This is a genomic window from Dictyobacter arantiisoli, assembly GCF_008326305.1.
GTDB classification, from domain to species: Bacteria; Chloroflexota; Ktedonobacteria; order Ktedonobacterales; family Ktedonobacteraceae; genus Dictyobacter; species Dictyobacter arantiisoli.
Genome location: NZ_BIXY01000038.1, coordinates 1 through 57,671, shown reverse-complemented (window position 1 = coordinate 57,671; position 57,671 = coordinate 1). Strand labels below are relative to the sequence as shown.

45 protein-coding genes are annotated in these 57,671 nt (G+C 48.8%); 26 read left to right on the top strand and 19 right to left on the bottom strand.

Translation table 11 applies throughout. The features are described from left to right. Positions 1 to 94 precede the first annotated feature (94 nt). The 8 genes from F1593_RS13865 (at position 95) to F1593_RS13830 (ending at position 11,879) form a co-directional block, all read left to right on the top strand. On the top strand, positions 95 to 820 hold the full coding sequence (locus tag F1593_RS13865) for a response regulator transcription factor (RefSeq protein ID WP_149402169.1): 726 nt from the start codon (positions 95 to 97) through the stop codon (positions 818 to 820). A 796-nt stretch (positions 821 to 1,616) separates the two neighbouring features. Beyond that, positions 1,617 to 3,020, top strand: coding sequence for a DUF4388 domain-containing protein (locus F1593_RS13860; RefSeq protein ID WP_149402168.1), 1,404 nt, complete (start codon positions 1,617 to 1,619; stop codon positions 3,018 to 3,020). Continuing rightward, entirely contained in the window at positions 3,020 to 3,451 is a 432-nt protein-coding gene (locus tag F1593_RS13855; protein WP_149402167.1) for a response regulator, read from the top strand. The genes F1593_RS13860 and F1593_RS13855 overlap by 1 nt, the downstream gene beginning before the upstream one ends. A gap of 107 nt (positions 3,452 to 3,558) precedes the next feature. Beyond that, positions 3,559 to 3,924: a response regulator transcription factor gene (locus tag F1593_RS13850; protein ID WP_149402166.1), complete on the top strand. Its 366-nt coding sequence runs from the start codon at positions 3,559 to 3,561 to the stop codon at positions 3,922 to 3,924. 112 nt (positions 3,925 to 4,036) lie between these two features. Continuing rightward, the gene (locus F1593_RS13845; protein WP_172632110.1) at positions 4,037 to 4,630 is read left to right on the top strand and encodes a chemotaxis protein CheW; all 594 of its coding nucleotides are present in this window, start codon (positions 4,037 to 4,039) and stop codon (positions 4,628 to 4,630) included. Positions 4,631 to 4,706: 76 nt separating this feature from the next. Further along, entirely contained in the window at positions 4,707 to 6,764 is a 2,058-nt protein-coding gene (locus tag F1593_RS13840) for a methyl-accepting chemotaxis protein (RefSeq protein WP_172632109.1), read from the top strand. Positions 6,765 to 6,924: 160 nt separating this feature from the next. Beyond that, entirely contained in the window at positions 6,925 to 11,430 is a 4,506-nt protein-coding gene (locus F1593_RS13835; protein ID WP_149402163.1) for a hybrid sensor histidine kinase/response regulator, read from the top strand. Between the two features lie 209 nt (positions 11,431 to 11,639). Continuing rightward, positions 11,640 to 11,879 (top strand): hypothetical protein, encoded by a 240-nt coding sequence (locus tag F1593_RS13830; protein WP_149402162.1) that lies wholly within the window; start codon positions 11,640 to 11,642, stop codon positions 11,877 to 11,879. 26 nt (positions 11,880 to 11,905) lie between these two features. Here F1593_RS13830 and leuB read toward each other — a convergent pair whose 3' ends face one another. After that, positions 11,906 to 13,030, bottom strand: coding sequence for a 3-isopropylmalate dehydrogenase (gene leuB, locus F1593_RS13825; RefSeq protein ID WP_149402161.1), 1,125 nt, complete (start codon positions 13,028 to 13,030; stop codon positions 11,906 to 11,908). A gap of 516 nt (positions 13,031 to 13,546) precedes the next feature. On the opposite strand from leuB, the gene F1593_RS13820 reads away from it, so the two are divergent. The 8 genes from F1593_RS13820 (at position 13,547) to F1593_RS13785 (ending at position 24,771) form a co-directional block, all read left to right on the top strand. Further along, positions 13,547 to 14,077 carry an NADH-quinone oxidoreductase subunit B gene (locus F1593_RS13820; RefSeq protein ID WP_172632111.1) on the top strand — a complete coding sequence of 177 codons (531 nt, stop codon included), beginning with the start codon at positions 13,547 to 13,549 and terminating at the stop codon, positions 14,075 to 14,077. Between the two features lie 3 nt (positions 14,078 to 14,080). After that, entirely contained in the window at positions 14,081 to 14,821 is a 741-nt protein-coding gene (locus tag F1593_RS13815) for a hypothetical protein (RefSeq protein ID WP_149402159.1), read from the top strand. Continuing rightward, complete coding sequence (locus F1593_RS13810) at positions 14,814 to 16,142, top strand: NADH-ubiquinone oxidoreductase-F iron-sulfur binding region domain-containing protein (protein WP_149402158.1); 1,329 nt, start codon at positions 14,814 to 14,816, stop codon at positions 16,140 to 16,142. The genes F1593_RS13815 and F1593_RS13810 overlap by 8 nt, the downstream gene beginning before the upstream one ends. A gap of 60 nt (positions 16,143 to 16,202) precedes the next feature. Next, complete coding sequence (locus tag F1593_RS13805) at positions 16,203 to 18,611, top strand: FAD-dependent oxidoreductase (RefSeq protein ID WP_149402157.1); 2,409 nt, start codon at positions 16,203 to 16,205, stop codon at positions 18,609 to 18,611. A 234-nt stretch (positions 18,612 to 18,845) separates the two neighbouring features. After that, positions 18,846 to 21,254, top strand: coding sequence for an FAD-dependent oxidoreductase (locus F1593_RS13800; RefSeq protein WP_149402156.1), 2,409 nt, complete (start codon positions 18,846 to 18,848; stop codon positions 21,252 to 21,254). A 167-nt stretch (positions 21,255 to 21,421) separates the two neighbouring features. Further along, positions 21,422 to 22,801: a glycoside hydrolase family 1 protein gene (locus F1593_RS13795; RefSeq protein WP_172632108.1), complete on the top strand. Its 1,380-nt coding sequence runs from the start codon at positions 21,422 to 21,424 to the stop codon at positions 22,799 to 22,801. Between the two features lie 123 nt (positions 22,802 to 22,924). Beyond that, positions 22,925 to 23,551: a DUF4126 domain-containing protein gene (locus tag F1593_RS13790; protein WP_149402154.1), complete on the top strand. Its 627-nt coding sequence runs from the start codon at positions 22,925 to 22,927 to the stop codon at positions 23,549 to 23,551. A 224-nt stretch (positions 23,552 to 23,775) separates the two neighbouring features. Continuing rightward, positions 23,776 to 24,771: a BON domain-containing protein gene (locus F1593_RS13785; RefSeq protein ID WP_149402153.1), complete on the top strand. Its 996-nt coding sequence runs from the start codon at positions 23,776 to 23,778 to the stop codon at positions 24,769 to 24,771. A gap of 210 nt (positions 24,772 to 24,981) precedes the next feature. On the opposite strand, the gene F1593_RS13780 is transcribed toward F1593_RS13785, so the two are convergent. Both F1593_RS13780 and F1593_RS13775 read right to left on the bottom strand, forming a co-directional pair. Continuing rightward, a complete protein-coding gene (locus F1593_RS13780) occupies positions 24,982 to 26,217 on the bottom strand; it encodes a trans-sulfuration enzyme family protein (protein WP_149402152.1) in 1,236 nt (411 codons plus the stop codon). Between the two features lie 113 nt (positions 26,218 to 26,330). After that, positions 26,331 to 26,831 carry a redoxin domain-containing protein gene (locus tag F1593_RS13775; protein ID WP_149402151.1) on the bottom strand — a complete coding sequence of 167 codons (501 nt, stop codon included), beginning with the start codon at positions 26,829 to 26,831 and terminating at the stop codon, positions 26,331 to 26,333. Positions 26,832 to 27,462: 631 nt separating this feature from the next. Here F1593_RS13775 and F1593_RS13770 point away from each other — a divergent pair. Together F1593_RS13770 and F1593_RS13765 are read left to right on the top strand one after the other, a co-directional pair. Then, positions 27,463 to 27,927, top strand: coding sequence for an NUDIX domain-containing protein (locus F1593_RS13770; protein ID WP_172632107.1), 465 nt, complete (start codon positions 27,463 to 27,465; stop codon positions 27,925 to 27,927). A 62-nt stretch (positions 27,928 to 27,989) separates the two neighbouring features. Then, a complete protein-coding gene (locus F1593_RS13765; protein WP_149402149.1) occupies positions 27,990 to 28,391 on the top strand; it encodes a hypothetical protein in 402 nt (133 codons plus the stop codon). 144 nt (positions 28,392 to 28,535) lie between these two features. On the opposite strand, the gene F1593_RS13760 is transcribed toward F1593_RS13765, so the two are convergent. The 8 genes from F1593_RS13760 to uvrB all read right to left on the bottom strand — a co-directional run bounded on the left by F1593_RS13760 (position 28,536) and on the right by uvrB (position 39,075). After that, on the bottom strand, positions 28,536 to 29,282 hold the full coding sequence (locus tag F1593_RS13760) for a ubiquinone/menaquinone biosynthesis methyltransferase (protein WP_149402148.1): 747 nt from the start codon (positions 29,280 to 29,282) through the stop codon (positions 28,536 to 28,538). A 13-nt stretch (positions 29,283 to 29,295) separates the two neighbouring features. Continuing rightward, positions 29,296 to 30,288, bottom strand: coding sequence for a polyprenyl synthetase family protein (locus F1593_RS13755; protein ID WP_149402147.1), 993 nt, complete (start codon positions 30,286 to 30,288; stop codon positions 29,296 to 29,298). 225 nt (positions 30,289 to 30,513) lie between these two features. Further along, a complete protein-coding gene (locus tag F1593_RS13750) occupies positions 30,514 to 31,458 on the bottom strand; it encodes a radical SAM protein (RefSeq protein ID WP_149402146.1) in 945 nt (314 codons plus the stop codon). Positions 31,459 to 31,588: 130 nt separating this feature from the next. Further along, positions 31,589 to 32,905 carry a hypothetical protein gene (locus F1593_RS13745; RefSeq protein ID WP_149402145.1) on the bottom strand — a complete coding sequence of 439 codons (1,317 nt, stop codon included), beginning with the start codon at positions 32,903 to 32,905 and terminating at the stop codon, positions 31,589 to 31,591. Positions 32,906 to 33,778: 873 nt separating this feature from the next. Next, positions 33,779 to 34,651 (bottom strand): agmatinase, encoded by an 873-nt coding sequence (gene speB, locus F1593_RS13740; RefSeq protein WP_149402144.1) that lies wholly within the window; start codon positions 34,649 to 34,651, stop codon positions 33,779 to 33,781. Positions 34,652 to 34,825: 174 nt separating this feature from the next. After that, on the bottom strand, positions 34,826 to 35,260 hold the full coding sequence (locus tag F1593_RS13735; RefSeq protein WP_149402143.1) for an S-adenosylmethionine decarboxylase family protein: 435 nt from the start codon (positions 35,258 to 35,260) through the stop codon (positions 34,826 to 34,828). A gap of 286 nt (positions 35,261 to 35,546) precedes the next feature. Then, positions 35,547 to 36,668, bottom strand: a complete 1,122-nt coding sequence (locus F1593_RS13730) for a homospermidine biosynthesis protein (protein ID WP_149402142.1) — start codon at positions 36,666 to 36,668, stop codon at positions 35,547 to 35,549. Positions 36,669 to 37,083: 415 nt separating this feature from the next. Next, positions 37,084 to 39,075 carry an excinuclease ABC subunit UvrB gene (gene uvrB / locus F1593_RS13725; protein WP_149402141.1) on the bottom strand — a complete coding sequence of 664 codons (1,992 nt, stop codon included), beginning with the start codon at positions 39,073 to 39,075 and terminating at the stop codon, positions 37,084 to 37,086. A 328-nt stretch (positions 39,076 to 39,403) separates the two neighbouring features. Here uvrB and F1593_RS13720 point away from each other — a divergent pair, with 328 nt between their 5' ends. Beyond that, positions 39,404 to 41,158, top strand: a complete 1,755-nt coding sequence (locus tag F1593_RS13720) for a S53 family peptidase (protein WP_149402140.1) — start codon at positions 39,404 to 39,406, stop codon at positions 41,156 to 41,158. 134 nt (positions 41,159 to 41,292) lie between these two features. Further along, positions 41,293 to 42,450 (top strand): zinc ribbon domain-containing protein, encoded by a 1,158-nt coding sequence (locus F1593_RS13715; RefSeq protein WP_149402139.1) that lies wholly within the window; start codon positions 41,293 to 41,295, stop codon positions 42,448 to 42,450. A gap of 5 nt (positions 42,451 to 42,455) precedes the next feature. Here the strand turns inward: F1593_RS13715 and F1593_RS13710 are convergent, their stop codons facing one another. Beyond that, positions 42,456 to 43,718, bottom strand: coding sequence for a TolB-like translocation protein (locus F1593_RS13710; protein ID WP_149402138.1), 1,263 nt, complete (start codon positions 43,716 to 43,718; stop codon positions 42,456 to 42,458). Positions 43,719 to 44,204: 486 nt separating this feature from the next. On the opposite strand from F1593_RS13710, the gene F1593_RS13705 reads away from it, so the two are divergent. Next, complete coding sequence (locus F1593_RS13705) at positions 44,205 to 44,900, top strand: DUF4397 domain-containing protein (RefSeq protein ID WP_149402137.1); 696 nt, start codon at positions 44,205 to 44,207, stop codon at positions 44,898 to 44,900. A 146-nt stretch (positions 44,901 to 45,046) separates the two neighbouring features. Here the strand turns inward: F1593_RS13705 and F1593_RS13700 are convergent, their stop codons facing one another. Next, entirely contained in the window at positions 45,047 to 45,616 is a 570-nt protein-coding gene (locus F1593_RS13700; RefSeq protein ID WP_149402136.1) for a hypothetical protein, read from the bottom strand. A 426-nt stretch (positions 45,617 to 46,042) separates the two neighbouring features. On the opposite strand from F1593_RS13700, the gene F1593_RS13695 reads away from it, so the two are divergent. Next, positions 46,043 to 46,966, top strand: a complete 924-nt coding sequence (locus F1593_RS13695; RefSeq protein WP_149402135.1) for a class I fructose-bisphosphate aldolase — start codon at positions 46,043 to 46,045, stop codon at positions 46,964 to 46,966. A 133-nt stretch (positions 46,967 to 47,099) separates the two neighbouring features. Here the strand turns inward: F1593_RS13695 and trxB are convergent, their stop codons facing one another. Both trxB and F1593_RS13685 read right to left on the bottom strand, forming a co-directional pair. Next, complete coding sequence (gene trxB, locus F1593_RS13690; RefSeq protein WP_149402134.1) at positions 47,100 to 48,050, bottom strand: thioredoxin-disulfide reductase; 951 nt, start codon at positions 48,048 to 48,050, stop codon at positions 47,100 to 47,102. Positions 48,051 to 48,269: 219 nt separating this feature from the next. Next, positions 48,270 to 48,767, bottom strand: coding sequence for a MarR family winged helix-turn-helix transcriptional regulator (locus F1593_RS13685; protein ID WP_172632106.1), 498 nt, complete (start codon positions 48,765 to 48,767; stop codon positions 48,270 to 48,272). 221 nt (positions 48,768 to 48,988) lie between these two features. Between F1593_RS13685 and F1593_RS13680 the strand changes: the two genes are divergently transcribed. Continuing rightward, entirely contained in the window at positions 48,989 to 49,420 is a 432-nt protein-coding gene (locus tag F1593_RS13680; protein WP_149402132.1) for a hypothetical protein, read from the top strand. Between the two features lie 147 nt (positions 49,421 to 49,567). Here F1593_RS13680 and F1593_RS13675 read toward each other — a convergent pair whose 3' ends face one another. Further along, entirely contained in the window at positions 49,568 to 50,671 is a 1,104-nt protein-coding gene (locus tag F1593_RS13675) for a M20/M25/M40 family metallo-hydrolase (protein ID WP_149402131.1), read from the bottom strand. A 239-nt stretch (positions 50,672 to 50,910) separates the two neighbouring features. Between F1593_RS13675 and F1593_RS13670 the strand changes: the two genes are divergently transcribed. Both F1593_RS13670 and erpA read left to right on the top strand, forming a co-directional pair. After that, positions 50,911 to 52,551: a S8/S53 family peptidase gene (locus tag F1593_RS13670; protein WP_149402130.1), complete on the top strand. Its 1,641-nt coding sequence runs from the start codon at positions 50,911 to 50,913 to the stop codon at positions 52,549 to 52,551. 246 nt (positions 52,552 to 52,797) lie between these two features. Then, a complete protein-coding gene (gene erpA, locus F1593_RS13665) occupies positions 52,798 to 53,199 on the top strand; it encodes an iron-sulfur cluster insertion protein ErpA (RefSeq protein WP_149402129.1) in 402 nt (133 codons plus the stop codon). Positions 53,200 to 53,320: 121 nt separating this feature from the next. Here erpA and F1593_RS13660 read toward each other — a convergent pair whose 3' ends face one another. Beyond that, the gene (locus F1593_RS13660) at positions 53,321 to 53,740 is read right to left on the bottom strand and encodes a PleD family two-component system response regulator (RefSeq protein ID WP_149402128.1); all 420 of its coding nucleotides are present in this window, start codon (positions 53,738 to 53,740) and stop codon (positions 53,321 to 53,323) included. 27 nt (positions 53,741 to 53,767) lie between these two features. After that, the gene (locus F1593_RS13655) at positions 53,768 to 54,289 is read right to left on the bottom strand and encodes a hypothetical protein (protein WP_149402127.1); all 522 of its coding nucleotides are present in this window, start codon (positions 54,287 to 54,289) and stop codon (positions 53,768 to 53,770) included. Between the two features lie 336 nt (positions 54,290 to 54,625). On the opposite strand from F1593_RS13655, the gene F1593_RS13650 reads away from it, so the two are divergent. Beyond that, the gene (locus tag F1593_RS13650; RefSeq protein ID WP_149402126.1) at positions 54,626 to 55,402 is read left to right on the top strand and encodes a transcriptional regulator; all 777 of its coding nucleotides are present in this window, start codon (positions 54,626 to 54,628) and stop codon (positions 55,400 to 55,402) included. Positions 55,403 to 55,406: 4 nt separating this feature from the next. Here the strand turns inward: F1593_RS13650 and F1593_RS13645 are convergent, their stop codons facing one another. Then, a complete protein-coding gene (locus F1593_RS13645) occupies positions 55,407 to 57,410 on the bottom strand; it encodes a sensor histidine kinase (RefSeq protein ID WP_149402125.1) in 2,004 nt (667 codons plus the stop codon). Positions 57,411 to 57,671: the final 261 nt, after the last annotated feature.

Sequence of the window (57,671 nt, the reverse complement as noted above, 5' to 3'; positions counted from 1 at the left end):
GCATCACCCACACGGAGCTAGCTGAAGGGTGGGGATTGTGGTGAGGGTTCATGACAGCAGGTCAGAATACCTGCGGAGGAGGACCACTTTGAGAGTGAAAGGGAAACGCATTCTGGTTGTTGATGATGAACCGCCTATTCAACGTATTTTGAAGCGTAATCTGACCTTTGGTGGCTATGAGGTGCTTGTCGCTGAAAATGGCTTGCAGGCAGTTGAGATGGTCAAGCTGCATCAACCAGACCTGGTGTTGCTGGATATTTGTTTACCAGGAGATATGGATGGTGTAGATGTGTGTGTACACGTGCGCGAATTTACACAGACTCCAATTATTGTCCTTTCAGCTGTCTCTGAAGAGAAGCAGAAAATTAAGGCGCTTGACTGTGGTGCAGATGATTATCTGACAAAACCATTTAGCAATGATGAGTTGCAAGCACGGGTACGGGCCTGCTTACGTCGATCAAGTGCGACGGAGATGTCTAACGAACGCGATCCAGAGGTCTTGACGAGTGATGATGGCTATCTGCATATGGATGTCGTACGGCGGCAGGTACGTGCTGGATCGCAAGAGGTGCGTCTGACCCCTACTGAGTTCGAATTGTTGCGCCAGCTGATGCTTTACGCTGGTAAAGTAATGACACATCGCTCGTTGTTGCGCGCTGTCTGGGGACCAGAATATGGCGAAGAGGCTGATTATTTACGTGTGTATGTGCGGCAATTACGCCTCAAAGTAGAGGTCGAACCTTCACGTCCCCAGTATATCGTCACCGAACCCGGAATTGGCTATGTTTTTCGCTCTCAAGGAGAAGCGCAAAATTCTTAATAGAATTTTAATGCCTGGACGTGATTTTTTATAGCGGCCTAACTCATTTCGGCGTACACTCTATGAAAGAGTATTTTTCAAATTTTTTGCCAACTCGTCTATGCCAGTTAAATAGGATGTGTGGATAAGTAGCAGAATAATGCAGGGCTGAGATAGTACCAGATAGCGATAGACGTGCTTTTTTATGTTATAGTATGTCATTGTACCTTCTGGTATTACAAGACGATTCGATGTATGATGTGGATGTGACTTTGTGGGGGATGGAGAACATGACAATTCCGCGCCTTTTTGCATTTCTCGCTGGTGGCGCGTTGTTATATCTATAGGCCAGAAAGCATGTGCTTCATGGCACAGTAGCAGAATATGCTTGACGTTCCATGCACAGATGGTAGGGGGGTGGTTGTTTGGTTGGTTGTTATAGGGGAGACCTTTTACCTATGATGCTAAAAGGTGAACATTTTTTTGAGATAATAATAGATATGTGTATGTGGTAAATGAACGGGTCTTTGTATTGTGGATGAATGGTATCGTGTGATGCGCTCTCCGTTTGTTGCGCTCACTCTTTGCTTATCTTGAAATGAGCGTGTGGACGTGCCGGGGTGCCCTCTAAGCCACTCATATGTCATTCTAAGCAAAAAAAGCTGTTCTATACATTGATTGTTGAACAGGCGTTTTTTGCTAGCATGTAGGCAAGCGATTTCAAGGATGAAAGATCGCCCATGCCTGCGACAAGACCGCTTGCCATGCATAGAACAAAACAAGCGCAAGCTAGTCTGGTAAAGGAACTGGAAGAAGAATGGAGCAGCAAGACCGCATCATGGATGGAGATCTACAGACGCTAGGTCTCCAATCTATTCTAAAAATGCTTGCCCTGAGTGGAAAAACTGGAAAGTTATTTGTAACATCAGGACCAGAAACGCTTTCTATTAGCCTGCGCAAAGGGCAAATTGTAGGATTACATGAGGATGGTGTATCCCAACCTGATATTCTGGGGATGCTCTGCCTGTTAAATAGATTAGATCCTTCGCGCGCACAGCATATTCACGATCTGGCGCGTGGTGACTTTCAGATGTCTCTCGCCCTGCTCGTTGAGCGTGGTATGATGAATCCGAATGAGATGCAACGTCGCCTTGAATTTCAGGTTACACAGGCGATCAGCCATGCCCTACGCTGGGTAAATGGGCGTTTTGCATTTCATCGACAGGTTATACCCCTGGAAAGCAAGATGCAGCCATTGGATGTTGATTCAGTGCTACTGGAGGCTTTGCGGCAGGCGGACGAATGGGAAGAAATCATGGGCGAGGGAGTAACGCATCTAACACGGACCACAGTGGCGCGTTGGCAGCCAGAGGTCAGTAATGATGTGCGCAACCTGGGCCTTAATCAAGAAGGTATCGAAGTACTCTGTCTTGCCAATGGGGAATTGACCATGCAGGCAGTTGCCCTGGCTTTAATGTCTCCTGAGGCGCGTATCGCACGCGTGATGGCACGTTTATTGGAGCTGAACTTAATCGAGGTTGTTGATACAACGCTTGAAACGGAACTTCAGGGCAATCTCTCTAATATTATTATCAAGAGTCAGTATTTGTTGGCGCAGCAACATCAGAACTCAAATCCAGAACAACATTTGTTAGGTTTAATCAACACACTATCGGCCTGTATCAACGATCTTCTGGCTCATCATGGCTCCTATGCGCGGAGTTTGCGTGGTCGTGGGAAGATTCCTTCTATGGAAATTGCCCGTTATCTTGAGCGCCGTTTTGTGCCGCAACTACAAGCCCTGGCTCAGCATCAATTTCCTATTTTAGAGACCACCTCATTCCACTATGGGCAACTCGATTGTAATGATATACTCACGTTAAATAAAGTTGTCAAAGGTGAGCAACTCGAAGAATTCTATTGGGATGCCGTTAAGGGATTAGTTGCCTTTATGCGCATGGTTTTTACAGAACTGCTGCGCGATGAGGTGGGCAATTCTCATGTCGGTCGGCAACTCAATGTTGCCTGGCGTATATTTCTCTCCGAAATCGATCATGAAATCCAACAATATCAAATTTATCGGGCGCATCGGAACACGCAGACATCTCGAGGACGTGAAAACATTCAACCCTCATCACTTGGCATAGTACAAAACTGGCAAAATCCCGCTGGTGCTACCGGGGATATGTGGTCGCCAGATACACGAAGGAGGTCAATCTAATGGCAGAACCCATTGTGCTGGTCGTGGATGATAGCCCGACAGTCCGGAAAATCGTCCAAATGACATTACAAAGAGAGCATATTAAAGTGGTTACCGTTGGAGATGGCCTGAGTGCATTGACCTCTGTCGCCGATGAAATGCCTGCTTTAATCCTGTTAGATATCCAACTTCCCAGGATGGATGGGTACCAAATTTGCCAGATAATACGCAAACACTTGCAGTTTCGGCAAATTCCCATTATTATGCTGAGTGGGAAGGATGGCTTGTTTGACAAGATGCGAGGCCGCTTAGCGGGATCTACAGAGTATCTTACCAAACCGTTTGACTCGGCTGAACTCGTGCAAACAGTCAAGAAACATCTTGCAAATTGGCAAGAACGTGCCCCATCACAGCAAGAAGGGGCTCGCCCGCGCTTACGCTATCGTGGCTAATCCCCAGTAACAGTACCTGTGATGCCTGGCATCCTGGGTAGGGTGGATTGAAGGGTCGGCCAAAGCTTCCCGCCATCGGTTAGCTTGTTAGGAAAGGTTATAATTGGATGCCTGGGCAGAAAATTTTGGTTGTGGATGATAGCTGGACGGAACTAACGATGATCGTTGCTCCATTACGCAATAGCGGCTTTGATGTTGTTACAGCCGTTGATGGTGATGAAGCTGTCGAAAAAGTATTTAAAGAGCGTCCACAATGCATCGTCCTGGATGTTGTGTTGCCAAAGCAAAATGGTTTTCAGGTGTGCCGCAAATTAAAAAATTCGGAACTGAGCCGGCATATTCCAATCATCTTGCTCACGTCGAAAAACACCCCACTAGATAAATCCTGGGGAATGCGACAAGGGGCTGATCTCTATATTACCAAGCCCTTTAATAGTGATGAGTTAGTAGCCAGTGTGCGGAGTCTCATTTGAGATATTGCACCAGCAGGATGGATGGGGGGATGGTTCTCCCCTTCCTTTCTTGCCTATGAATGTCGCATAGGATGCCTCTCGCCTCTTGTGCCTGAGATGGAGTAATTTTTTTGTGTCCAGTGAAGATCAAAAAAAGCGTGATGCTTTTGCAGCAATTCAACAATTAATTTCTCAGTCGCCATCTGTGGCAGCGTTACAGTTGCAGTTGGCACAGGGGCAATTTGGGGTTGGCGCTCCTAATGGGGAGATACCTCCTATTGGAGAACAATATCTGGTGTTCGCTTTAGCTGATCGTGAGTTCGCGATAAAGGCTGAGCTGGTACAAGGTGTTGAACGGCTTGTAGAGTTAACGCCCGTGCCCAATGTCATGTCCTGGGTCAAAGGAGTCATGAATTTACGTGGCTCTATTGTCTCGGTGGTCGACTCACGTATGTTTTTAGATCTGGAACAGGTGCCATATACTCCACGTACCCGGTTGTTATCATTACAAAGTAATGATATGGTTATCTGTCTGGTTGTGGATGCAGTAAGTGAAATGTTGCCAATTTCGGCGACGGCAATCAATGGAAATGTGCGTCAAGCATCGATTCCATCCTGGATTGTGCCTTACTCAAGTGGAAGTGCGTCATTGAATAATCGTACGATTGTAATTTTGGATGTGGCCCGTCTTCTCTTCTCCGAAAAAATGCAGCGCTATAAGGCCTAATGATAATAGTGCGGCGACCTGTAGTATGGTCACGTAAATTGAGATAGATATATTTTTATCAATGGAGGTCTGGCGGATGAATCCTGATCAAAATAAGAGCGGCTCAGCGCTAAGTGGCCCATATCTTTTGGGGCTGATAGGCTCGGTCGTGGTACCTTTAGTTCTTTTTGTCATACTTGCCTTTTTAATTTTAATCAGCAATCTGTCTAACTCGAATCTCGCCATTATTGCTTTTGTAATGGCACTGATTGTGGTTGTTATTGCGGCACTTGCCAACTTGAATGTCCAACGAAATGTGAAAAATCGTTTAGTTTCCTTGACCGAGGTGTGTCGCGATTTTGTCAATGGTGATCGCTCGGTACGTGCGGCGGTCTCTGGCGATGGAGAACTCTCCCAGCTTGCGAGCTCATTAAATTCTATTCTTGATAATCAGAGTTCTACACCAAATGTTGCGATGGGCGGGGTGGGAAATGATGCCGCAGCCCTGCAGGCACAGATTGAGAAACTGCTGCAAGAGGTAAGCGCGGTCGGTGATGGTGACTTGCGCGTGCAGGCAGAGGTAACGCCTGACACCCTGGGTGTACTGGCTGACTCGTTCAACTACATGATTGAAGAGTTGGCGAAGGTCGTGGGTCGTGTACAATCTACAGCTGTACAGGTGACGAATGCCACCCGTCGTATTCTGGATCGCTCGGCTGAATTGGCTCAGGCGACAGAGACACAGGTGAAACAGATTGCACAGACCACCGAGGCTGTTGAAGCCCTGGCTATCTTTATTCAAAATGTGGCTCGTAATGCTCAGTTAAGTGTGGATGTAGCGCAAGAAGCGTTGCAGAGTGCGACTAATGGTCAGCAAGCTGTACGCCAATCGATTGAGGGTATGATGCTCATTCGTGAGAATGTGCAGGAGACCTCGAAGAAAATCAAACGCCTGGGCGAGCGTTCCAATGAAATTGGTGAAATCGTTCGTATCATTGAAGATATCGCTGATCAAACGAACTTGCTGGCGCTAAACGCCGCTATTCAGTCTGCGATGGCTGGTGAACATGGACGTGGTTTCGCAGTGGTTGCCGACGAAATCCGCCTGCTGGCTGAGCGCTCAACAGAATCGACGAAGCGAATTGCAACCCTTGTGAAGAGTATTCAGGGTGATACGTATGAAGCCGTTGTGGCTATGGAAGATAGCACACAAGAAGTGGTGAAGGGATCACAACTGGCTGATGATGCTGGCCGTTCACTGAACTCTATCTATAGCGCAGTAGAACGACAGGCTCAAATGATTGAAAGTATTGCCCGTGCTGCTAATGAACAAACACCTGTATCTGAAGCTGTAGCGGTAGCAATGGGCCGTATTTCTGAGATTACCCGTCAGACAGACGCCGGTACCCAGGAAGCGGCTGTTAGTGTAAGTTATCTGGCTGAACTTTCTGAGCAATTGCGTGCATCGGTATCCACATTCCGTTTGCCGGATCGTACAAATGACATGCTTAGCTCGTTCTCTAATATAGCATCCTTTGGGGATGGTATGCATCAGGGAGAGCAATCGTTTAATAGTGGTGCACTGGATAATAATGCAGAGAGCGGCTGGAACCAGAGTTTTTCTGGCAATTTTCCACCCTTGCCTGAGCCAGGAAATACTGGTTCGTTAGTTTCATTGGGTTCACGTTCAGGACAATTCTCGCTTGGCAATCAGCAGGATTTTGGTAATCTGACTCAGATGTCACCGGGTGGTATGCAGCCACAAATTCCAGCACCAGCAGGTTTCGGTGGTAATGGAAACAATCAGGCATTCTTTGGAAATCAATTAGATTTCAATGACCTGGGCGATTTTGATAATCAGGGGCAGGGGATGAATGCTGGATTTGGCGCACCACAGTTTAATGCTGGAGCCAATTTTGGGAATCCTGCTCAGCCATATTTCCAGCCTTCAAATCCTGGATTGGGTCAGCCACCGGTACAGAACAACGCGGGTCTGCTCCCGACACCGTACCAACAGCAGCCCTATCAGCAGCAGCCCTATCAGCAGCAGCCATACCAGCAGCAGCAGCAGCAACAGCAACAGCAGCAGCAACCGGGCCAGGCTCAGAATCCACGCCCACGCTGGCAAAGCGGGATTCACGAACAGAATCAATAATTGTTCTTATAAACGAGATACGGCAGTGAGACTATAGGTGGATCTGTCGTATCTTGTCTATAGAAGTATGATGTTATTATTTTCTGGATACAATGCAATTTTGTTGAACTGAAAAGTAGAAGAGAAGTAACATCAGAATAGTTAAGTGAGTACGCGCAACATGTCGAACACATTTGATAAACTATCCGTCCTCGACTCGTTTATCGAAGAGGTGAATAGCTATTTGCCGGAAATCGAGACGAACCTCGAGCGATTGGCTCAGTCACCTGGCGACATGGATGCCCTCGAAGAAACTTACCGCCGCACTCACACCATTGGCGGTTCCGCTTCCATGATGGACTTCCAGGGCCTGGCCCATGTGGCACATGGTATGGAAGACATCCTGGGTGATGCAATAGAAGGGTTAATTACGCTGGATGATGGCTCTCGAGGTCTTTTGCAGCGTTCGTTAGGCCGATTGCGTCAACTCCTGGAGGGTATCCGCGGTGGCATTGATGAAGAAGCAGTGATTGCGGAGGATGATGCCGACTACGCTCGTTATAGCGCTCTAGTTGATGCAGCGTCAGCACCTGATACTTTAGGTATGGCGGATGCATTTGCTGTTCCATCTGGTCAGGTTCAGCCTACATCCTCTGCGTTTTCATCTACTCCATCGCTCTCGATGCCGTTATCAACTGCCCCACTCTCATCTTCGATGCCGTCGTTTGATGAAGTGCTGGCGTCATTCCGCACCCAGTCGCCAACATCAAGTGAAGATATTGGTTGGCCTGAGGAGCCGGCGCTGGTGACACGCTTTGATAGTACATCTTCGCTGTCTCCTGTGCCTGCAACGCCAGTTTCGGCAGTGCTACAAACACCAGAGGGAGAGCCATTATCGCCAGAGCAAACACCTCAAAATGCCCCTACCAGCGCTTTTGAGTCATTGATGGCTTCAACGCGGCACTCGCAAGCGTTTCCGCCCCTGGCTTCAGTCCCAGCAGAAAAGACGCCGCCCCCTGTTGCTCCTGCTCTCCCACCATCAAATGCAGCACCGGTACAACCTGTGACGTATTCGCCTTATGGTGAACAGGCAGTAGAGAGAGTGCAACAACGTACTATTCCGCAGGTACCTGCCGTTGTTCCTTCTGAGGAACAGGATCGAGCGTTGCCAGTTGCTTTCGCTGATATGCAACAGGATATGCAGACATTGGAGAATCAGGCGGCATCTCTGAAAAGCGTAGTGACACAGTTGCGCAATTCTATGAGTATTATCGAAGCGCAACGAAGTGAATTTAAGGGCTTCTTAGATGGTTCCAAAGATGCCCTCGACCGTATGGAAGAGTGGGCCGGTAAGGCGATGGGCTTGAACTTGCGCAATAGTCCCGAGCAAGTTCGACGGTATTTACCACTTTCTGTGATGTGGGTGTCCAATTCCAGATTAAAAAAGGTTTTGGATCTCATTCAGAAGATTACGAGTGGGGTGGAGTTTACTGATGAGCAATTATCTACCACTCTGCAACAACTTCATACCTCTATCCAATCTTGTGGTGAGGCTTTTGAGCAATTTCAGCAACCAGTTCCTGACCTCCGACAAGATGCGGGTTGGAGTCCCTGGAATATTCAGGTGAATCAGGATAGCCAGGCGTTGCGCGAACGGGTGACGTTTGAGCGGCAGGGCGATCCAGCGGTTTTACGTGCTGAGATTGAGGCGCAGGTTCGTGAGGAAATGCGTCAGGAGGCTCAGGCGAGCATGGCCGCCCATGAGCGGGCTGTGCTGGAGCAACAGATCCGTGCAGAAGTACGTCAGGAATATGCTGAACGGCAACGTTTGCAAGATCGTGCGGCCATCCTCGAGCAGCGTGGACCTGAGTCTACCCAGGAGCTTGAGGAACGGTTGCGCAGTGAGATCGAAATCCAGGTACGACAAGAATTCCTGGATCAGATCATGCGCGATGGTGTTCCTGGTTTTTCTTCCCAGGGCACCTCAAACACAAATGCTAATCCTACGCAGGGACGGGCAACTACCATCCCACCTTCCTCTTTCTCCGCGCCTTTCCCTGATGTGCTGGTCAATTCTTCCACGCCTGCGCCACTGGCACCTCGGTCGATGCCGGTTACAGAGGCGACTGGGAAAACAACCACCGCTTCATCGTTTAGCACCAATGATTTTGGCGAGGATGCGGCAGAAATCTTCCGCCTGGAGGCCGAAGAACATCTCCAGACGATCAGTATGCATGTGGCGGCACTGGAAAAAAATCCGAACAATCGCGATCTGATTCAGGGGATTCGGCGTGCAACGCACACACTCAAAGGTGCTGCTGGCATGATGGGTTTCCAGACAATTGCGGATCTGAGTCATGTATCTGAAGATTTGCTTGATTTGATTATGGAAGAAACGATGTCTATCTCACCAACGGTGGTGAGCTTGATCCTTGATACCGCTGAGGCATTGGAACTTCTGATTACAGGCAATGATGCTTCAACTGCTGATCCCAAAGTGCGTGAACTCCATCAGCGCTACGTTACATTTCTGGGTGAGCGCAGCTCTTCTTCTGTCCAAATGATTGAAGAAGATCTGGATGACGATGATCATACGCCCGATGTGACTCATGAGTCGAATGTACTGGAGGGATCGGCCGCCGATGGTCCTTCTCCTCGTACACGCGGTGACCTTAGTGTGCGTGTGCGACTCTTGAAATTGGACGAACTGGTTAATCTGTTTGGTGAGATGCTGGTTAATCGTAGTGTGCTTGAAGAGCGTATTCAGCGTTTGGTCCGTCTGGTATCAGATGTCGCGGTAAGTAGTAATCGTCTTGCTGATGTAGGACAAAAGCTGGATAGTCGTTTTGAAGCTGCGACACTGCCAAGTGGTCGTTCCGTACAGGTGATGCCTGGCGAGGGCAATCAGAGCCTGACACGTGGGACGCAGAATGCGCTGATTGGATCGAATACAACAACCAGCCTGCCAACCCCGCTTCCGGGGGGCAATGGTCAGAATCGAAAAGATCCCGCAGTGCCAGATTATCTGGCGGAGTTTGATGAACTGGAACTGGATCGCTATACCGAATTCCATCAACTGGCTCGTGGTTTGAGCGAGGGTATTTCGGATATGGCGACGCTCAGTACTGAAATGGATACCATTATCCGTGAATGTGAAGGTGTGTTTGCGCGTGAGAATCGCTTGAATACAACTTTTCAGGATCGTTTGATGAAGGTACGTCTGGTTCCTCTGGCTACCATGGCTCCTCGTTTGTATCGCGCTGCCCGTGCTGTTGCTTTGAAGCAGGGAAAAGATATCGATTTTGTGCTTGAAGGTGAGACAACCGAGGTTGATCGTACCGTCTTTGAGGAAGTTTCTGGACCCTTGCTCCATCTGATCCGTAATGCGGTTAACCATGCGATTGAGAAGCCTGATGTGCGTGTACGGCATGGCAAGCCACCCGTTGGGCTGATCAAACTCTCTGCCTCGTATGAGGGTAATCAAATTATGATTACTGTCCGTGATGATGGTAGTGGTATTGATCGTGAGCAGGTCCGTCGCACTGCTATTGCCCGTGGACTGATTCGTGCTGATCAACAAATTGGCGAGGATGATGTGGTGTCCTTGATCTTCCAGCCAGGTTTTTCCACTGCTGCTGTGCTGAGTGAGGAAAGTGGGCGCGGCGTAGGACTGGACGTTGTGCGCGATAGTGTGTCTCGCCTGCGTGGGACGCTGGTGGTAGAGTCGGCTCCTGGCCAGGGAACTGCTTTTACTATGACCTTCCCCACCAGTCTGGCTATTCAGAGTGCGATGATGGTGCGGGTCGCCGGCCAGGAATTCGCTATCCCAACGGTCCACGTGGAGTCGATTGGCCGTTTGGATAACTTTAAACGTACTGGTTCAGGCGCACAGGAAGCGGTCATCGTGCGTAATGACCTCTATCCGCTTCATATGCTGGCGCAGTATTTGTCCTTGCCCACAACTATGACCCTGGATGACAAGGCTCAGTTGTTGCTGGTCAATGCCGGTGGTCACCGTGTGGCTCTGGTGATTGATGAGATTCGAGGGAAGTTCGATATTGTGATGAAGAACCTGGGACCCCACCTGCGTGAAGTCCATGGCATTGCTGGTGGTACTGTGCTTGGTAATGGTCGCGTTGTCCTGGTCCTGGAGCTGAACTCGTTGCTTTCTTCAAAGGTCAGTAGTGCGTTTACCCGCCAAGAGACACCTACCCCGGCTGGTCAGGTGCGACAGCGTGTGGATGTTTCGCATAAGCAGCAAAGCGTGCCATTGCGATCATCGACGAGTGTAGAGACTGGTATTGAACGTGGCAAACACTTGCTGGTAGTTGATGATAGTCCGAGCGTACGTCGTGTGGTGAGCAATATGTTGAAGCAGCATAATTGGACAGTGCAGATGGCGCGTGATGGCGTCGAAGCGCTGGAAATGATTTCAGCTGAAACACCCGCCGCCGTGTTGTTGGATATTGAGATGCCTCGTATGGATGGCTATGAGTTGATTTCAACAGTACGCGCACAGGAACAATATCGTTCTCTACCATTGGTGGTCCTGACTTCGCGTGCGGCTGCAAAACACCAGCAACGTGCGATGTCGTTGGGGGCAAGCGCTTATGTGGTCAAGCCGTACCAGGATGAAGAATTGCTCAACACGATCAACTCTCTCGTTTATGGAGCCGATGTTCGTTAGTTCTTGTCATGTGTAGGTACATGATTTTTCGATACTGTTATTGATACTATTGTGCTCTCGTGACAGGCAAATGTGCTTTACAGAAGAGGCCCAGAAAGTCCCCCATTTTTATATGAGGGATGAATGGGCCTTTCTTTGTTCAAAGGATGCTTATGGTATCATTGAGTTAGTGAAACTGACATTTAGATCGAGGTCAAGGCAGGTGAAATATGGGTGTTGAACGCGCTGTTACCCGCTGGTATCTTCAGCGGCAAATGATCCTCAACGAAATTGCTCTGTTAGAGGCTCAGGTTGCACAGATGCAGCCAGCCGAGAAGCCTGTCATCCAGGCAATAGGATCGGTGGTGGCGGATGAGAGTGCGATGGCTGGGGATGTGCGACGGCAATTAGCCATGGCCCAGGCTAAATTGACTGCACTGGGCCATTGCCCTAAACCAATGATGGGATAGTTGCCTGTTGCTCAGGCTGGTTGTGTTTACGCTTGAGCAACGAGAGTTGTGGCTATCTTCTGTCCCATCTCTTCTGTATTGACTGTCCTGGCACCAGTACTTGCCAGATCCTCTGTGCGATATCCTGCCTCTATCGTCTGCGCGACCGCAGCTTCAACGGCGCTGGCTTCATCCTTTAAGCCCAATGAGTATTGAAGCAGCATCGCAGCTGATAAAATAGCGGCAATTGGATTAGCCTTGCCCTGGCCGGTAATGTCAGGTGCCGAGCCATGAATGGGTTCGTAGAGTCCTAACCGTCCATGAACTGTCTTGTGGCTACCCAGGCTGGCTGAAGGTAGCATGCCCATTGAACCTGCCAGGACCGATGCCTCGTCGGTTAATATATCCCCAAACAGATTTTCAGTGACGATGACATCAAAATTGCTGGGACGGCGGATCAAGTGCATCGCACAGGCATCAACCAGGATATGCTCAAATGCGATATCTGGATAATCAGCTGCCACGCGATCTGCTACCTGCCGCCAGAGGACTGAGGAACTGAGCACATTCGCTTTATCCACAGATGTGACTTTTTTCTTGCGATCCCGCGCAGCATCGAACGCGATGCGCAGAATACGTTCGATTTCCGCCTCTGTATAGAGCAAGGTGTCGATAGCATCTGTGCCGTGCTCGGTTCTACGGATTGCACTGGGTTTACCAGGGACCGGAGGTTCCAGATGTCCATAGTAAAGTCCGCCTGTCAGCTCACGGACAACCAGCAGATCTGTCCCTTTGACAATTTCCGCTTTGAGTGGTGAGGCATTGAGAAGACTATCCAAAGGCTTAACTGGACGTAAGTTTGCGAAGAATTGTAATCCTTTGCGCAGTTTGAAGAGCGCTTCTTCTGGCTTTACTTTAAAGCGACCATCGTAGTTAGGGAGACCACCCACTGCTCCAAAGAGGATTGCGTCGCTTTTCTGACAGAGCTCAAGTGTTGCCTCTGAAATGGAGTCGCCTTCAGCCTCAATCGCGGCCACTCCGACGAGCCGTTTGTGGTAGGTAAAGGTATGTCCGAAGCGTTTGGCTACCGCATCCAGCACTCGGACAGCCTGATCCGTAACCTCGGGCCCGATCCCATCTCCTGCTAAGACAGTAATTGTATAATTTCCCATAATGTCTCGTCTTTCTTACGATCAGATGCGTTCCAGACATGAGAATTGGAAAGCCCTGACCTGAAAGTGGTCAGGGCGTCGTATCTTGTGTGTACCCACATCATCCTGGTGATACGTCTTCTTTATAGACGTATCCATGCGGTCATTGCGGACCGAATTCAGGGAAGTTGTTCTGCTAGCCTGAGAACGCACAACTACTCCACAGTTTACCAAAGCGTAATGCTATCTGACAAGGGCGGATGATAGACTCTGATCAGACTCCATCTGCTGCCTCGCCTGGTGTCGCACGGCAGGCGAGCACGCGCTTGCGTATTTATAGCACGGCCGGGCGAAACGTGCTATAATAATGCCGGATGGAGTGTATATACATCGCCCCCGTCTTAATGAAGAACCCTACAACAATCCTAATCAAGCAATAGGTGCTGCTGAACCATTGCCTAGGAGTTTAAATTTATGAGCAGCGATATCAATGAAAATGGGAGTACAGCAGGCCGTCGTAAGCCAGTACCGATAGCGATGGCAACTGGACCCCATGAGTATGTCCCAGGAGACCAGGAATTCCCGGTTCAGCTGACGACTGTAGCTGAAATGTTGCAGTGGGCACAAAACTGGGCTCGGTCTAAATCTGTTTGGCCATTTAGTTATGGTCTGGCGTGCTGCGCTATCGAAATGATGGCTTCGGCGCAAGCACATTATGATCTATCTCGTTTTGGCTCTGAAGTGTTCCGTTCGAGCCCTCGTCAGTCTGATCTGATGATTGTAGCAGGAACTGTTTCTGTGAAGATGGGTCCGCGCCTACGTCTTCTCTGGGAGCAGATGCCAGACCCCAAATGGGTATTGAGTATGGGTCAGTGTGCCAATTCAGGTGGCGAGTTCTATGATAGCTACTACACTGTGCAAGGTGTTGATACCCTTGTTCCGGTAGACGTTTACGTACCTGGATGTCCTCCACGCCCGGAAGCGTTGATTGAGGGTATTCTCAAGTTACGTGAAAAGATCGCTAAACAAGGTCTCAAAGTGCGCGGCGAGAACGAAATCGAGGTATAGTGTATGCGTGGTATCCTGGAAGGTATGGGCCTGACCTTTAGCCACATGTTTAAGCCAAAGGTTACACGCCTCTACCCCTATGAGAAACCCAAACTGCCACCGCGCAGCCGTGGTTTGATTCAGTTAATCGCGCAGGATGGTCTGAACACCGAATTCAACTTGAAGTGTGAATCCTGCCTGCTCTGTGAAAAAGCCTGTCCTCCTCGTGCTATCACGATTGAGTATGAGCCACTCCACGAGTGGAAAGACCGCCCATGGTTCAAGTCCTACATCCGAGAGGGCGCTGAAAAGTTTACCCCTCGCAAACTTGCTCCAGCAACCGGTACTTCCCATGCGGGCTTCTATAAGTCACGTATTTCGGAATATGCGGTTGAATATGCGAACAAGCCGGTGACCCCCTGTGTGGCTATGCCGGTAAAAGACCATTTGGAGCCGGAAATTGACCTGAGTAAGGTTGATACATTACTGTTATCATGGTCACGCGAGGCTTCAGCCTTAGCGGGACTGCTGGATGCAGTGATGGACATCTATGGTTATCTGCCATTACAGGCTGCCAAGCGTATTGTTCAGGCTCGCGGTGTTGACCTGAGTGATATCTTTGGCATTGCTACCATGAGCCCGAAGTTTAAGCCCGCCCCGGCTACCAAGGGTATCAAGCGTGATGATCAGCCAGCACGTGGGTTAGCATCGAGCAAACGCGGCGTATGGGGAAATATTAATCATGTGAGGCAGCCAGATGCCTAAATTTGAACAATCTCATCGTTTATTGCGGCAGAATACCGATGCCGATGTACGCTCTTTGAGCGCATATCGTGGCATCAGCGGTTATGCTGCCCTGGAAAAAGCCCTTCGTGAACTGACTCCTGAACAGGTCAACCAGCAAGTCATTGACGCAAAATTGCGTGGACGTGGTGGCGCTGGTCGTCTGGCTGGCGAGAAATGGCGGATCGTGCGGGAGTCGGAAGACGAACAAAAATATGTTATTTGTAATGCATATGATGCGGATGCTCGTTCATTAGCTGCCCGCACATTGCTTGAGCGCAATCCTCATCAGGTTATTGAGGGTATTCTCCTGGCAGCCTATGCTGTAGGCGCGACGGAGGCTTACCTTGTCACACGCAGTACCACACCAGAGGGCGCAACCGCAGTTCAACAGGCTCTACAAGAAGCCACTGAAGCCAATTTAGTCGGGCGCGATATTCTTAGCACTGATTTTTCTTGTACCATCAATGTGCTCGGCGTCGATATTGGTTTTATGGGTGGTGAAGAGACTGTTCAGATGGCGGTCATTAAAGGTCGTCGTGGCATGCCTGAACAGCGTCCTCCTTTCCCGGCTCAATATGGATTGTGGGACAAGCCAACGGCAATCAATTCTATTGAAACTCTGGTGAATGTACCAGGAATCATCCGTGATGGTGCCGTGGCCTTTGCAAGTGCTGGTTCGGCATCTACAGGTGGCACGAAAATCTTAACTATCTATGCTTCGCCAGGCAGCGAACCAACTGTGGTTGAGGTACCCTTTGGTGCTTCACTGGGTGATATCCTGGAACATGCTGGACTGCATCCTACTGAAAGTGATGTTCGTGCTATTGTGGTAGGTGGAGCCGAAGGGGGAGCACTCCCTCTCTCGCTGCTGAATACACCTTATGATTTCGATCCTTTGGAAGAGGCGGGTGCGATTGTTGGTTCGGGCATTATTGAAGTGCTTCCCAGCAACACTTGCATGGTTTCCTGGGCTCGTGAGCGTAGCGCTTACCTGAGCAAAGAATCCTGCGGTAAATGTGTGCCCTGTCGCCTTGGCGTGAAGCGTATCACTGGAATCCTCGAGGGGGTTGTGAGTGATCTTGGCGTCAACGGAGATCTCGACGTACTGGATGAGTTCGCCGAATATGTGCCAAATGGTTCATTATGTGGTTTTGGTGTACAGGCAACAAATCCTCTGAAAACCGCCAAGCGCTACTGGCCTGAGCACTTTACCTCGCATATTCAGGAGTTACAGTGCCCAACTGGTACCTGTGTCCCGGTGCGTGCCCATCGCTTTGTCACCAAGCACGTTCTGCCGTAACTGTACTGCAAATTCTTGCATTACAAATTTTGAACCTAGGAACTTCGGAAGAGGAAGTACATGGCTATATCGATCCGAGATAATTTCTTTCTCACCTCTCAAGAGGCGCAGCCTCCGATGGTGCGTAATGAGCATGGGCATCCTAGCTTTACGCTGACCGTCGATGGCAAGACGTTACAGGCTTATGAAGGCCAGACCATCTTGAGCGTGGCGATTGATAATGGGATTTCGGATATCCCAAATTTGTGTAATGACGAAAAGTTGGAGCCAACCTCCGCTTGTCGTATGTGTCTGGTTCACGTCGAAGGCGCTGAGCGTCCTCTGCCTTCCTGTAATACTCCTGCTGAACCAGGCATGGTGGTAACGACGAATTCTGATGAGCTATTTCATATTCGCCGCACGAATCTGGAAATGATGCTCTCTGACCACAATGCCTACTGTCAGCCTCCCTGCCAGGTGGATTGCCCGACACATATTGATATTCCAGGCTATCTGGAGTTGATTGCCCAGGGTGAGATGAAGGAAGCGGCTCGTCTGGTAAAAGAGGTGTTGCCTTTCCCTTTCACACTGGGTTTGACCTGTCCCGCGCCCTGTCAGAAGGCTTGCCGTCGTACGCTGGTAGATGAAGAAATCGCTATCTGTCGTATGCACGGTCACGCGGCTGAGACTTGCCTGCTTGATCCTCCTTTGCCTTACGTGCAAGATCCGCCAACTGGTAAAAAAGTTGCTGTTGTTGGTGGTGGCCCTTCTGGTATGACTGCTGCCTTCTATCTGGCTATGCGTGGTCACTACTGTAAGATTTTTGACATGCAACCCCAGGCTGGTGGTATGCTGCGCTATGGTATTCCTGAGTATCGTTTGCCAAAGGATATGATGGATCGCGAGTTCGCGCAGTTGTGGGATATGGGTATTGATTTCCAGGCCAATGTCAAACTGGGTCGCGACTTTACTATCGATGATCTGTTTGCACAGGGCTTTGATGCGGTCTATCTGGCTATCGGCTGTTGGACCAGTAATGATCTGCGTGTTCCTGGTGAGGATGCAGAGGGCGTGGTGAACGCCATTCGTTATCTGGGTGACAAAGTTGAAGGTAAGCCAGTGCCTGTGAAAGACGGTGATGAGGTTATTGTGATTGGTGGTGGTTTCACTGCCTTTGACTGTACCCGTACCTCGTTACGTCTGGGTGCCAAAGTCCACACGATGTATCGTCGTGGTCGTACCGAGATGGGCGCGACAACTGAAGAGGTTGAAGACGGTGAAGCAGAAGGTACACATCTGCAGCTGTATGTCAGTCAGACGCGTGTCGTTTCGGAGAACGGTCGTGTGACCGGTGTTGAGTTCCAGCGCAATAAATTGGGAGAGCCTGATGCCAGCGGTCGCCGCCGTCCCGTACCAGTTCCCGGTTCTGAGTTTGTGCTGAACTGCGATACCGTTATCCCGGCTATTGGTCAGGCTGTGGATACCAGCGTGCTTGATGATGCTTCTGGCATCAAATGGACGAAGTGGAAAACCATCCAGACCAATCCCCATAACTTTATGTCAGATCGCGAAGGCGTTTTCGCTGGTGGTGATTGTCAGATGGGTGCGAAGACCATTATTGAAGGTGTCGCACAGGGTAAGCTCAATGCACGTTCCATCCATTCCTACTTGATGGGTGAGGACATGAACGAGGTTGCGCGCCGTCTGGAACTGGAAGAGCGCCGCCCTGATCTCTTCGACATCGTTCCCTACAAGCCGGTCGAGCCCAAGGTGAAGATGCCGATGCTCCCTTACGAGCAGCGCGAGAAGAGCTTTGGTTTGATCGAGATGGGCTACTTGAAAGAGCAGGCCCAGCGTGAGGCATCCCGTTGTCTGCAGTGCGCCTGCCCGGCTGCTGGACAGTGTGATTTGCAGAAGTACAGTATCGAGCATGGTCTGGCGGACAACCGTTTCCACGATGGTGAGCCCAGCGACTACCATGATTACGATCTGGATCTCTCGCACAGCTTCATCTTGCGCGATCCCAACAAGTGTATCAACTGTACCCAGTGTGTGCGCGTCTGTCACGATGTGATTGGTCCAGACTGCTATGGCATGTTTGGTAAGGGCTTCGATACGATTGTCTCGACGCCATTCAACGTCAGCTTGCATGATACTGACTGTGTCTCCTGTGGAGCCTGTGTGCAGGTCTGCCCGACTGGTTCACTGATGATGGCCGAGCGCGAACTGGCTCGCTACTCCTTTGCACTGGATCGCTGTATCTTCTGTGGTGATTGTGTCGAGGTGTGCCCTCACGGTGCCCTGGGTGAAACCCCCAACTTTGAGCTCTCGTTCTTCAATCGCTTTGGTGAAGATGTGACGTTGGAGAAAAATGACCTGGCGAATGCGCCGGACTATCTGGTACGTCAGCGCTTGCCGCGTGGCAAGAAAGCCCTGCCCGTGATGAGTCCACTGGTGCGTCCGTTGCCTGCTCGTAGCATCCGCGACTAAGCATCTAACAGGAAATATGCTCCAGAAAGCCGGGCCTCGTTATGAGGTCCGGCTTTTTATATGTCACAGGAAGTTGCCTTACTGTAAATCGAGCATGTATATAGAAAGATTACTTTTTTCAATGTCTTTACTCCTGGCAATCACTGGAGTAATATAGAGGGAGATTTAACGTATTTGACATTGTAACAAAAAGTTTTTCCTGCTGTTAAGGAATAACGTTAAAGAGGCAGTATTATGACTATCGTGACCCGCGATACGTTCTCCCTCAGCCCTCAAAATGCTACTGAACCAATGGTACGTGATGAACTGGGCCATCCCAGTTTTACCGTTATTATCAATGGTAAGACTATGGTTGCTCATGAAAACCAAACCATTTTGAGCGTGGCGATTGACAATGGAATTACTGATATTCCTAATTTGTGCAATGACGAAAAGTTGGAGCCAACCTCCGCTTGTCGTATGTGTCTGGTTCACGTCGAAGGCGCTGAGCGTCCTCTGCCTTCCTGTAATACTCCTGCTGAGCCAGGCATGGTGGTAACGACGAATTCTGATGAGCTATTTCATATTCGCCGCACGAATCTGGAAATGATGCTCTCTGACCACAATGCCTACTGTCAGCCTCCCTGCCAGGTGGATTGCCCGACACATATTGATATTCCAGGCTATCTGGAGTTGATTGCCCAGGGTGAGATGAAGGAAGCAGCCCGCCTGGTAAAAGAGGTGTTACCTTTTCCCTTTATCCTGGGTTTGACCTGTCCCGCGCCCTGTCAGAAGGCTTGCCGTCGTACGCTGGTGGATGAAGAAATTGCCATCTGCCGTATGCACGGTCACGCGGCTGAGACTTGCCTGCTTGATCCCCCTATTCCTTACGTCCAGGATGCGCCTACGGGTAAGAATGTGGCGATTGTAGGGGCTGGGCCCGCAGGTTTGTCCTGTGCATACTATCTGGCTTTGCGTGGTCACGCTTGCAAGATTTTTGATATGCAACCCCAGGCTGGTGGTATGCTACGCTATGGTATTCCTGAGTATCGTTTGCCAAAGGATATGATGGATCGCGAACTTGAGCATGTCTGGCAGCTTGGTGTGGAATTGCAGAGCAACGTTAAGCTGGGTCGCGACTTTACTATCGATGATCTGTTTGCACAGGGCTTTGATGCGGTCTATCTGGCTATCGGCTGTTGGACCAGTAAGTCGATGCGTGTGCCCGGTGAGGATGCAGAGGGGGTGGTGAATGCTATCCGTTTCCTCTATGATAAAGTTGAGGGCAAGCCGGTTCCCGTGAAAGAAGGGGATGAGGTTATTGTGATTGGCGGTGGTTTTACTACCTTTGACTGTACCCGTACCTCGCTACGTCTGGGCGCTAAAGTCCACACAACCTATTATCGTACCCGGGCAGATATGACGGCGACATTGGAGGAAGTTGAGGATGGTATTGCAGAAGGAACCCATCTCCAGGTGCGAGCAGCTCAGCAGCGTGTTGTGGTGGAGAATGGGAAGGTGGTGGGTGTAGAATATCAGCGTACCAAACAAGGAGAGCCTGATGCCAGCGGTCGCCGCCGTCCCGTACCAGTTCCCGGTACCGAATTTACAATTGCCTGTAACACAGTCATTCCGGCTGTTGGTCAGGCCGTGGATACCAATGTGATTAACGAGTCGTCGGGTATTAAATGGACGAAGTGGAAAACCATCCAGACCAATCCCCATAACTTTATGTCAGATCGTGAAGGCGTTTTCGCTGGCGGTGATGCTCAGCTGGGTGCCAGTACGATTATTGAATGTGTGGCCCAGGGAAAATTAGGCGCACGTTCCATCCATTCCTATCTGATGGGTGAGGACATGAACGAGGTCGCCCGCCGTCTGGAACTGGAAGAGCGCCGCCCTGATCTCTTCGACATCGTTCCCTACAAGCCGGTTGAGCCGAAAGTCAAGATGCCGATGCTCCCTTATGAGCAGCGCGAGAAGAGCTTTGGGTTGATCGAGATGGGCTACTTGAAAGAGCAGGCTCAGCGTGAGGCATCCCGTTGTCTGCAATGCGCCTGTCCGGCTGCCGGTCAGTGTGATCTGCAGAAGTACAGTATCGAGCATGGTCTGGCGGATAACCGCTTCCACGATGGAGAACCCAGCGACTACCATGACTACGATCTGGATCTCTCGCACAGCTTCATCTTGCGCGATCCCAACAAGTGTATCAACTGTACCCAGTGTGTGCGTGTCTGTCACGATGTGATTGGTCCAGACTGCTATGGCATGTTTGGTAAGGGCTTCGATACGATTGTCTCGACGCCATTCAACGTCAGCTTGCATGATACTGACTGTGTCTCCTGTGGAGCCTGTGTGCAGGTCTGCCCAACTGGTTCACTGATGATGGCCGAGCGCGAACTGGCTCGCTACTCCTTTGCGCTGGATCGCTGTATCTTCTGTGGTGATTGTGTCGAGGTGTGCCCTCACGGTGCCCTGGGTGAAACCCCCAACTTTGAGCTCTCGTTCTTCAATCGCTTTGGTGAAGACGTGACGTTGGAGAAAAATGATCTGGCGAATGCGCCGGACTATCTGGTACGTCAGCGCTTGCCGCGTGGCAAGAAAGCCCTGCCCGTGATGAGTCCACTGGTGCGTCCGTTGCCTGCTCGTAGCATCCGCGACTAAGCGTATCAATCCTGTCAGAGGAGCGCTTGTTGTATGATTTCAAACGCTCTCCTGGCAGCTATAATATGTCCTTTAACACCTCTTTTTAATCTCATATATGTATCTCATCTTTTCATCCATACGTAGTACTAATGTGATTATTATTTATCATGGAATGGAGAAAAGATATGGGCCAGCAAGCATTACACTTTCCAAAAGATTTCCTATGGGGAACTGCATCTGCCGCGTATCAGTGTGAAGGTGGGATTACCAATAATCAGTGGTACCGCTGGGAGCAGCAGGGGCGGATCGTGAGCGGTGACCGATGTGGTCTGGCGGCTAACTGGTGGGAGGCGGCGGAAAAGGATTTCTTGCTGGCTGAGCAGATGGAGAATAATGCGCTCCGCCTCAGTCTGGAGTGGAGTCGTATTGAGCCGCAGGAAGGACAATGGGATCATACAGCCCTGGAGCGTTATCGTTCCATGTTGCTGGCTCTACACCGCTTGCATATCACTCCTGTCGTAACATTGCACCATTTTACTGATCCTCTCTGGTTTGCTGAACGTGGAGGCTTTGCTAAAGCAAGTAATGTGCGTTTTTTTATACGCTATATCGCGCATGTCGTTGCCGTTCTACGAGATGTTTGTTCGTTCTGGGTGACTATTAATGAGCCTAATGTCTATGCCTTTCAAGGCTATTTGTTTGGTGTATTTCCACCAGGTGAAAAAGATATCTTACTCACCTTTACTGTCCTGCATAATATGATGCAGGCGCATGTGGAGGCATTCTATACCGTGCGCCGTCTGCAGCCGGAGTCCCAGATTGGATATTGCTTGCATTATCGCCTTTTTGATCCTGCCCAACCCTTATCTCCTTTGGATCAAGGGGCTGCAAACGTCCAGGAGACGCTGTTTAACTGGTCTGTCTTGCAGGCTGCTGAGACTGGCCGCTTCCGCTTTCCCTCCAGTCCCTTATTGGCGACTATTCCACATGCAGCGGGCACCAGAGACTATCATGGGATTAATTATTACACCCGTGAAATGGTGCGTTTTGATCCCCGCAGGCCGCTGGAAGCCTTTGGAAGACGCTATCCACATCCTGGAGCACTCAGCAATGATGTTGGTCTTTCAGAAAGTTTTGGAGAGATCTATCCTGAGGGCTTGTATCGTGTCCTGAAAGCTGTTTACCGCCGCACACGTGGCAATAAGCCTTTGTATATCACTGAGAATGGTTTTAGTGATCGGTTGGATGATCGACGTCCAGGCGCTCTGCTGGCGCATCTGGCGCATCTTCATCGAGCTATTCGAGAGGGAATTCCAGTCAAAGGCTATTTCCATTGGACGCTGGTAGACAATTTTGAATGGAATGAAGGTTGGTTTGTGCGTTTTGGCTTGATTGAACTTGATCCGGTGACACAGCAGCGTATACCCCGGCGCAGTGCCAGTATGTTTGGTGAAATCTGTCGTGCTAACGCGATCACCGAAGCAATCGTGGAACGCTATGCTCCAGACTTAATCAAAACCATTTTTGATCAAAGCAGCTTCAGTGGGCGGAAATTATCAGTCTAAACACCGCTTATACTCCCACTTTGATAGCTGTGTGGTTTATACGTTTATAAGGTGAGGATTGCTGGTTTTGCATACGATGGTCTTATACATGCTTTTTTTCGATTGATCTTGAGGAGAATCCGAATGGATATTGGGACATCCGCTGGTCTGGCTTTTTCTTCTGGTATTAATGCGTATTTCCCTTTACTGGCATTGGCTATCGCTACGCGTGTCTGGCCAACACAGGTGCATATTAATCCGCACTTTGTTTTTATTACTCAGCCCTGGTTTATGATTCTCATGGCAGTTCTCACGCTAGCGGACATCTTTGCGGATAAGATTCCAGTCGTAGATCATGTGTGGGATGCGATTCATACCGTCATTCGTCCTGTGGCTGGGGCTTTATCTGCCGCCGCCGCTGGCAATGCAACAATTGATAGCACCTGGTTGCCTGTTACCCTGGCGTTGGGAGCGGTCCTTGCTGGTGTGACACATACAACCAAGGCGGCTACGCGTGTTACTTTAACCGCGACGACAGGAGGCTGTTTGAATATAGCGTTAAGTGTGGGCGAAGATATTGTGATGTTATTGAGTGTTGCGATGGCGTTTCTGCTTCCACATGTGCTATTAATCGCGATAATCCTGTTTGTCATCGCTTTTCTGATGATTGTCCCGCGCATTATCCGGCGTTTGCGTCGACTTCGCCAGATGCGCCATAAACACAATGCACCAACGGTACCGCTTCAGCACGGTTCAGCAGGCCGTTTTTAGCGAGCTGTTCAGGTTCAGAACAAATGACAGATTTTCATCCGCTTTTTCGGCAGGTTCTGTATAATAGTTAATTAAACGTATTATCTTTTGCTCTCCAGACAGGTATCTTGTCATGCGCAAGTATAAAGTGCTACACTCTCACTAGTATAACGAGGTAGCTTGAGCGAGATAGCTTGTTGTCTGGCTATCCCGTTTCATTAAGCAAGATGAGGTAAGACAGATACATGGACACATCTCTCATTTCAGAGACAGAGAAATTCCATTTTGGAGGCAAAGTATTTTGCTCGGATGGTGAAGCCGGAATTCTCTCATATATAATGACTGCCATTGGTACGCGGCGTGTAATTTCGTTGGGTGTAAAATTGGGGCGTTTCGTCGGCAAAACTGTCGAAGTTCCATTTTCTAGTGTGCTGGATGCGACTGGCAATGGCGTGACCCTTTCTATTTCACGTGCTGAACTTGCCGCCAGCCAGACAACTGTTGAAGGTACGCAGTTGGATCATCGCACAGTTGTGCACGAAACCGTTTCAGGTTCACATGGCACTTTGCGTTTATTTGCTACTCAGCCCCAGAGTGGTGAACTGGCCTTTATTGTGGCTCATGCTTTGCGCGGTAATCAGGACCTTCTGTTACGCGAAGAATATATCTTGAAGATCGAAAAAGACAGCATTAGTGCAACAGTTCCTGAGGCTGTTTTCCAGACATTGCCAGCTCATCGTTTAGATTCTGATTTGCAGAGCGAAGTTGAATCTGTCCTGTTTGAGTTAGCGCCATTGCATGTAGACTTCCCTGGTATGAGGGCGCGCGTGCTGGATAGCATCCTTTATCTGGATGGCAATATCTCAAGCTCATTGCGTGCTGATATTGTTGAAGATCAGGTTTCTGGCATCGCTGGCATCTTGGAAATCAAAAATCGCCTGATCGGGGATGACATACTGGCAGCGGATCTGGCCCTGGCTCTGGGACGTGATCCACGAACCCGTGAGCAGCCTATTGGTGTGTATCCGCGCCTGGGAGTGGTACGTTTGAGTGGCTCAGTACACACGCCTCAGCAGAAGGCAGCAGCCGAGAAGATTGCCGAGAGTTTTACCGGAGTACGTTCCATCGTTAACGATCTGGTCATCAAGCCAAAGTCTGACATCTTGAATGTCATGGCTGCGTCATCTGGTGGTGATGGTGAAGATATTGTGCCAGGAAAATTCGTTCGTCACACCAAATAATCAAAGTCAGGCGCGTGAGCGCCTGCGCCATATTTTCGAGGAACTCTTTGGGTCTCAATGTTAGAGCGCGGTGCACAAAACATTCGAATGTTTTGTGCACCGCGCTCTAACATTGTTTTGTGCGCCTCGGGTGCTAAAATTTATATGCCTTAAGCTCATAGGAAACAAACACTTTGATTGACAAAATATCAAAGTGTTTGCATGTTACCTTTATTCAGCCAATGCCTGTTCCAGATCCTTAATAATATCAGTGGCATGCTCAATACCAACGGATAAGCGGATACAGCCAGCACTAATCCCCATTTGTTGAAGTTCTTGTTCATTCAAGGTGCGATGTGATGAGATGGGTGGATAGCTAACCAGGGTGAAGACATCTCCCAGAGATGTGGCTGAGGTACAAAGTTTCAATTTATCGATAAATTTGAATACGGCTGCACGTGATTGGTCCTGTAATTCGAAAGACAGAAGACCACCGTACTGCTCATTATCCAGTAGCTTGCTGGCGACTGCATGCGATGGATGGTCTACCAATCCAGGATAATGCACGCGAGCCACGGCGGGATGCTCTTGAAGAAAATGGGCTATTTGTAAAGCATTGCTGCATTGACGTTCCACACGCAGAGCCATGGTACGCAGTCCGCGTAGCATCAGGTGCGATTCAAATGGACTGAGCATGGCCCCTAACAGATTACCATAGTCGTGGAGTTGATCCAGCAAAATATTCTTTGCGCTTATGACAATGCCGCCAGTACTATCTCCATGTCCACTGATATATTTTGTCGCGCTATGGACCACCAGATCGAAGCCATGTTCAATTGGTCGGACAAGATAGGGAGGGCTAAAGGTGCTGTCAACGATAGAGATAGCACCTACCTCACGTGCGACTGCGCTGATAGCATCAAGATCCAGCACCTTCACGAGAGGATTTGAAATGGTCTCGACATAAATAACGTCTGGTTCCTGATCGCGGATCAGATCATAAATTTCAGGTTGACCAAAATCTGCCAGGAGAACCTGAGCTCCAACGGTAGAAAATAGTTTACGTAAGAGCGTAATCGTGGGACCATAGAGATCCTGTGACACGATAATGGATGATCCTGTGGTTAAGCCTGCTGCCAGTAAAGCGGCATGAATGGCTGCCATGCCCGAACCAAAGGAAACGGCCCCAATCCCTCTTTCAATTTGCGCCATGGCCTCTTCAAATGCATTGGCATTGGGATTGCCCTGACGTGCGTATACATACCTCGGTGTGCCCTCTGCTGTTTTGCCGTTAAATGCCTGATCGAGGGCATCGACATTTTCATGCGTATATGTAGTGCTGGCATAAATGGGGAGCACGGTCGGATCGCCACCTGGATGATGATTGGTGGGCCGAGGAAGTCCACCATGGACAAGTAAGGTGTCAAGATTCCATTCCGATGATGGTGGCGTGTTCTGGTGTGTCATAGAGTCGTCCTTTCCATGTTGTGGATAGTGCGTTTTCTCATTTGCTCTGCTGATGTGACTGAGAGTGCAGGCACGTTCCCGTGCCTTTTGCTGAATAATTGCGCGCTATATTTTCAGGGTGTACACAGTAAATTAAGATAGTTAAGACTTGCCAACGTATCTTGTAGTTCAGGCAACTGTGTGATATCTTCCGAACTTTGTTGCTCATAAAGCGCATTATACCGATTCGCCAGTATGACGCTGGGAATCAAGGTATGGGTATCTGCATTCCACTGTGTGTAGCGGGAAATCGTCTTCCCCTGGACATCAGAAACGAGCGGAAATGGCAGACGAAGTTTTTCCTGCGTTTGCAGATTAATGAACACTGGATCAGGTGTGATAGCGAGTATTGCACACTGTTCAGCGCGAAAATCTGCGTAGTGTTGAGCGTAGATGCGCAACAGCGCGCATGTCTCACTGGTGATGCTACTATGCAAAAATAGGAGTAGAAGATGGTCGCGTTGCTTATAGTCCCATGGACTATGTGGCATGCCATCAGCGCCCGGCAGCGTAAAAGCTGGTATGATTTGCCCTTTTTCCAGGTCTGGACAGTGAGGCTGATCTGTGTTTGACATGGTTCCCCTCAGCAGTGACTTGTCTGGTCAGGTGAAGTTCCTTTTTCTATAGCATAATTATAGCCTATATTTTGATTCCTTCATATAGCTAGTTAATCTATTCTTCCACACCTTTTTTCGTGCATTCTTTTCCCGACAGCTTGATAGTCACTTTATCACTATTCTTACTAGCTCTTTATCCTTCCGGGTGATGGGGAAGGGAATAATGGCGAGGACTGTCATGCCCCGGCATGCCTGCCATCGCGCTCCGTCTGGGGTTGTCGCCCCATAGGTGCGAACAGAAGCGGGATTGTTAAGGGTGCAACCCTTAACCTGGGGCCCGGGTCTGTGCCCCGGTCTCTCACCTCCCTCTCGCCACCGCACGCGGCGGCAAAGAAAAGAAGAAAAAGGGGTAGTTGGGGACACCCCAAACCCCGGCAAAGGGCCCTCCCTTGGCAATTCCGCTTGAAAAGCCTTACATTCGCACCTATGGGGTTGTCGCCCCTGCACCTTGCTTTCACCCTAAAAGTAGCGCCCCTTCTTATTGTCAGATAGTTTCATTTCTCTTATACTAACAATAAAGATACTTGTCTGTTTATTTAATCGCATGCGCTATAAAAATAACCGGACGGGAGATAGCGAGGAAGGAACCATGAAAGAAAAGCTGAAAGGATTGCTAGCTGGTATCGCAGTGCGCATCATTGCATTGGTGACGCTAGGACAAATTTCTCCTATTTTAAGCGCCTGCGTCATTATTGAGCAAGATGGCAAGGTGCTGTTAATAGATCGAAGTGATAAATTGGGATACACTATTCCTGGTGGGATCGTACGTTACAAAGAGACGCTTGAAGAATGTGTACGGCGTGAAACCTCAGAAGAGACCGGATATGAGATCCAGATTACCGGCCTTGTCGGTGTGTATTCATCAGTTGAACGTGATCCCCGTTTCCGCGCTGTTTCCATTGCCTATAAAGGTTGTATTCGGGGTGGAGTGGAACATAGTTCAGTTGAGGGGCAACCTTGCTGGAAGGTTCCTGAGAGCGTTTTAGGGCAGATGGCATTCGACTGTGAACACATGCTCAATGACTATTTATGCGGGCAGCAGTGCCTCTCCTGATGGCATATATGATATAGTAGAGTGGCACGAGAGCTTTTTCTGTGTGAACAAGGAGATAATCTATGCCTATTTGCCCTATTTGTGATGATAGTGGTGTGATCAGTACCGATTCTGTGCAGCCGCGTTTTTGTTATTGTGCGGCTGGAAAGCAGGCCCGCAGGCAGTGGGAAAACCAGAATACACAGCGGGTTCGAGGTGTATTACCAGAAGCAGCCAGCTTTATCGATGTATCTGAGCTTGACCAGGTGAATGCCAATGTAGATGCTATGCGTGCATCTTTGTTTGGCTCTGGAACGACTGAGGCACCCTCTTCTCCCAAACATCCTGCCATCCAGTTGTTACAACGCGTCGGACGCGTTGGACATGAGATTACCGTGGCTGAAGCCGCTCAATTGCAGGATCTGCGTCAGGCTCTGGAAGGTTTTCTGGGGGATTTGTCAGAGGTTGGGCGTAAGAAGAGATAAGCACGTTCAAAAGAAGTTGTTAGCCGATACGGGCAAAGTGGAAGAGCTACTGGGATCCTTGAGCGAACTTGGAGATACTAAGCAGCCGCATGGACTCATCTGCTGCTTAGTATCTCCAACTTGCGCAGCTTGATGCTCGGCACATCAAGCTTTTTTTGTACCCACATGGATCGCGACAATACCACCATTCTGGTAGTAATAGCGTACATCACTCCAACCAGCCTCTTCCATAATTTCCTTTAATGCAGGAGCTTTAGGAAAGGTAGTCAATGAGTTCGGCAGATAGTTATACTCTTCAAATGCCTTCCCGATGATCGTACCGAAGAGGGGAGCCAGTTTGTAGAAGTAAAGATAGAACAGGGAGCCAAAAATCTTACCGGGAGGATGACTGATCTCCAGACAGACAACACGTCCACCCGGGCGTACAACACGCAACATTTCACGAAAGCCCTGACCAATATTGGTCAGATTACGCACCGTAAAGGCGGAGCAGCAACCATCCACACTATTATCAGGTAAATCAATGTGCTCGGCATCGCCGACACGCAAATCCACACGATCCTGAAGCCCCATACGGACCAGTTTTCGGCGGCCCTCGGCCAGCATCTCAGGTGTAATATCCATGCCGATCATCCTGGTGTCAGGACCGGCCCCTTTGATGACTGCGATGGCAAGATCGCCTGTGCCCGCCCCCAGATCCAAACCAGTTTCGCCCGTCGCCAGAGCTAAATAGCGTGCGGCACGTTTGCGCCAGAGGCCATCGAGTCCCAGGCTCATCAGTTTATTCATTAAATCATAGACGCCAGCGATGCGTCCAAAAAGATGTTGGACGTAGTGCCGCTTGCCGCCCACTTTTTGAAATTTCTCTTCTAATGCAAAATTCGTTTTCATTACACTCGTTCCATTAACGGTTTCGACTGATCACAAAGTCAATCAGCTCATCCAGGATAGTGCGATCAGACGAAGCAGGGAAATGATAAAGGGCTTCGCGAGCCTTATTGCCATAGTTCTGTGCTTCCTGTAAGGAGCGTTCGATAGCATATTCATTGCTCACCCAGGAAACGACCTCCTGGATCTCTTTTTCAGGGAGTTCAGCACCATTCAACAATGCCTGCACCTGCTGCTGACGCCCATTGGCGGAAGCTGCGTCTTGTAAGGCAAAAATGAGTGGGAGCGTCACCATACCCTGGCGTAAATCATTGCCAGCCGGTTTGCCAATCGTCGATTGATCTTCAGTATAATCGAGAATATCATCAATGATTTGGAATGCGATGCCAAGATTCAGACCATAGGAATGTAAGAGCTCTATCTGCTCATCGGAGGCACCACTGAGAATCGCGCCGCCTTTGGAGCAGGCGGCGAACAGGCAGGCGGTTTTATTCTGAATCTTTTCAAAGTACGTTTCGACCGTGAGATCGATACGTCCAGCTGTCATCATCTCCAGAATAGTACCTTCACAGACAGTCGCCACGGTATCAGCGAAAAGGTGATCAATACGAAAATCTTCGATATCTGCAATGATGCTAGAGGTTTTAGCGAGATAATAATCGCCCAGCAGGATACCAATTTTATCGCCCCAGAGCGCATTGACCGTAGGATTGCCACGGCGAGTTAAGGCTTCATCAATGATATCATCATGAATCAAGGTTGCGAGATGAACCATTTCATAGGCCACGCTCAAGCGCAACAGCTTATCGGAGTTATAGGTATTTAGTTTACCCGAAAGCAGAGTCAAAGCCGTGCGTAGACGTTTGCCGGGAGAAGCAAGTGCGTGCATTGAAGCAGAATTGAGGATAGTTAGTCCCGACGTTGCTCTTTCTTTAAAGAGGACATCCACCTGATCCATATCAGACTGAACGCCTGCGAATAAGCGGCTCAACGTGGCCGTAGTGTTCATAAGGGTTCTCCATTTTGCATGTTTTCCGGCACGCCTGAGGGATAAACGACGCCTTCGACCCGGGTCGATGACGGCTTAATCCTGACGGCTACATATACTTTTCCTTTGTCGTGACAGGTACAGTTTCCCTATTGATTATAGCGTGCCAGATCCATTGTGTGATAGGGTCAGCTCAACCTTTTTGATAACCAGATCAAAAATTGTCGAAAAAGCCCTGTACAGTTATTACATATCAGACGTTACATCCACCTCAACCAGATCTTCTTGAACATATCCAGCGGTAAAGTCAAATTCATCCAGCGCATCAAGCGCGGTCCGATATTCTGTCCAGGAGAGACGACGGTTGAGAACGGGATCATTCACCGCTTTCCAGGCTGGAAAATATTGATCCATCAGACTGATTGGGGTATCGGGTCCCAGTTCCTCTGCAATCCAGCGGAGCACATCACGAGTTCCTGAGACATCTTCAGGCATAACGAGGTGTCTGATCAGCAAGCCTCGTTTTGCGATGCCCTCTTCATCCAATTGAAGAGGGCCAACCTGACGATACATCTCTTGCAATGCCGCGCGGTTATAGTCAACGTAGCGAGGCATCTTTGAGGTGCGCAGGGCATTTTTATTGTCAGAATATTTGGCGTCGGGCAAATAGATGTCCACCACTCCATCCAAAAGCTTTAAAGTCTCCAGGTTTTCATAGCCAGCGCAATTGTAGACCAGAGGCAAACGAAGACCTTTTTCGCAGGCGACGACCAGTGCTGCCAGAATTTGCGGGACGAAATGTGTCGGTGTCACCAGATCCAGATTATGGCAGTTTTTCTTTTGTAGATAGAGCATCATATCGGCCAGGCGTTCAGGCCCGACCCGATGACCCAGGCCACCCTGGCTGAGTGAAAAGTTTTGACAATAGGTACAGCGCGCCTGGCAATATCCAAAAAAGATGGTGCCAGCGCCTCGTGTTCCACTGATGGGAGGCTCTTCGCGGCGGTGCACATTCCAGGAGGCGACAATGGCCTCGGTACCGGAATGGCACACTCCGGTTTTGCCAGCGATACGATTACAGTGACAATTCTGCGGACAGATTGTGCAATTGCGCAATACTTCCCACGCGGCTGCTGCGCGTTCTGCTAATTCACCTGTTTCATAAAGATTAAGATAGCTGGGATATGACATGCTAGCTACTCCGACCACTTCCTGGTGTTAGGTATTCAGCACTGCTCTTTACATGTTTACTTATGGATGGTTCACAAAATGTGTCCAGTACAGAGACTGGACACATTTTGATTCACAACGCAATAGATAGTTATGCGTCGGGCCATTTATATCCTTTTTGTGAGGGGCGAGGACCTCGTGTACGAGGCTTTTTCACTTCTCCATCGGCACCAGTCTTCTTACCACGGCGGACGACGGGACGCCGTGATGGTCGTTTCCCTGTCGATGAGTTGGTTTCCTCATCCGTCGAGGTTTCTGGGACGTGTACTGACTCAACCAGTTTTTCAGTATTACTACTGATGTCGGTCCAGAATTGAGCATTTTTGCGTTGTTCCGGACGACTGCCTTTCAAGACACGCCCATCTTCGAGACGAGTGACGTGACGCTCAGGCTTTTCTTCTCTGGCTGCGGAACGTGTAGAGCGTTTCGGCTCATATGTTTGAGACGGTCTGGAGGTTTCCGTTATATCGAAGCTTTCGTAGTCACCTTCAAACTGCTCGGTAATTTCTTGCTGACGTTGATCATCGCGTGCCTGCCGTACAGCAGGACGGCTGAGCCAGCGAGGATTAGTTGGATCGGGTGGTCGCACTACATTGCTACCTGCCTCACTATTCCGTGAACGGAAGTCGCGCCCACGCTGAAACTCACGTTCTGGACGCTCGTGACGTGCGGCTCCACGTCGACCGGCTGGATTGGTATTTACTCTCGGAGCACGAGGAGCAGCATCGCGCTCAAATGTAGTACGTTCGAATGTTGGTTTCCCATCTTGCCCCCCTTTCAGGGAAGCGTTTCGCCTGTAAAGAGGTCGATGTGCTTGTGGTCCCCTTGGACCGGAATTGTGCTCAAAAGGCGGTCTGCCTGCTTGAGGTCCCCGTGGTGCAGAACCGCGCTCGAATGGAGGTCTGCCTGCTTGCGGTCCTCGTGGTGAGGAATTGCGCTCATAGGGAGGTCGACCTTCCTGACGTCCTCGTGGGGAGTAACCATGATCGGCGTTATTTGAAAATTGGCGACGGTTGTCAAAACCCTGTCTCTCGGAACCCTCATTATTAGTACGTGAACCATTGAAGGGACGAGAACGTGGACCCTGTTGATCGCCATAAGGGCGCTCAGAACGATTGCCGCTCTGGCCCTGTCCATAAGGTTTGTGACCACCTGGTGTATATTGGGAGGAATATCCACCGGACTGATTATTTCTGCGCGGGGCTTGGGATGGCCCATGGGAGCTGCGTGGATGGTAATCCGCGTGTGTACGTGTGGCTCCATTCTCCCAGGCGCGATCTACTGTTTCTCGGTTGAGGCGAGGCCGGGCTGGATGTGAAGTTCTTTCTTCTCCATTGCGGCCGGAGGATGAATTGCGAAATGGCGGACGTGAGCCATCTCGACGTTGCTGATTGAATTCTCTGGTCATGTTTCCTTTCAATGTCAAGCTATATGGGGATATACTAAGAAGTAGTGCTGAGATCGGCAAGATCTTTGTTGAGACTTCCTCCCGTCCTTTGTTCCGCACCCTATTCTAAATGCTTGACGCGCTGCGCTCCGTGAAGCAAAGATTCCATGGGGCGCGTCACTGATAGTATACCACAACTTCTCTTCTTTCTACTACTCTAGCGCACGGTGTCAGTTCCTTTACCTGTTTCTGTGTGGGGTGTGAGTGTAAGATAGTTATGGCTCTCTGGCGAATTCCTTCCGCTCTTTTTCCTCGCGCCGCCGCAGGCGGCGTGCAAAAAGGGGAAAAGAAGTATGTGGGGACACCCCACACCCCGGCAGAAGGCTTCGCCCTCTGCACTCCCATTGTAGCGAACGTTTGTTTCAAAAGTCCGATACCGTTGGGAAACCCTTGCGCGGTGCTCATCTATTTGGAGTGAGTACGCTCAAAAGATGTTTCGTAACAGGGTTTCCCAACAGTATCAAAGTCCGGGATGACTCATGTATGAGTTGGACTTTGTACAATTTTGAAAACGTGAGCTCGAAAATGCGGCGCACGCGCCCTTTTTCGCAGGCTCAAAAGCCTAAAAATGTACAAACTCAAGATGAGAATGTGTCAGACTCCTAATACCATCGGGACCTTGCTGCTCACTTGCTGGCAGGCGCGTGCGCGCCTGCGCCCTTTTGAGTGTGTGATGTCGGAAAAGTTCTTCGAACTTTTCCGACATCACACACTCAAAAGATTTTTGAGCACCATAGGTGCGAAAACTCATGCACAGAGACCGTGGAGACCACGGGAGTCTGACACTTTCTGAGAAAAAAGGTAGCAGGATGCTCATCGTGGGGTAAGTGAATATTATTTGGTGAACAGGCGATAGCCGATCATTTTGTAGACAAGTTTGGCTGCCAGAAAGTCTGCACGTGTCTGACCTTCCATGGGACAGAGTTCAACTACATCCATGCCTACGACGGTGGTGCGTTGGCAGATCTCTTTGAAGAGATTGAGTACCTGATACCAGTTCAATCCACCGGGTTCGGGGGTACCAACTGCGGGCATTTCACCGGGATCAAACGCATCGAGGTCGATGGTTACATAGGTATGTTGACCCAGGCGTTCCCAGGGAATGCGTGCCAATCCCTTTGCAATTTGATAGGCCCAGACGATAGCTACATCAGGTTGTGTTTTCATAAACTCGGCTTCTTCGGGGCTGAAGCTACGGATACCAATCTCCAGCAGCGGAATACCCATATCCACTACGCGCCGTTCAATGGAGGCATGAGAAAGAGGAGTGCCCTCGTATTCATCGCGTAAATCACCGTGGGCATCAATATGGACGACCGTTAAATCGGGATATTGCTCATGGACGGCTGCAATGACGGGAGCGGACAAGGAATGCTCGCCGCCGAGTGTGAGTGGAATTTGACCTTGAGCCAGCGCCTGACGTACGGCATCACCAGTGGCTTGAAGGGCTGCTGCATGGTCCATGCCATGATAGTCAAGCATGGGATAAGTATAGACGCCAGCCTCAATTGGGCAACAGTCGAGTTCTTCATCATATAACTCCATCTGGCTGGAGGCATTTAAGATCGCCTGTGGACCCATACGTGTCCCTTCCATATAGCACACGCTATATTCAAGAGGCGCGGGGATGATTGCGATGCGGGCGGTAGCGGGATTACAGTGAGGAGCATCGGGGGCTCCAAATTGGCTGATCAGTCCATCTTCCATTGGGAACAGTTCCTTATAGTTTCAAGAATCATTGCAGATAATCATCAGGGGTTAGCATTGTGAAGGTGTTGCCAATAAAAATGAGGTGCCCTCCTCGAAAATTGGCTGGCACCTCATCCTCCTGCGTCAGGGGACAGCAATGCGAAGTGATACTTCGCCTTCTGCATCTTGCCCTTAGCGCACCCCCATTTTAGCCAGGCGACGTGCTTCCATCGCTTCAGCATAGCGGACAGGATCGGGCTCTTCGGGACGCAACGAGCGTGTAGCACGCACAACAAAATGTGCTTCAACATCATCAGTCTTGAAAATCTCTTTCGCAAATGCGATTGCATCTTCCTGGCTGAATTCTTTGCAGGAGCAAATGTCGATGTCTACTTCGCCGTATTCGGGCCAGGCATGCAGGCTGATGTGGCTCTGGGCAATTACAACAAAGCCGGACATACCAGCGTCAAGTGGATTGGATGTGTCAATATCGTAAAGATGAACAGGGCTCACTTTTTCCATTGCAACGCGCTCTGGTAGCTCGTTGAGTGTGCGGCGTAAAAGAGCCTCATCCGATAAGATAGCGCGATCGATATTGTAAAGTTCAAGCATCAAGTGGACCAGCATTGCGTGTTCCTCCTCGTAAATGTGCCAACTGTGCAGGTGTGGCTTCCATATCAGATGGGCTGAGTCCTGCAATATTCATGTGTGTTATCTTTTCTGCACACTGTTTGATATTATACATTAGGTTGTCAAGCCTGTGCCAAATAATTTGATTTTTTTTCACCTAATTGATAATTGCATTTCTACCTAAATGCCACTAAGCAATCAACCTAAATGGCATTTAGACCTCAATCTAAATGCCATTTAGCTCTCTACCTAAAGGGAAACGACACTGCTCATTAGATAGATGCTATGGGCGTGCTTGTTTCGCCACTGCATAGGCATCTTTTAATTCCTGCAAGCTAGCTTCACGTTGTAGATAAAGCTCACGGCGCGGACGGGGTTGCGCTTTGCTCACGGCGTAAGCGGTCAGAAGTGGTAAAGCAATAGTAGAATCACCGTAGACTACTACTGCATCTTTCAACTGATCGGGTTTAATTTTGCCCCAGGAAACCGCTTCAGAAGGCGTAGCACCTGAGAGACCGCCCCAATGAGGCGCATCCGCAGTGATCTGCACAAAGTAATCGTGTCCACCTTTTTGAATTCCCAGTACCTCCCACAACTGTGGTTGTGTCTGTAGATAGAAGTTCTTTGGGCTACCACCACCCAGAATAATGACGCCATTGCGCGTCGCGTGATGGACGATCGCTGTGGTTTCATTGACATCGGCCAGGGGATCAAGAGTCAATGCGTTCCCATCCAGGGCATGCCGGGCAATGTTCATCCCAATTGATGAGTCCCCTGGTGAGGATGTGTAGACGGGTATATTCCAGGCTGCGGCCTGAGCCAGAACCGAATATTCTGGTTTGACACCTGCCTTTAAGAGCTGTGTTCCGAGATGATGATGCAACTCGGAGGTAGAGATTGGACGATTGGGCAGGCTGCGCAGGCTCTCGCGTACAAAGGCATCAGTATCCAGCAGTACCTTGTCATCAAACAGGATATCGTAGATGCGGATAACGCCCTCTTCTTGCAGTTTGATGTCGTCCAGGCGGAAATCGCCCCGGTGCAGCGACATCGCCAGCGCGTGGTGCATGTCGTGATAGAGATTTGCTCCAGTGCTGATAATAAAATCGATAAAGCCGTATTCCATGAGTGTAAGAATACTGCCTCCCAGGCCAGCCGGCGTCAGGGCTCCGGCCATGGTTAGTCCGATCGTCACATCCAACTCTGGATCAAGCATCCGCTCGGCGTAAAGGCGCGCGGCTTCATTCAAACGTGCAGCATTATATGCCTGATACTGTTCATCAATCAGTTCAGTGACAGTCATATTTGGACGCACTCGATGAGGCAGAATTTTGGGTCCACTTAAAAGGTCATGGTGATTTGCTTCAGCGTGCTCATCTGAAGCGTGGTCATGCTGATGTGTCATTGTTACAAAAAGATCCTTTCTATAATCCGGTCAAGAGAACACTGTATACTATACCCGATTTTAGCCCTCCTGGTACAACCTATCTGTGAATATTAGGTAGTTAGGATTCCCAAATATTTCCCCCTATCCAATTGCCCTTGTTTTATCTAATGTCGAACCAATATTGACCTGATTTATTCTATTTTAAGTAGAGTGTGAAACTTGTACGGCTAGAAACAGAATACGATTCATAGTGTACATACTATCGTTTCCAGATACGTTCGTCTGAAGTGTTACTACGAGATAGGATAGGTCGGCTAATGTACAATCCATATGCCTGTGCTGTCATAGAATGTCGTTGGTGAAAGATGATAAAGAGAAAGGCTCAGGATGCCTGCATAAGAGCATCCCGAGCCTTTTATGAATAGTGGATATGTTATTCAATCATTGAACGCCGCACTTCAATGATTTGATCACGAAGTTGGCCTGCTTTTTCGAATTCCAGTTGTTTCGCGGCAAGTCGCATTTGCGACTCAAGATCTTTTATTAAGCGTAATGCCTCATCTTTAGGAATACCGGTGAGAGCCGCTGCCACATTCTCTTCGACTCCCTCGTCTCCATTTTTACTCATGGCTTTGAGACGCTCAGAAAGGGTCTTGATCTCTTTTTTGATGCCTCGTGGTGTAATCTCGTGTTCCTCATTATAGGCTTGCTGGATTTTGCGCCTGCGATAGGTTTCATCAATGGCATGCTGCATTGAAGCTGTCGTGCGATCCGCATACATAATGACCTTGCCTTCCACATGACGTGCGGCACGGCCGATAATCTGGATGAGTGAGTTCCCCGAACGCAAGAAACCTTCTTTATCCGCATCAAGAATCGCCACCAGAGACACCTCTGGTAAGTCCAGTCCTTCTCGGAGCAGGTTGATGCCCACTACTACATCATAGACACCCCGACGAAGATCGCGTAGTATCTCAATGCGTTCAATGGTATCAATTTCAGAATGCAGATAGTGAACCTTAATATTGAGTTCTTGCATATAGTCTGCTAGATCTTCAGCCATCTTCTTGGTCAACGTCGTTACTAGCACGCGATGCTGCTTATCGATGCATTGGCGAATCTCATAGATGAGATCATCAATCTGCCCCTGTGTTGGTCGAACGCTGATTTCTGGATCGAGTAGTCCAGTTGGACGGATGACCTGCTCAACAATGACCTGGCTATGCTCTTGTTCATAGGGACCGGGAGTAGCGGAGACGAAGAGGGCTTGTTTTACCTCAGTCTCAAACTCTGTAAAGGTCAATGGCCGATTATCCAGTGCGGATGGCAGACGGAAACCATAGTCAACCAGCATCTGTTTGCGTGAGCGGTCCCCCGCAAACATACCCCGCACCTGTGGCAATGCCACGTGCGACTCATCGACAACCAGCAGATAATCATCTGGTAGATAATCGAGGAGGGTCCAGGGACGCTCACCAGAGTCGCGTCCTGCCAGATGGCGTGAATAGTTTTCGACGCCTGCACAAGCTCCTGTTTCACGGAGCATCTCCAGATCAAAGTTTGTCCGTTGCTTCAGACGTGCTGCCTCTAACAATTTTCCTTCAGCTTCAAGTTCTTGCAGGCGCTGTTCTAATTCCTGCTCGATTAACTCGATAGACTTAAAGAGGCGCTCTTTCGTCGTAACCCAGTGTTTGGCGGGATAGATATCAAGTTTTTCCCGTCGGTTGAGCACTTCACCGGTGAGGGGATCGATATCCGTCATGCGTTCAATCTCGTCGCCGAAAAACTCGATGCGTACCGCTACATCCTCATAAGCAGGAAAGATCTCCAATACATCGCCATGAACACGGAAGCGACCACGCACAAAGTTGACATCGTTGCGTTCATATTGGATTTCTGTCAAATGTCGTAAAATTTTGTCGATACGGCGTTCCTGACCCACTTTTAGTGTCAGAACAACCTCACCATATTCTTCCGGACTACCCAGACCATAGATACAGGATACCGAGGCTACAATGAGAACATCGCGCCGCTCAAACAGACTTCGCGTTGCAGAAAGTCGCAACTTCTCAATCTCTTCATTGAGCATGCTTTCCTTCTCTACATAGGTATCTGTACGCGCAATATAAGCCTCTGGCTGATAATAGTCATAATACGAGACGAAGTATTCTACAGCGTTATTGGGGAAAAATTCCTTATATTCACTATAGAGTTGGGCTGCAAGTGTCTTATTGGGGGCAAGCACCAGTGTGGGACGTTGTATTTGTTCAACAACTTTGGCGACTGTATATGTTTTACCACTACCAGTTACTCCAAGTAACGTTTGATATTTGTTGCCATCACGAATATTTTCACTCAGTTCTGCGATCGCATCTGGTTGGTCGCCGGTTGGCTCAAAAGGTGATTCGACTTTAAATGCTGGCATGCGTTGCTTTCCTCTATCCCCTCTGCTGGCATAGAATGTTTTTTCCAATGACTCCTCCATTATACCACTTTGAGGCGTGACTGTGTTCGTTTCTCTGCCCATTTATACTGTAGAAATCAATACAACGCTTCTGTCATTATTGCATTTATTGCTTATTAAAAAGGATAGTCGATGGCTGTTGAGAAGAGAACTGGCAGCTGCATAGATAGATTTAGCCTTCTTGAGCTGTTTTATCGGGGTGATGCGTGATACAAAAAGCATGATAAATTTTGCTTATTGTGTTTTATAGCTATACATCGAGAAATAGTTTTCGCGGAGAGGATAGATTATGCGCAGGCTCTGGAGTGGGAAGCGCTCTTTTTGTGGTAGTCGCGTGCTGGGAAGCATTTTGGGCATGTGTTTATTATTATTACCATTGACAGGCTGTACAAATAACAATAATCCTGTGGCAAGTGTTCTTAAATTGACACCGTTGGATTTATCCATTCCAACTGATGCTTTAAAATCGCCTGTCGTGAAACAGCTACCTGACAATACTGTACTCCGTGTACGGGTCACCTTAAAATTAGACTCGAATACAATGAGGCAGATGCAAGGTCAACAGGTTCAGCCAGGGCAGCCGTCTCATCTAGAAGGTGTGGCTAAGAAGCTGGGTATTGATGATGGGACGTATCAAAAGTTTAAAGACTTTTTTAAGCTGGACGGCATTTCACTGCGACTGAGCAAATTGCGTACCCAACTGGCGATCAATGCCAGGACGGGTCTTATTGCGAAAGTATTAAAGACGAAATTTGTCGTGCATCGCTATCAAGGTCATACCTTCTATGCGCCGGACGCTAAAAATCCTCCCATGGTACCGGCATTCTTATTCGATCATATTGCAGCGATAACAGGCTTAGATAATTATAGTTCTCAACCTATCCATGCCAGTACCTTTACTCCAGAGCAGGTTGCGCTGGCTCAGCGTACCCATGCTGATTGTTCACCAGATCAACAGACCTTATTGCCAAAGGATATTGCTCATGCTTATGGCTTTGATCAGCTCTGGCAGAACGGTTTCCATGGAGAAAATATGTCCATCAATCTGGTTGAGATCGACGGATCTTATAAGAGTGACGTCCAGAACTATCTGGATTGTATCCAATTTAAGGGAAAAATTAATCCAGTTGATGTCGATGGTCATCCCACTGATGCGTTGGGTGAGTCAACCCTGGATATTCAGATGGTAGCCGGTCTGGCACGTTCCGCGACGATTAATGTCTATCAAACCAATGCTAGCGATAATAGCACAAATGATATCTGGGTCAATGTCAATGATGAGCTACAGCGTATTCTGGATGATAACTTTCAGCATGCGAATGCGGGAGGGACCGTTAGTATCAGTCTGGGTATCTCCGAAGGTGAAATGTCGCAGCAGGATATGCATGCGATTGATCAAAGCATTCAACAGCTGACACAGATTGAGCATATGGCGGTGTTTGTGGCAAGTGGAGACTGTGGTGCGTTTACCAGTCAACACTATGGGAATCTCTCCGTCAGTTTTCCCGCCAGCGATCCCTGGGCTGTATCGGTGGGAGGATCGATTCTCCAGATTGATGCGGGACAGAATCGTGCCCAGGAAGTTGCCTGGTCGGACGATTCAAATCGACGGAGTTGTAAAAATAGCTGGGGAACCGGCGGCGGCCTGAGTCAGATCTTCTCTGAACCGAGCTGGCAAAACCAGCCGGGCATCAAAAATCAATCCTCCAATGGAAGACGACAAATTCCCGATGTCTCAGCTGTTGCCTATGGTCTGGCTGTGTATTATCAGGGACAATGGGGGGCCGTTGGTGGCACCAGCGCAGCGGCTCCCATCTGGGCTGCTGGCCTGGCTCTCGTGCACCAGGGATTACTATCCCATCATAAAGCATTTAGTGCGACACCGGACGTTTTCTATAAGGTGGCGCAGAATAACAATCGGTCCTATTATGATGTGACTCAGGGAAATAATCTCTACTATCAGGCAACCAATGGTTGGGATTATACGACCGGTTTGGGTACACCGAACCTATCCACATTCTACGCCACGTTGTTGCAATCATAGTCTGTATGAGACGCCTGATCGATATATCAGCATCAGACGTCTCATTATTGTTGCGCCGTATTCGCCTGTTCCATGATGTTGTACAATATGAACAGCAAAGCAAACAATGAGAACAGGCAAGGAGCAGTAGAGTTATGGCCCAACAAATTCCCCACCATTGCCCACAATGTGGGAGTCCACTTGTGCCACAGCAGCGTTTTTGTGCACGTTGTGGCACTTCGATCATCCTTCCTATTCCTGCACAACAGGAGTTTTCGCCAGCCAGATCGCCCATCAATGCATCCGCATTCTCCGACCAGGAGCCACCAGCCCATTTCACGGCTCAGAAACGTATGCAGCGGCCGACGATGTCCACACAAAGTATACCAGGACCAATAAAGCCACAAACACTTCAGCGGCGACGTTTTGGCCCGGTCGGCATCATTCTGTTGGGATTGGCTATCTTATTATTGTTGGGGGCATTGGGCTTTGTTGTGTTACCACTTCTGGGCATTGGAAGAGCTACGCAGGCGACCATTGCTATCTCCTCATTGCATACAACAGTCTCTTATGATGGTGCTGATGTTCAAATTCAGGACGCCCAGCAATCCGCTAACTTCGTTGACGATCCCCATTCAGCTTCTAATGGCATGTTACGCCTGCATCTACAGGCTGTGAATCGCACCAAGAGCACGGTCACCCTGGTCTATAATGATATCGCGCACGTTGTGCTTACAAATGGGACCGAGGTCAATACGGTCTATGTAGCTGGCAATCCAGTTCTGGCGGCAGGTGAAACGAAGGCAAGTACTTTGGATTTTGCTGTACCAGCTACCATGAAGATCGATCAATTGGCATTACGTTTGGGCACTCAAGCTGAGGCTCGTCTGGACATACCTCTTACGGCTCATGCTGATATGCAGAAGTATGCCCCTAAGACCATAACCGTAAATCAGCTCTCGACGTATCGTAGCTTAAATTACCAGGTGAAAGAGGCTGTTTTGGAAAGGAGTCTGGATGGTAAACTGGCCCCACGAGGCATGAGCTATGTCGGCGTGAACTTTACAATAGCGAATCCTCTCTCGCAGTCCGTGGTTGTGGGCTCTCCATTTGATTATCTACGTTTGCAGGCTGCCAATATGACGTTTACTCCTCAGCAGGCAACTGCTCCTATTTCTGTGGCCGCTAACGTGCAGAATCAGATAGGATCAGCCGTTTTCCTGGTGCCACAGCATACCTCGAGCTTTACACTGATCCTGGCTTCACAGAGTAATGATGGCTTTGATAAGCAAAGCGTCAATTTTTCTTTTTAAGCGCGCTATATGGTCTGTGGTGTCAGGTATATTAAACTACCAGTACCATTACTGATCTTCATACAAAGAATTTGTCCATTCTTGAGCCAGAAGGGTGTATGTAATTGTGCTTGCGTTTGAGGAAAAAGCGGTGTGGCACCCGAAAAAACATGGGCTACAAGCCGGCCTCCGTCACTATAAATCAGTGCATGGCTATCCGGGGACCAACTCCAGCCGATTAGATGTTGTCTGGGTATGATACTGGCGATAGAGCTTGGTCTGACGAGAGAGAGCGTTTGGATTTGGCTCGCCCCTGTTGGGTTGATTTGCTCATAGGCTAAATTTTGTCCATTCGGAGACCAGGCTACGGCTCCCAATGTAAAATTTCCCTGCGGTACCAGAAGGGTAAGTTTATGGGTATGAATATTCATGACATATATTTCTCTGCCAGGTTGGTTAAGTGTTTCCTTCGTTACCTGACCTTTGCTGGAGACAATCAAAGCCAGATTTTTTCCATTGGGTGACCAGAGCATATGCTGTACTAAAAGTTTTTCTTTCATCTTAATTTGCAGGTCTGGAGGTGCTCCACTTGTAGTGGTTGTCCAGAGTTGTGTTTGGCTTTTGCCTTGCAGGATATACATAATCCGGTGTGGCTTACTTGTGGACCAATTAGCAGACAGTGCGTCCAGGCCAAGAAAGTGCATGTATTGCCCCTTTGGAGCCAGAGCAAGGAATGGATGGTGAGCCTGTGTCGCTGTAATTGTTGCGACCAGGGCTGATCCATCGGGAGCCCAGGCCATATCGTGGGCATCGCGCATGACCAGAGTATTGCTCTGAAGAGGATTGGCGATATCGGCCATATACAGAGTTCCTGCCTGATTAGCCGGTTGATAGACAATGCGTTGCTCTGTTGGATCCAGGGAAAGCAGTTGCCCTCCTTTTGCCAGTCCCTCTGCTACAACGATATCCCTGGTAATCTTGTAGCGTAATGCCAGGGATTGTGGCTGGAACAGATGGGGTGCGAATGTGCTGAGGCTGGCAAATACAACCAGAAGCATAACTGCAACTGCTAGAAGAGTATATACAAGATATTTTTGTGTGGACTGATATCGATGGGCCGGTTTTTGTCGTAGAGGTAGTAGCATACTGGCACGTAGTTGGGGTGTCATATGGATGTGCTTTGTTTCAGCGTTGAAGAATTGTGAAAGTCGCTGCTCCAGCTCCTTATCTCTGGTGATCTCTGACGCTTGTTGTGATTGCTCATGGTCTTCCTTGCCATGTTCACTCATCGTATCTTCACTCCCTTTTTTTTCTCGTGGCTGATGGGAAATAGCTATCTATCTATAAGGGATAAACATATGCACTGCTCGCTTCCATACGCTCTTTAGAGGATAGGCACACTTTTCTCTACAGACACGACGTGAGGGGCTTGTAAAAAGGGTAGGAACACCGTCTCTCTTGTGCATAAATCTTTCTCCACTCAGTCCTGTAGTTGTGCATCCTGCTTGAAATTGTTAACCTGGATGAAGTATCTGCGGTTATAAATAAGCTGATAAATGAAAAACGTGTCAATGAACGCCAGGTTGAAAGTTATCATACAATACAGAATTTTTGGAAGTTACACATTTGTCTCTCTTTGCGGAGATCATACGTCCTTATTCTGTAAAGTGTTACGTCAGTTATTGTAACTGTCATGTAGCAAAGGCACGCCATACCGTTGTATTCATTGTGTCCGTAGATCTGTATTGTTTACCACAATTGGAGGAGGGATAGTGATGACGAAAGCAAGCTACCATGTTCCTTACTTGAGTCGTTGTTTAATGGTCTTAGCAGGTATTATTGCGCTACTTGTGGTTACTTCTAGTGTGACCTTTGCGAAGCCTATGGCTAACGCTACCGTGCGTCTGGTGCATGCCGCAGCAGGAGCGGGCAATGTTGATATCTTTATTGACAACACAAAAGCCATCAGCGATTTTTCCTATGGATCGGTAACGAAGTATGTATCAGTGCCTGCAGGTACACATACTGTGAAGATTGCTCCTGCCGGAAAAGGTATTGGCGCTGCTATCATCACACAAACCGCCTCTGTAGCGGCGAATACGATCTATACAGCAGCAGCCGTTGGCTCACAGGCCACGGGATTTGGCATGCAAACCTTTATTGATAACAATAGTCTTAATGGGGCTGCCGCCAGGATACGAGTTTATCACCTCTCCCCAAATGTAGGTCCTGTGAGTGTTGCTACTGGTGGGAAGACGGTTATCCCCAGCCTGAGCTACAAGAGTGCCAGCAGTTACTTATCCTTGACCGCCAATAGCTATACCTTTAATGTGACGGCTCTACAGACGAAGACAACCGTGCCAGTGACTGCAACCCTGGCCTCGGGTATGGTCTATAGCGTATTCGCGATTGGATTGTACAAGGGAACACCCGCCTTACAATTTGTAACTACAGCGGTGAAAGGTTCGTAATCTCTCCACTGCCACTGATTGCATGTTGGTGACACAAAGATGAGAGGTAAGGAACATGCGGGTGTGAATGAATGAAGAGAGGGACTCCAGCTACTCTAGCGAGTAGCCGGAGTCCCTCTCTTGCTCTATGCTTTTTCCTGATGTATTTATTCGAGCAAGAAACTGCCCATTAATTCACGGCGTAATGTGGCTTTCTGTTCTTCCTTCGTATGATTTTTTCTGGGATCAGCCGTTTGCAGTGCTTGATTCGGAGCGGTAAGCGCGGCTGCAAATTCATCGAGCATGATTTCTTCAAGGAAGGTTGTTTCTACGGCGATCTCTTTGGTGGGAGCTTCAGAAAGTAGTTGTGCTTGCTCAGACATTGGCACCTCTGCTTGCTCTTGTGGCTGAACGTTTTCTTCTTCTTTCGCACTGTCACCATCAAAGGATGATGGTATGGCTTGTGCTTCTTCATTGTGCACTTTGTCAGCATAAGTCCATGTGGTTTGTGGTGTCTCTGGAAGTGTGGCAGTGAAATGTGTTGATGATGAGGAAGATGATACGAAAGGCGTCGCGAGAGCGATACGTGTACCATTAATTTCTAAAAAAATGCCCTGACCCGCACGTAGCGCAGAAAGTTGCTGATGCAGCTGGCGATTCTCCGCTTTCAGTTCCTCCATGATGTGTTGTTGCTTTTGTATTTCTTGTGCGATAAGATCGAAGCTGCTGCCGCCCATACTATCTATCTCCTTCAGTATGATTCTTTATCCTTATTGTAGCTAACAAGGTTAATTGCGATATTTTTTGTGTCTGGATATAGAAACGTATCAACTCAGGACAGGTAACAACAGTCGTGTGTCTGAGATGCTCTTTTTGTAAAGAAGTGAGTCTCTTCTATGATTGAATTGAAGAGGTAAAGCAGTGGTAAATTTATGCTTGTGACTGGATTGTCGTGTGTGCTACACTAAGGATATGAGATTTTGTAGAGCAGCCAAATGTATACAATTAGTATACATGCTGGTTTGTTTTTCCGTATAGATAAACGATGTTAAGCGCTCCTAATCTGAGCTGTAGCCAGACACATCGTGATACAATATAGTAGACATTGCCACTACTCAGTTGTGGTGGATTCCTTGAAGGAAAGTACGTTAAGGAACGAAGAAATGAATGACCGTATTCGAGAAATTTTAAGCTGGTATGCCAGTGAGAATCCTGGTGTTCGCACCAATCTGGCCCGTATGTTAAATCATGGGCGTTTGGGTGGAACTGGTAAAATGGTTATCCTGCCAGTTGACCAGGGTTTTGAGCATGGCCCGGCGCGTAGCTTTGCCCCCAATCCTGCTGGTTATGATCCCCGTTACCACTTCCAACTGGCGATAGATGCTGGCTGTAATGCGTATGCAGCTCCTTTGGGCGCTCTGGAAGCTGGTGCGGCTGAGTTTGCTGGCGAGGTTCCCTTGATCTTAAAGGTGAACAATCATGATGTTCTGAACGATGAGCGTGACCCAATTTCGGCTGTCACATCTGGCGTTGAGGATGCTTTGCGTCTGGGTTGTTCGGCCATTGGTTTCACTATTTATCCAGGATCGTCTGAGCGCACACACATGTATGAGCAGTTACGTGAATTGACGCTGGAGGCCAAGTCAGCTGGTCTGGCTACCGTTGTCTGGTCCTATCCTCGTGGCAGTTCCTTGAGCAAAGATGGTGAGACTGCTTTGGATGTCGTTACTTATGCGGCACAGATCGCGGCACAATTGGGTGCGGACATCATCAAAGTAAAACTACCAAGTGCAAAAATCGAGTTGGCTGAAGCTCAGAAGGTCTATCAGAAGTATGAGATCCCAACTGCAACCCTGGCAGAGCGCGTCCAGCATGTCATTCAGAGTTCCTTTAATGGACGCCGTATTGTAATCTTCTCTGGCGGTGCTGCTGCTAGTGATGATCAGGTGTTTAATGAAGTTCGTGGTATTCGCGATGGTGGTGGTTTTGGTTCAATCATGGGCCGTAACTCATTCCAGCGTAGCCATGAGGATGCCGTCAAATTCCTGGGCACTATCATGGGCATTTATGAAGGCTCTATCAAGTAAGCATGCCAAAATACCTCTGTGGGAGGTATTTTTGAGATCCCCCTCTCCATTCTTTATCGATGGAGAGGGATTTTTTTGTCATTACTGTTTTTAAGGTCCAGGCAAATCGGATGAGAGGTTATTTTAGACGGTATTAGTTCCAGTCTTCAATGCCAACATCATCGCCCTGTTCGGCTAACCAGTGTTCCAGATCCAGGGCGGCGCGGCAACCATCTCCGGCGGCTGTGATGGCTTGACGATAGCGATGATCGGTAACGTCACCGGCGGCAAAGACACCAGGAATATTGGTCATGGTCAGTTCAGATGGCTTGATATAGCCTGCCTCATCCATATCCAGTACCCCTTTGAACAGTTCGGTGTTGGGTTGATGACCAATCGCCAGGAAGAAACCCTGCGTCTCTTTCACGCTTTCCTCACCAGTTTTGGTATCGCGCAGGCGTACACCTGTTACTGCATCCTCACCCAGCACTTCAACTACTTCCTTATTTAGCAAGACACTGATCTTTGGATTATCAGTAACGCGATTCTGCATAATCTTGCTGGCGCGGAAGCTATCTCGGCGATGGACAAGCGTGACATGGCTGGCATAGCGTGTCAGGAAGGTTGCCTCTTCCATCGCGGTATCCCCACCACCGATGACGATTACCTCTTTGTTCTTGAAGAAGAAACCATCACAGGTTGCGCAAGCCGTAACTCCACGACCTTGCAGACGCTTCTCGCTTGGCAGTCCCAGCCATTTTGCGCTGGCACCTGTAGCGATGATCACGGAACGGGATTGGTATGTGCCCGTGTCAGTAGTGATGGTAAATGGACGTTTGCTAAAATCGATGGCAATTGCATCCTCTGGGACAAGTTCAGCGCCAAAGCGTCTGGCCTGGCTCTCAAATTTTTCCATCATCTCAGGGCCTAAGATGCCTGTTTCAAAGCCTGGGAAGTTTTCCACTTCGCTGGTGAGCATCAGCTGCCCACCAGACTGATAGCCCTGCAGCACTAACACTGATAAATTAGAACGTGCTGCGTAAATAGCCGCTGTATAGCCAGCCGGACCAGAGCCAATGATTGTGACACCATATATTTTTGCCATTGGATTATTTCCTCATCTTTATGATTATCTTGTGCCTATCATAACAAACAACGTCAGTAATTTATGCCACTGTTTCCAGACAGTAGAATGATTGATCTGTGTAGGAATGTTCTACTTATTATAACAATAGCTTATTCCTACCGGACACTTTTTAGCATAAGATAAACCTTGCCAATGTACTGAGGCTTGTGTTTGTATGCACACCAAAATAGGAAACACTTAAGGCTGTGGTATTTGTTCCGTGAGGTGATAATCAGTCAGTTGTTCGCTGGCACAGGATGATGCATGTGCGGTGCGTATCAGTGCTTGCAAGCTACGTGTGAAGGCCTGGAGATCATCCTCACTCATCAAATTGAGCCAATGAGCAAGTTGAGCTTGATGGCTGGATTGCATAAAATCGATGTACTCCTGACCGGTTGCTGTAAGTGATGTGAGCATTTGACGACGGTCGGTAGGATCTTCACGGCGTTGTACCAGGCCCGCGCGTACCAACCGTTCAACGAGATGGCTGGCTGTCGGCAAACCAATATCTAACGCGTTAGCAATCTTCCCGATAGTGGTTGAGCCTTTTTGTAGCAGTACGAACAGCACTTTTAGCTGAGCCATGCTGACGTTGAGAGTAAGCCAGTGTGGCAATGTAGTGCGTTGTAGCATATTGGCAATCTGTGCATAGGTATCCAGTGCTGTAATGATTGTGCGCTCGTGTGTTTCTGACATTTCGTCCCCCTGCACACAAGTATAGCACATCATTTTGGCAGCAACGATACGCTCGATTGGAGTAGTAGACTATCTTTTCGTCTATAAGAGGGAGGTTGATCGTCTGCTTTTCGTTCATTTCTTCGCTATTGATGAAATGCTTGCATACTTTCCATCCCTGGTACGTCTCTCTTTAGAGAGCGTAAAGTACTGTTTGATAGTCTCGGGAAAGGATACTTTTGATGCACCAAAGATCTGCTGGTGAACCTGGAGAGCCCTGGCAGCAAGGCTATAGAGATGAAGACATTCCCAATGTTCTGAATGATCCTTATACAGCCCATACATCTGGTCAAAAGTTACAGCCCGATGAAGATGAATCGTTTGCTACATTGCTGGCACGCAAATTAAAAGAAGAATTGCGAGATGAATTAGCAGGTGGCAAAGATCCCACGATCGGGTATCGGGTGGCCCTGGCGATTGTCTCAATTTGTATTCTAGTGCCGCTCTTTCTCATTCTGGTGTTTGCGTTATCCCTGGGACTAGGGAATGGAGGTGGAGGCATTGTTTTAGGCTATGCTTCAGTTTTTATATGTATTACTATTATCTCTATCAATGCCTATTTTAATCGAGTTATTTCCCCTAAAAGCAAGTCAGGGCCTCAAAAGGAAAAATAAAAATATCCTGGTGACTGTCTTTGATAGTTGCTGTGTGTCTCTTATGTAGAGGAAGAAGAGGAAAAGATCAGATCAGGAAATGTTATTTTCCCGGTCCGATCCTTTCCTCTTCTTCCTTGTATGGCCAGTTTCTTCTGTATACGGCAGTTATTTTTCCTCAATGGTCTGGGTACGCCATAGATGGAGAAGATAGAGCGTATCCATTACAATCTGCTCAAGGGGGGCAAGGGCGATATATTCATCTTTCGTATGTTCGTTACATACGCCGGTGGAAATGGTAAATACACGTATATCTGGACGGAAGCCGCCGGTATCGCTGCCAATAAATGTTGGCAGCATCTGCAGGACCGCACCTCGCTGTGAGAGTGCAACCTGATAGGTTTGTAGCAGGGGTTCATCGAGATTGATGCTATAGCCCTGATTGTGGGTCTCAAAGCTGATTTCAGCACGACCGCCCAATCGTTGGGCTGTTTCTTCAAAGGCTTCCTGGAGTTCCGCTTTATACTGCTGAATAGCTTCTGTGGACTCGTAACTCCTGATCTCGCCTTCGAGTGTGAGCGTATCTGGCACCGCATTGCGGGCGTGGCCACCATTGATAGTGCCGATATTGATACGTGTCTGGTCAAGATTGAGGGAACCATTGGGGAATTGTGTCTGATGGAAGATTTCTATGGCGCTCACCGTGTTTGTGAGATCTTTGCCTGGATGTCCGGATTTGCCGTGGATCGTAACCGTAAAGGCTTCGTAGGCTGCCCCTTTCGATACAACCACACCTGGCTCAAAAGCATTATCAAATACAATGCCATCGGTCACCTGCCACTCCTCGCCGCGAAAATTGTGTGCTCCACAGAGACCAGTTTCTTCCTGTACCGTAAAAAGGAGAACCAGTGGAGGTAATGGAAGTTGTTGCTCAATGGCGCGTCGTAATACTTCCAGAATAATGGTAATGCCGGCGGCGTCATCAGCGCCGAGGTTGGTCTGTCCATCGCTATAGAGGATACCCTCTTTCAGTACTGGCGTATGGCCTAGTCCAGGTGCGACACGATCCATATGGGCATTGAGTAAAAGTGGTGTACCTTCGCCCTCACGGGTCGCGATCAAGTTGCCCTGTGCATCCGTCTGTGTTTTGAGCCCCAGCGCGATCAGGCGTTTCTCAAGATAGGCACGCACGTAGGCTTCTTGTCCTGATGTGCTTGGGATTTTTACCAGTTCTACCATGGTCTGGTAAAGCTGCTCTGCATATATAAACATTGGGTCTCTCCTCTATTTCATTATAGTATATAAACGTAAAAACCAATCCTTCTGGTGACAATGAGACGATAGGCCGCTGCAGTTGTTTGTCTACGTTCAGTACGCTATAATGGAACTATTCTTCGCTTCAGCTTGTATTACTCCCTTAGGATAGGGCAATGCCACCTTTCTTTACTATTTCGCTGCTTATTCTTATGAAATAATTATTGTATACCACATCGTGTGGAGGGGGGATTTTCGTGCAGTCTCGTAGCTCAACAGAATTTATGGGAACACCTGCCGGGTGGTTTCATTGGATTCCAGGCGAAATGATTGTCGTGGTACGTTTGACGCGTATTCCACTTGACAATGTCCTGGATACGGTGGTTGAGCAGATTCGTATCCAGTTGAATACCTTTCTGGCTCGTTATCATTTTGCACTAGATGCATATGGCACTGCTGGACGTTGGAGTGAGAGTCCCACTATGCCACCTGTCCGCCGCCGTGCGTTTGTCTTTGGTCTGCATCAAAAGCAACCTTTACTGGCTGTGTTTTTTCACACTCGTCATCGCGATGAACAACAAAAAGATCCTTTACCAGCCGCTCTTTCCTATATTCATGCTCACCTTGAATATTTTGCTCAGCAAGGGCTCCACATTCTCTCTGCAATGCCAAATTGGATAGTGACTGCGGCCCCCTTCTTCTATGGCGCTGGCGGACCAGCATCTCCACCTCGTCCTGCGCCTTCGGTAGAAGTGCAGTCTCCTCCGCAAGCCATGCCTGGCTGGCATCTCAAATTTTCACCACCACCCGGATTGACGCTTGATGCGCAGGATGCCGAGGATGTGCTGGTGGTTGTGTTGGATACCGCCCATCATCCTGATCGTATCCGTAGCGCCGCCACAAGGCCAGAGTTACGGCGTAACTGGTTGCTTCAACAATTGGTCAATGATATGCGTCAGGAAGATGGCTCTTTTGTCGTGGAATATGATCGCTATGCGCTCACTAACGATGTTCGTACCGGCCATGATATTTCTCAGCAAGCGCGCTACTATCTTATGCCAGATCATGGCCTGTTCGTTTCTGGTATTATTCGAGATCTGGCTCCCCGTGCGCAGATTCGTCTGGTGCGTGCGCTCAATGATTTTGGCGGCAACGATCTTTATAGTTTCTACGCTATCCTGACTGATCTGGAACATGAACTGGTGTCCGGTACGATCCGCCGTCTGGTGATTAATCTGAGTTTAAACATTATGCCTGATATCCGGCGTTTACCTTATCTCTGGTTTCAAGAGCGTCAATGGCCGACCTCTCAACTCATCGGTGTGCAGCGTGCCCTGGGACAAATAGAAGAGGGATTGCGTCTCCTCTTTGAGAGTCTGGCAGCCCATGGGGCCCTGGTGGTGGCAGCGGCTGGCAATGACTCTACGCTGGCTTTGCAGCAAGAGTTACCTCCTCGCCCACCTCGTGCACCGGCCCGTTATAGTTCAACTCTGGCGGTTACATCGGTAAATAGCAATCTCTTACCATCGAACTTTGCCAATGCAGCTAATCTTGCCCCTTCTACTTCAGGTGTGGCTACTTTTGGTGGAGATGGACCAGGGGTCGAGGATAAAAATGGCTTGCCTGATGCCGTTCGTGGAGTGTTTATTTCACCCACTTTTCCATCTGGAGCACTCAATAACACTGGTTGGGCTGATTGGAGTGGCACCTCGTTTGCTACACCAATGATGAGCGCTCTGGGTGCACATTTGATGGCACAGGGATGGTCGGCGGCCAATATTATTGCACGTCTCTCGTCAGGTCAGGAACAACATAGTGATCTCCTGTCTGGTATCCCTCCTGCTGTACCCAGTTTGCTTGCCAATATCATCTCTGTTCGACAACACTTTGGATTGTAAGGGGGAGTTTATACGTGCATTGCTTCTTGTCTGTGTGCTTGCTTTTTAGGCCACTTGAGCAAGCATTTTAGGGGTGAATTGGAAATAAATAACGCCTCTGGAGTGTTGTTGTATGTGGGGCATCAGTTCTTGACGCTTCATTTTGTATAAGTTACAATACACTCAAAAGTAATTGTAAACACAAGAATCGTTTTATCTGGAAAGTAAGGGGTTGCTACTGGCGCTCCTTTCGGAGAGGTGAATTATATGATTGAGCAGAACCAGCAGTTGGCGACTGAAACAAGCATAATCACAATGACATCCGCTGCAGCGGAAAAAGTCCAAGAGCTGCTCAAGCAGGAAAATGATCCAGCTTTGGGTCTGCGTGTTTTCGTCGCCGGTGGCGGTTGCTCGGGTCTTCAGTATGGAATGACTCTCGATGAGGAACAAGATGGTGATACTGTCATCTCTTTGAATGATTTCAAACTCTTTGTCGATGACATGAGCCTGGGTTATATCACTGGAAGCGAAGTCGATTATGTCGATAGCCTGATGGGTGCTGGCTTCACCGTGAACAATCCTAACGCTGTCTCCAGCTGTGGTTGTGGACACTCTTTCAAAACTGCCGATGGTGGTGGCGAAGCCCGCAGCTGTGGTTGTGGCCACTAAGCAACCGCATTGATCAGGTATCAATTTATTGATGTCTGGTCTGAATAGAGAAGAGCCTCCTGACTATGCTAGCTCAAGGAGGCTCTTTTTTTATACTCTTATTATGTCGATCAAAGGAACTTTATTCTTTACTGGCATTTTCTGTGTCGGCATCCTCTTCGTCCTGCGCATTGGCGAGAGACGTGAGCATGCGTTGGACCAGACCAGGCATGTCGCTGGCAAACTTTGAATTTGCAATTACTTTGCGTGCGCCAGCCTGTAATGCCTTCGCACGTGCATCGAGATCCATATGTGAGCCAAAGGCCAGTATTGGAATATGCTGAGCCCGAGCTGCGCGAATCGCTGCTTCCCAATCCACTCCTTGAATGGAGATATTAATGATTGCCAGGTCGGGACGAGGGATATCCGGTGTAGCAAGGCGCGTTTCAAAGGCGGAGAGGTTGCGGACAACCGCAACATCCATATCATGATGCCGTAAGGTATCGCGAATCTTTACTGAGAAAAACAGATCTTTCTCAAGGGTAAGAATCTTTGTGGTCACAATACGTTTCCTATTTCTGGTGCCGCGTTAATCTTCGGGTGTTTCATAGACGGGACGACGAAAGCGTTCTCCCAACTCTTGATTAATCAGCTCGATATTGGTATAAAGATCCGGAGTGAGTACGTGATGGGTACCATTACAGTATGGTTTATCACATTTTTTGGCGTGACTGGTCTCCAGGATCAAATTGTCATTTTCAACCGTGGCCCAGATATGGCGGCGAGAATAGCCATCACCCCATTTAAAGATTAAGCCATCTTTATAGGCATCGAAGCGTCCCTGTCCATAGAGAAAGTCTCGATTGAACATGTCCAGGATGGGCCGGATGCGACTCATTCCAATCACATGAGCTGTTGCAGGCGACATAGTCGTTGTGGCCTCGGCCGCCAGATCCTCCTGAGGAATGAAGAGTTTACGGGAAGGATGTTGTTCTTCGCGGATCATTTGCTTGATCATTTCGCCTTCAGTATCGCTTAAGGAATGGCCCTGTCCTAGAATGGGCTGTTTGCCAGACTGTGATGGTCGATCAGATCTATATTTCTCAGGCACAATAGAACTCCTTTTTTACTCTAGCCAGCGTTAAAATGGTATACGGTCAGGTCTTTTCATAGAGTACAACGTCTGGCGCATCCGTACAAGTTTTTTCATACGAGATGATGGCTGCTTTACACTTTCTAGAGGTCGATCCACTACTATCTATGGAAATATTCAAAGTATTTATGCTTAATTTCTTCTCTGGCACTGAATATGCTTCTCTTTTTTTGTGGACCAAAGCTGTACCAACCTGTATGGGATGAAATGCCATCATAATTGGCTCGATCTACTGTTTGTTTTTGAATGGCGTCATTCTAGACAACACTAGCGTTCGAGGCATATACTATAAACATGAACAAGATACGGATTCCTGTGATTGTGATTGATGATACACCGGTTAAGCGGCGCGGTGTCTGTGAATTTGTTGAGGAAACAGAACAGCTCCAGCTGGTCGGACAATCAGGAGATGCTCAAGGAGCAGTGGTACTGATTGAAGAACTGTGCCAGCAGCAAACAGATAATCCTAATCTTGCCGGTTGGTTGATCTTGTCAGATTTGCGCCTTGGAACGAGTAATGGGATTGAATTAGGCCGTACGCTGCTAGAGATTGCATCAGGTTTGCATGTTGTGATCTATACGCAGGACCCCAGTTGGACGCTTGCCGCAGAGGTTTTTCGGCAGGAATATACGCGACGGGGTACACCACGCAACGCGAGCCGTCGTTCAGGCAAGAAATCTGGCTTGCATGGCTATGCGCTCTTCAACAATATGGAGCCAACCTATTTAGACCATATTGCCTCATCGGTTGTATCTCGCAATGAATCTTTTATCGATCCTGAAGTCCTCGATTATCTGCTGAAAAAGCTACGTGGACAACGTTTGACTCCCCGTCAGGAAGAGTGTGCCGCATTGATTGCGCAGGGCTTGAGTAACGATGATATTTCTGTACGTATGGGTTTCCTGAATGCTAAAGGGGGGCCAAATATTGGCCCTGTAGAAAATCTCGTAAGTGAGCTTTACACCTTCTTCTCAATTGAAGGTGCCCCGAGCGATCCTGGACGGCGCGTCCTGTTAGCTCATGCCTATGAAGCCTATGTTGGTTTACGTAGTGAGCCTACTATCCGCTAGTTAATCAGGTGTGCTGTTCTTCTTGTTCTGAGTGTACCTGTGTATCTGGAGGCAGAGGCATTTCTAAGGTCACGCATGTGCCATGTTTGGCCTGTGGACGAGGAATAGAGGTAATTGATAACCTTCCGCCTGTTTCACGTACTTTGAGTTCGGCTTTAAAGAGGCTCGTTTTTTCGGGTGGAATCTGTTGCGTATCAAAACCACGTCCATCATCACTGATTTCAACAGTGAGAATACTATTATTATAATAGGTTCGTACTGTTGCAAAACTGGCGCCGGCATGATTATAAACATTGAGCAAGGCCTGCGTGACCGTGTATGAGATGGCCTCGGCGATTTTTCCTCCCTCGGCTGTTTGCTCTAAGTCAGGATTGAGGGCATCAATGGCCCAGAGATCCGGTGTGATTTCCAGTAACGATTCCGCATGGAGTTGCGGCAAATCTTCCCGAATGAGCTTTTCTAAGTGTAATTTCAGGCCGAGGCTGCGACGTTGATAGGCGTCTTCGACCAGCAATTGCAATCCACGCAAGTCGCGCTCTAGTTCTTCACTAATCTTGCGAACTTTTCCCAGGGCTTCAATGATTTGTGGAGCTGCAACCCTGCCATCTGGTGCACGTTCCATCTCCAGGCGGAGTTTATGTTGCCAGTATCCTAGCAGTGAGCGGATGCGCAATGCCTCCTGTTTAGGTTGATCATGGATGCGTTGCGAGAGGAGAGATCGAAGATGAGTATCAGCGTGCAATAAGAGTGAGGTGGCCTGTTTCAATTCCTCATTGGTCTGGCGGAGCTCTCCCGCAGTCTTCTGTTGTTCCTGTAGTGCTACCTCGCGTTGTTCCAACGATATATGTAAGCGCGCGATTAAACGCAACGAACGAATGGCGTAGAGCAGGAGGAGTGGATAGACGGTAGCCAGCACGTAAAAGATCGAGAGTGGCAGCAGTGGCTGTCCTACCAGGAGGATGGGTAAGACGCCGAAGCAGAATCCCAGCCCGATCCCACCAATCCATAGGGTCAGGAGATCTCCCAGATAATGTCGAATACGTGGCGAGATTGTCTGCCTGGAAGTTGCTTCCTGGTTGTCTTTCTTCAATGACCACATGCCGAGTATCTGTAGGATTGAGGTAATGCCAATCCCCAGGCTAATTACTCCACCGAGCACAGCATACCCCAGACTCAACTCGATATTGGTACGTAGCGGAACATGTCCAAGTGTTAACAAGCAGAACCAATCATAGATGATCAACAAGAGAAGTGGAGCATAAGGTAGACCATCAACCAGCCAGCTGGGATTTCTTCTATTACTCATTGCGGCCGGGCGATAAGTCAGACTGAGGTGGATAAAAGCTGCTCCCAGCAACGCGAAGGAAGGAATCCAGATCATTTGCGCGACAAAATCTGGTGGCGTCGCAGTCTGAATGTTACCCCAATGGCTATATAAGAGCAGGAGTAGCGCCGGTGGTAGCATGGTCATACCTTCGACGGCACCTGTCCATTCGGATGCGGTTGCTACTAAGATAATACCGACGATCAGCCAGCTGGTGCCGGCCAGGAAAGCCAGCCCAAATGTTTGCCACCACAGAGAGAGGGTAAAAATCGTAGCTGGACGCGTAATCGTCAGAGGTGCCATCCTATTGCCACGGGCTGTATAGACAATGGGATCTTGAGGCTGGGCGTGCTGATAAACCTGCTGCAATCCTGACGCACCATTCCTGTGGTTGACCGTTACGATATGGCTATCATTGCTGAGCGATCCTGCAGGAATAGCAAAAGTCATGAGTTGTGGTGGGGTGGATATAATAGCAATCTCCCCATTGAGACTATCCTTATCGATTGTCCAGGTAAAGCCGCCAAACACTTTCCCGACTTCGCCGAGCAGCCGAAGATGGCCCGCTCCACTTATGAGAAGCAGGATACACGCGATTATGAGATACAGGATGGTAAGCCTGGGGCGTATGCGCTGCCACCAGGCATGAGTTGTCTGTTGTTCAGCGTAAAATACAGTAGACACAATTCAGTTTAGCATGTTGATCTCTCTGGTTGCAAGTGCCATGTCTGTCTTTTGTGCCAGGGCTTTTCGGTGTACCCGAAAGTCCCGAAAGAATAAAAAGGAAGCCAGATCTTGCTAGAATAGGAAAATCATAACATGCCTATGAAAGCGAGAAATGGCTTGGATGTACCTTAACATATTCGATGGATCAGAGCAAGAGAACCAGGCATCCCTGGCGAGAGATGCTGCATCATTGTATCGGGCATTTGAACAGGTGAAAGA

What these genes read in the sequence shown, in the direction of transcription:
- F1593_RS13860 (WP_149402168.1), top strand. Translation starts at nt 1,617, where the DNA reads ATGGAGCAGCAAGACCGCATCATGGATGGAGATCTACAGACGCTAGGT.
- F1593_RS13855 (WP_149402167.1), top strand. Translation starts at nt 3,020, where the DNA reads ATGGCAGAACCCATTGTGCTGGTCGTGGATGATAGCCCGACAGTCCGG.
- F1593_RS13850 (WP_149402166.1), top strand. Translation starts at nt 3,559, where the DNA reads ATGCCTGGGCAGAAAATTTTGGTTGTGGATGATAGCTGGACGGAACTA.
- F1593_RS13840 (WP_172632109.1), top strand. Translation starts at nt 4,707, where the DNA reads ATGAATCCTGATCAAAATAAGAGCGGCTCAGCGCTAAGTGGCCCATAT.
- F1593_RS13835 (WP_149402163.1), top strand. Translation starts at nt 6,925, where the DNA reads ATGTCGAACACATTTGATAAACTATCCGTCCTCGACTCGTTTATCGAA.
- F1593_RS13830 (WP_149402162.1), top strand. Translation starts at nt 11,640, where the DNA reads ATGGGTGTTGAACGCGCTGTTACCCGCTGGTATCTTCAGCGGCAAATG.
- leuB (WP_149402161.1), bottom strand. Translation starts at nt 13,030, where the DNA reads ATGGGAAATTATACAATTACTGTCTTAGCAGGAGATGGGATCGGGCCC.
- F1593_RS13820 (WP_172632111.1), top strand. Translation starts at nt 13,547, where the DNA reads ATGGCAACTGGACCCCATGAGTATGTCCCAGGAGACCAGGAATTCCCG.
- F1593_RS13815 (WP_149402159.1), top strand. Translation starts at nt 14,081, where the DNA reads ATGCGTGGTATCCTGGAAGGTATGGGCCTGACCTTTAGCCACATGTTT.
- F1593_RS13810 (WP_149402158.1), top strand. Translation starts at nt 14,814, where the DNA reads ATGCCTAAATTTGAACAATCTCATCGTTTATTGCGGCAGAATACCGAT.
- F1593_RS13805 (WP_149402157.1), top strand. Translation starts at nt 16,203, where the DNA reads ATGGCTATATCGATCCGAGATAATTTCTTTCTCACCTCTCAAGAGGCG.
- F1593_RS13800 (WP_149402156.1), top strand. Translation starts at nt 18,846, where the DNA reads ATGACTATCGTGACCCGCGATACGTTCTCCCTCAGCCCTCAAAATGCT.
- F1593_RS13795 (WP_172632108.1), top strand. Translation starts at nt 21,422, where the DNA reads ATGGGCCAGCAAGCATTACACTTTCCAAAAGATTTCCTATGGGGAACT.
- F1593_RS13790 (WP_149402154.1), top strand. Translation starts at nt 22,925, where the DNA reads ATGGATATTGGGACATCCGCTGGTCTGGCTTTTTCTTCTGGTATTAAT.
- F1593_RS13785 (WP_149402153.1), top strand. Translation starts at nt 23,776, where the DNA reads ATGGACACATCTCTCATTTCAGAGACAGAGAAATTCCATTTTGGAGGC.
- F1593_RS13780 (WP_149402152.1), bottom strand. Translation starts at nt 26,217, where the DNA reads ATGACACACCAGAACACGCCACCATCATCGGAATGGAATCTTGACACC.
- F1593_RS13775 (WP_149402151.1), bottom strand. Translation starts at nt 26,831, where the DNA reads ATGTCAAACACAGATCAGCCTCACTGTCCAGACCTGGAAAAAGGGCAA.
- F1593_RS13770 (WP_172632107.1), top strand. Translation starts at nt 27,463, where the DNA reads ATGAAAGAAAAGCTGAAAGGATTGCTAGCTGGTATCGCAGTGCGCATC.
- F1593_RS13765 (WP_149402149.1), top strand. Translation starts at nt 27,990, where the DNA reads ATGCCTATTTGCCCTATTTGTGATGATAGTGGTGTGATCAGTACCGAT.
- F1593_RS13760 (WP_149402148.1), bottom strand. Translation starts at nt 29,282, where the DNA reads ATGAAAACGAATTTTGCATTAGAAGAGAAATTTCAAAAAGTGGGCGGC.
- F1593_RS13755 (WP_149402147.1), bottom strand. Translation starts at nt 30,288, where the DNA reads ATGAACACTACGGCCACGTTGAGCCGCTTATTCGCAGGCGTTCAGTCT.
- F1593_RS13750 (WP_149402146.1), bottom strand. Translation starts at nt 31,458, where the DNA reads ATGTCATATCCCAGCTATCTTAATCTTTATGAAACAGGTGAATTAGCA.
- F1593_RS13745 (WP_149402145.1), bottom strand. Translation starts at nt 32,905, where the DNA reads ATGACCAGAGAATTCAATCAGCAACGTCGAGATGGCTCACGTCCGCCA.
- speB (WP_149402144.1), bottom strand. Translation starts at nt 34,651, where the DNA reads ATGGAAGATGGACTGATCAGCCAATTTGGAGCCCCCGATGCTCCTCAC.
- F1593_RS13735 (WP_149402143.1), bottom strand. Translation starts at nt 35,260, where the DNA reads ATGCTGGTCCACTTGATGCTTGAACTTTACAATATCGATCGCGCTATC.
- F1593_RS13730 (WP_149402142.1), bottom strand. Translation starts at nt 36,668, where the DNA reads ATGACACATCAGCATGACCACGCTTCAGATGAGCACGCTGAAGCAAAT.
- uvrB (WP_149402141.1), bottom strand. Translation starts at nt 39,075, where the DNA reads ATGCCAGCATTTAAAGTCGAATCACCTTTTGAGCCAACCGGCGACCAA.
- F1593_RS13720 (WP_149402140.1), top strand. Translation starts at nt 39,404, where the DNA reads ATGCGCAGGCTCTGGAGTGGGAAGCGCTCTTTTTGTGGTAGTCGCGTG.
- F1593_RS13715 (WP_149402139.1), top strand. Translation starts at nt 41,293, where the DNA reads ATGGCCCAACAAATTCCCCACCATTGCCCACAATGTGGGAGTCCACTT.
- F1593_RS13710 (WP_149402138.1), bottom strand. Translation starts at nt 43,718, where the DNA reads ATGAGTGAACATGGCAAGGAAGACCATGAGCAATCACAACAAGCGTCA.
- F1593_RS13705 (WP_149402137.1), top strand. Translation starts at nt 44,205, where the DNA reads ATGACGAAAGCAAGCTACCATGTTCCTTACTTGAGTCGTTGTTTAATG.
- F1593_RS13700 (WP_149402136.1), bottom strand. Translation starts at nt 45,616, where the DNA reads ATGGGCGGCAGCAGCTTCGATCTTATCGCACAAGAAATACAAAAGCAA.
- F1593_RS13695 (WP_149402135.1), top strand. Translation starts at nt 46,043, where the DNA reads ATGAATGACCGTATTCGAGAAATTTTAAGCTGGTATGCCAGTGAGAAT.
- trxB (WP_149402134.1), bottom strand. Translation starts at nt 48,050, where the DNA reads ATGGCAAAAATATATGGTGTCACAATCATTGGCTCTGGTCCGGCTGGC.
- F1593_RS13685 (WP_172632106.1), bottom strand. Translation starts at nt 48,767, where the DNA reads ATGTCAGAAACACACGAGCGCACAATCATTACAGCACTGGATACCTAT.
- F1593_RS13680 (WP_149402132.1), top strand. Translation starts at nt 48,989, where the DNA reads ATGCACCAAAGATCTGCTGGTGAACCTGGAGAGCCCTGGCAGCAAGGC.
- F1593_RS13675 (WP_149402131.1), bottom strand. Translation starts at nt 50,671, where the DNA reads ATGTTTATATATGCAGAGCAGCTTTACCAGACCATGGTAGAACTGGTA.
- erpA (WP_149402129.1), top strand. Translation starts at nt 52,798, where the DNA reads ATGATTGAGCAGAACCAGCAGTTGGCGACTGAAACAAGCATAATCACA.
- F1593_RS13650 (WP_149402126.1), top strand. Translation starts at nt 54,626, where the DNA reads ATGAACAAGATACGGATTCCTGTGATTGTGATTGATGATACACCGGTT.